The sequence below is a fragment of the Streptomyces lomondensis genome, assembly GCF_014651035.1.
In the GTDB taxonomy this organism is placed as follows: domain Bacteria; phylum Actinomycetota; class Actinomycetes; order Streptomycetales; family Streptomycetaceae; genus Streptomyces; species Streptomyces lomondensis.
In genome coordinates, this window is sequence record NZ_BMWC01000013.1 from 115,343 (window position 1) to 173,013 (window position 57,671).

A 57,671-nucleotide genomic window follows, 5' to 3' on the forward strand; every position below is an offset into this window, starting at 1 on the left:
TGCCCTGGAGCTTCTTCGAGCCGACCAGGTCCTTGATCTTGGCGATGACCTTCTCGGGGCCGACCGTGAAGGGCAGCTCCGTGACCACCAGGCCCTTGCGGCGGGCCGTCACGGGCTCCACGGACACCGTCGCCCGGATCTTGAACGTGCCGCGGCCCGTCTCGTAGGCGTCCCGGATGCCGGACAGGCCGACGATGCGGCCGCCCGTGGGCAGGTCGGGGCCCGGGACGTGCTTCATCAGGGCGTCCAGGTCCGCGTTCGGGTGCCTGATCAGGTGTCGTGCGGCGGCGATGACCTCGCGCAGGTTGTGCGGCGGCATGTTCGTGGCCATGCCGACCGCGATGCCCGAGGCGCCGTTGACCAGGAGGTTCGGGAAGGCGGCGGGCAGGGCCACCGGTTCCCGCTCCTGGCCGTCGTAGTTGGGGTTGAAGTCGACCGTGTCCTCGTCGATCGACTCCGTCATCAGGCTCGTCGCCTCGGCCATCCGGCACTCGGTGTACCGCATGGCGGCCGGCGGGTCGTCATTGCCCAGCGAACCGAAGTTGCCGTGGCCGTCGACCAGGGGGACGCGCATCGAGAAGGGCTGGGCCATGCGCACCAGGGCGTCGTAGATCGACGCGTCGCCGTGCGGGTGCAGCTTGCCCATCACCTCGCCGACGACCCGGGCGCACTTGACGTACCCGCGCTCGGGGCGCAGGCCCATCTCGCTCATCTGGTAGACGATGCGGCGGTGCACCGGCTTGAGGCCGTCACGGGCGTCCGGCAGGGCGCGGGAGTAGATCACCGAGTACGCGTACTCGAGGAAGGAGCCCTGCATCTCGTCGACGACGTCGATGTCGAGGATCCTCTCCTCGTACGAGTCGTCGGGCGGCGGGGTCTTCGTGCTGCGGCGGGCCATCGCTGCCGGCTCCTCCTGTTACTGGTCACTCGCCTACGGGGCGTTCACGTCGATGACGAGACGCAGATCGTGCTTCAGCCCTTCGGGCCTGCGCGCGCTCGCCCTCTCGTCCCGACCGCCCCTGCGGCTCGCTCATGCTGCTGCGATCCGGATCTGACGCCGACCATTGTGGACCGCCGCACTGACAACCGGGACCAGGCCCCGGTCCAAGGCGCCTCCCGCGCTGCCGGGCCCAGGTCGCCGCCGGGAACTTCACCAGCGCTTCGCACGCTTGCATACAGTGGCAGGACCGGCAGGAATCCGCGGTTGTGAAGACCGCTCCGCGATCGAAGGGACGTACATGCCCATGGGTCACACGGCCACAGCCCAGGCAGGCACCGGGGGCCTGACAGCGACCGAGCACCGCCTGGCCAACGGCCTGCGCGTGGTGCTCTCCGAGGACCACCTGACCCCGGTCGCGGCGGTGTGCCTCTGGTACGACGTCGGCTCGCGCCACGAAGTCAAGGGCCGTACCGGCCTGGCTCACCTTTTCGAGCACTTGATGTTCCAGGGATCCGCCCAGGTCAAGGGCAACGGACACTTCGAGCTCGTCCAGGGCGCGGGCGGCTCGCTGAACGGCACCACCAGCTTCGAGCGCACCAACTACTTCGAGACCATGCCCGCCCACCAGCTGGAGCTCGCCCTCTGGCTGGAGGCCGACCGCATGGGCTCCCTGCTGGCCGCGCTCGACGACGAGTCGATGGAGAACCAGCGGGACGTCGTCAAGAACGAGCGCCGCCAGCGTTACGACAACGTCCCCTACGGCACCGCTTTCGAGAAGCTCACCGCCCTCGCCTACCCGGAGGGCCACCCTTACCACCACACCCCGATCGGCTCGATGGCCGACCTGGACGCGGCCACCCTGGAGGACGCGCGGGCGTTCTTCCGCACCTACTACGCGCCGAACAACGCCGTGCTCTCCGTGGTCGGCGACATCGACCCGGAGCAGACCCTGGCCTGGATCGAGAAGTACTTCGGCTCCATCCCCGGCCACGACGGCAAGCCCGCGCCGCGCGACGGCTCGCTGCCGGAGATCATCGGCGAGCAGCTGCGCGAGGTCGTCGAGGAGGAGGTCCCGGCCCGCGCCCTGATGGCCGCCTACCGGCTGCCGCACGACGGCACGCGCGCGTGCGACGCGGCCGACCTGGCGCTCACCGTCCTCGGCGGCGGCGAGTCCTCCCGCCTCTACAACCGCCTGGTGCGGCGGGACCGTACGGCCGTGGCGGCCGGTTTCGGCCTGCTGCGGCTCGCCGGGGCGCCCTCCCTGGGGTGGCTGGACGTGAAGACGTCCGGTGACGTGGAGGTGCCGGTCATCGAGGCCGCCATCGACGAGGAGCTCGCCCGGTTCGCCGAGGAGGGCCCCACGGCCGAGGAGATGGAGCGCGCCCAGGCCCAGTTGGAGCGCGAGTGGCTGGACCGCCTCGGCACGGTCGCGGGCCGCGCCGACGAACTGTGCCGGTACGCGGTGCTGTTCGGCGACCCGCAGCTCGCCCTGACCGCCGTCCAGCGCGTGCTGGAGGTCACGGCTCAGGAGGTCCAGGAGGTCGCCAAGGCCCGGCTGCGCCCCGACAACCGCGCGGTGCTCGTCTACGAGCCCGTCGCCGACGAGACCGACGATGCCGGGGACACCGCAGCCGCGGCCGGCGACGAGAACGAGGAGGCGGCCAAGTGACCGAGCTCGCCACGATGGAATTCCACCCCCAGCCGCAGGCGGGCGAGGCCCGGCCGTGGGCCTTCCCGGCCCCCGAGCGCGGCACGCTCGGCAACGGCCTGACGGTGCTGCGCTGCCACCGCCCCGGCCAGCAGGTCGTCGCCGTGGAGGTGCTGCTGGACGCGCCCCTGGAGGCCGAGCCGGCCGGCCTCGACGGTGTCGCCACGATCATGGCCCGGGCCTTCTCCGAGGGCACCGACAAGCACTCCGCCGAGGAGTTCGCCGCCGAGCTGGAGCGCGCCGGCGCCACCCTCGACGCGCACGCCGACCACCCCGGCGTCCGGCTGAGCCTGGAGGTGCCGGCCTCCCGGCTCGCCAAGGGGCTCGGCCTGATCGCCGACGCCCTCAGGGCGCCCGCGTTCGCCGACAGCGAGGTCGAGCGGCTGGTCCGCAACCGCCTCGACGAGATCCCGCACGAGCTGGCCAACCCCTCCCGCCGCGCCGCCAAGGAGCTCTCCAAGGAGCTCTTCCCCGCGGAGTCGCGCATGTCGCGCCCCCGGCAGGGCACCGAGGAGACGGTCGCCGCGATCGACTCCACGGCCGTGCGCGGCTTCTACGAGAAGCACGTCCGGCCCGCCACGGCCACCGCCGTGGTCGTCGGTGACCTCACCGGCATCGACCTCGACGCCCTGCTCGCCGACACGCTGGGGTCCTGGACCGGCTCCTCGGCCGAGCCGCGCCCGGTGCCGCCGGTGACCGCCGACGACACGGGCCGCGTCGTCATCGTGGACCGCCCGGGCGCCGTCCAGACGCAGCTGCTGATCGGCCGCATCGGCCCGGACCGGCACGACCGCGTGTGGCCCGCGCAGGTGCTCGGCACGTACTGCCTCGGCGGCACCCTCACCTCGCGCCTGGACCGCGTCCTGCGCGAGGAGAAGGGCTACACCTACGGCGTGCGGGCGTTCGCCCAGGTCCTGCGCTCCGCCCCGGACGGAACCGGTGCCGCGATGCTCGCCATCAGCGGTTCCGTGGACACGCCCAACACCGGCCCCGCCCTTCAGGACCTCTGGACGGTGCTGCGGACCCTCGCCGCCGGGGGGCTGACCGACGCCGAGCGGGACGTCGCCGTGCAGAACCTGGTCGGCGTCGCGCCGCTGAAGTACGAGACCGCGGCGGCCGTCGCGTCCACGCTGGCCGACCAGGTCGAGCAGCACCTGCCCGACGACTACCAGGCCACGCTGTACCGGCAGCTCGCCGCGACCGGCACCGTGGAGGCCACCGCGGCGGCCGTCAGCGCCTTCCCGGTGGACCGTCTGGTGACCGTCCTTGTCGGTGACGCGGCGCAGATCAAGGGCCCGGTGGAGGCCCTCGGCATCGGCGAAGTCACGGTCGTCGCCGCCGAGTAGGGCCACGCGCGCGAGGAGCCCTGGTTGTCTTCCTAAGGCACCAGGGCTCCTTTATGCCCGAATTGGTACGGAGGTTGCCTGTCTGACCTGTGGGATGCGCTACAAAAGACCGGATCCGTTTGGGAATTGAAAGTGGCCCCGCTTAGCGTCGTCCGGGCTGTTCGTCAGGCAGTGCGCCGCACCCGCGGCACCGGACAGTCATCGCCGAGTCCCCGTACGGCGCGAGCCAGGGGAGCCGGGGACCCAACCGCAGTCCCTGGGGTGAATCGGACGCCCGCGCGAGCCGCGAGGGGGTCCGTAGGAGACCTTCCTGCTCCGAACCCGTCAGCTAACCCGGTAGGCGAGAAGGAAGGAAAGGACCAGGCACTCCATGGCGTTCACCCGCGCCACCGGGAAGCATCGTCGTCCCAGCAGGATCCAGCGCGGCACGGCCCGCGCGGCGGGCGTCGCGGCCCTCGCCACCACCGGCGTCATCGGCACCGTGGCCGCCCCGGCCGCCTTCGCCGCCGAGCCCGCCCCCGAGCAGACCGGCCTCACCCCCGTCGTCACCATGGGCGGCACCGTCGCCCAGCAGATCGACGCCCAGGCCGTCGCGCAGAAGCACGCGGCCGAGGAGGCCGCCGCCCGGAAGAAGGCCGAGGAGGCCGCCCGCGAGCGGGCCGCCGAGGCGGCCAAGAAGGCCAAGGAGGCGGCCGAGAAGGCCCGCGAGGCCAAGGAGCGCGCCGCCCGCGAGGCCGAGCGCAAGCGCCTCAACAGCTTCGTCTCCCCGATCCCCGGCTCCTACGTCTCCACCGGCTACAAGACCGGCGGCGCCGTCTGGTCCTCCGGCAGCCACACCGGCGTCGACTTCCACGCCGCCAGCGGCACCGCCGTCCACGCGGTCGGCATGGGCACGGTCGTCGAGGCCGGCTGGGGCGGTGCCTACGGCAACCAGGTCGTGATCAAGATGAACGACGGGACGTACACCCAGTACGGCCATCTGTCGTCCATCGGCGTCTCGGTGGGCCAGCAGGTCACCCCCGGCCAGCAGATCGGCCTGTCCGGCGCGACCGGCAACGTCACCGGCCCGCACCTGCACTTCGAGGCCCGGACGAGCCCCGAGTACGGCTCCGACATCGACCCCGTCGCCTACCTCCGCTCGCACGGCGTGAACCTCTGACGGCACCCGCTCCGCATCCCGAGGCCCCGGCTCCCTGAGCCGGGGCTTTCGGCGTTTGCGGCGGGCGGCTGTCCAAAAAATATCCCTGGATTCCGGGCTGCCGTCGGAAATTCCGGCTCATTGCAATAGAGTCACGGAACACGCGTCGTTGTCGGCGTTTCACGGGGATTAAACGGAGGTCGGTCATGCGTATTCCCGCGCACTCGGTGTGCACGGCCATCCGGGACGACATCGTCGCGGGTGTCTACGAACGCGGCAGCCGGCTCACCGAGGAACTCCTCGCGCGCCGCTACGGCGTCTCGCGTGTCCCCGTCCGGGAGGCTCTGCGCACCCTGGAGGCCGAGGGCTTCGTGGTGACCCGGCGGCACGCGGGCGCGTGCGTCGCCGAACCCACCGAGCAGGAGGCCGCCGACCTGCTGGAGATGCGCATGCTGCTGGAGCCGCTCGGCGCCGCCCGCGCCGCCCAGCGTCGCACCGAGGCCCATCTGAAGGTCCTGCGCGGCCTGGTCCGGCTGGGTCAGGAGCGCGCCCGCCGGGGCAACAGCGACGACCTGCGCTCCCTGGGCGGCTGGTTCCACGAGACGCTCGCCCAGGCCTCCGGCAGCCCCGCGCTGACCTCGGTGCTCACCCAGCTCCGCCACAAGATCGCCTGGATGTACACCGTGGAGGCGCCGGCCGGCCCCGTGGAGTCCTGGAGCGAGCACGGCGCGATCGTGGACGCGGTGGCGCGCGGTGACAGCGAGCGCGCGCGGGCGGTCACGGCGCTGCACGCCGAGCGCGCGACGGCCGCGCACCGGCTGCGTTTCGGCTCGGCCGGGGAGCGCGCCGACCGTGTGAGGAACTCGCAACATCCCGTAAACACGGCGAGCCTGCGGCATTAACACGGGAGCCGTATACAAAGAGTGCGTAATTCGCGGGGGTTTATTTCTGCTGCCCTCGAACGGGAATTCTGCTCCCTGTGAGCGGGAATTCCGCCGCCCAGGGCCGGGAAAAAGCGAAGGGCCCGCCCGAAATTCGGACGAGCCCTTCAGGAGCGCCGGATCAGGCGCGGGAGAACGCTCAGACGGTCTCGGGCAGTTCTTCCAGCCCCTCGGAGACCAGCTTCGCCAGCCGGTCCAGGGCGGCGTCCGCGCCCTCGGCGTCGGAGGCGAGGACGATCTCCTCGCCGCCCTGGGCGCCCAGGCCCAGGACGGCCAGCATGGAGGCCGCGTTGACGGGGGTTCCGTCAGCCTTGGCGATCGTCACCGGGACGCCTGCGGCCGTGGCGGCTCGGACGAAGATGGAGGCGGGGCGGGCGTGGAGGCCCTCGGCCCAGCCGACGTTGACGCGGCGCTCAGCCATGTGTTGCTGCCCTTCGGTGTTCAGGGTTGTCTAGACCAGTTTCCCATACGTGAAGCCCGCCCGGAGCGGTCCTGTCGGTCCACTCCGGGGGTGCCGTCGGATCGCGGCCTCGACCCGACTGACGCCCTCCACAGACTGCCTCGCGCCGTTGTCGGACGCTAGCCGTACTCTGGGGCCCATGCAGACCTCGCCGGACCGGCACGAGTATCCCGCCCACTGGGAAGCCGACGTGGTGCTGCGCGACGGGGGTACCGCGCGCATCCGGCCCATCACCGTTGATGACGCCGATCGCCTGGTCAGCTTCTACGAGCAGGTCTCCGACGAGTCGAAGTACTACCGCTTCTTCGCGCCGTACCCTCGCCTGTCCGCCAAGGACGTCCACCGCTTCACGCACCACGACTTTGTGGACCGGGTGGGACTCGCGGCCACGGTCGGCGGCGAGTTCATCGCCACCGTACGCTACGACCGGATCGGCGCGGACGGAACGCCCGCGTCCGCACCGGCCGACGAGGCCGAGGTCGCCTTCCTGGTGCAGGACGCCCACCAGGGCCGCGGGGTCGCCTCCGCCCTCCTCGAACACATCGCCGCCGTCGCCCGCGAGCGCGGCATCCGCCGCTTCGCCGCCGAGGTGCTGCCCGCCAACACCAAGATGATCAAGGTGTTCACGGACGCCGGGTACACGCAGAAGCGCAGCTTCGAGGACGGCGTCGTCCGTCTGGAGTTCGACCTCGAACCCACCGACCGCTCCCTCGCCGTGCAGTACGCGCGCGAGCACCGCGCCGAGGCGCGGTCCGTGCAGCGGCTGCTCGCGCCCGGCTCGGTCGCCGTCATCGGCGCCGGGCGCACCCCGGGCGGCGTGGGCCGCAGCGTCCTCGGCAACATCCGGGACGCCGGGTTCACCGGCCGGCTCTACGCCGTGAACAAGGCCCTGCCCGAGGGGCAGAAGGAGCTCGACGGCGTGCCCGCCCACCGCTCGGTGCGCGACATCGACGGCCCGGTCGACCTGGCGGTCGTCGCCGTGCCGGCCGAGCACGTCCCCGAGGTCGTCACCGAGTGCGGCGAACACGGCGTGCAGGGGCTCGTCGTCATCTCCGCCGGATACGCCGAGAGCGGCCCCGAGGGGCGCGAACGCCAGCGCGCCCTCGTGCGGCACGCGCGCACGTACGGCATGCGGATCATCGGGCCGAACGCCTTCGGCATCATCAACACCTCCCCCCAGGTCCGCCTCAACGCCTCCCTCGCCCCCGAGACCCCGCGCCCGGGCCGGATCGGCCTGTTCGCCCAGTCCGGGGCCATCGGCATCGCCCTGCTGTCCCGGCTGCACCGGCGCGGCGGAGGCGTTACCGGCGTGACCGGAGTGTCCACCTTCGTCTCCTCCGGCAACCGGGCCGACGTCTCCGGCAACGACGTCCTGCAGTACTGGTACGAGGACCCCGACACCGACGTCGTCCTCATGTACCTGGAGTCCATCGGCAACCCCCGCAAGTTCACGCGCCTCGCCCGCCGGACAGCCGCGGCGAAGCCGCTGGTCGTGGTCCAGGGCGCCCGGCACGGCGCCGCTCCCCAGGGGCACGCCGTACGGGCGACCCGGCTGCCGCACGCGACCGTCTCGGCGCTGCTGCGGCAGGCCGGCGTGATCCGGGTCGACACGATCACCGACCTGGTGGACGCCGGCCTCCTGCTCGCGCGCCAGCCCCTGCCCGCCGGGCCCCGGGTGGCGATCCTCGGCAACTCCGAGTCGCTCGGCCTGCTCACGTACGACGCGTGCCTCGCCGAGGGCCTCCGGCCGCACCCGCCGCAGGACCTGACCACGGCGGCCTCCGCGGCGGACTTCCACGCGGCCCTGTCGCGCGCGCTGGCCGACGACCGGTGCGACGCGGTCGTCGTCACCGCCATACCGGCGCTGGGGGAGGGCCCGGTCGGCGACGCGGCCCTCGCCGAGGCCCTGAGGTCGGCGGCGGCCGCCGCCCCGGCCAAGCCGGTCCTCGTCGTCCACGTGGAGCTCGGAGGCCTGGCCGAGGCCCTGTCGGCGGCGGCGAGCACGGCACCCCAGGCCGCGGTCGGCACTCCTCCGCAGACGGCCCCCCGCCCGACCTCCGCGGAGGAACGGCCCCGGACCGCCGAGGCCCCCGAAGGCGCCCACCTCATCCCCGCCTACCCCGCCGCCGAACGGGCCGTCCGCGCCCTCGCCCAGGCCGTCACCTACGCGCAGTGGCGGCGCGACGCCGCGGACCCCGGCAAGGTGCCCGAGTACGAGGACATCGACGAGAAGGGCGCCGCCGCACTGATCGACGGGCTCCTCGCGCGCGGGCAGGGACTCACGCTCGGCACCGAGGAGACCTGCGACCTGCTCGGCCACTACGGCATCCCCGTCCACCGCGCCCTGCCCGCCCCGACCCCCGACGCCGCCGCCGAGGCCGCCCGCACGCTCGGCTACCCCGTCGCCCTCAAGGCCACCGCCCCGCACCTGAGGCACCGCGCCGACCTGGGCGGCGTCCGCCTCGACCTCGCCGACGAGGACCAACTGCGCCGGTCGTACACCGAGTTGACCGAGCTGTTCGGCGCGCCGGAGGAGCTGCGCCCCGTCGTGCAGCGGATGGCACCCCGCGGCGTGGACGTCGTCGTCCGGGCCGTCATCGACCCCGCGGCCGGAGCCGTGCTCTCCTTCGGACTCGCCGGAGCCGCCTCGCAGCTGCTCGGGGACACGGCGCACCGGCTGATCCCGGTCACCGACCGGGAGGCGACCTCGCTGGTGCGGTCGATCCGCACGGCCCCCCTGCTGTTCGGCTGGCGCGGCTCCGCACCGGCCGACACCCGCGCCCTGGAGGAGCTGCTGCTGCGGGTGTCCCGGCTGGTGGACGACCACCCCGAGGTCGTCGCGGTCACGCTCGAACCGGTCGTCGTCGCCTCGCACGGACTGAGCGTGCTGGGCGCCTCGGTCCGTCTCGCGCCACCGCCCGCCCGCGACGACCTCGGCCCGCGGACCCTCCCCGCGTACTGACCGGGGGCGAGCGGTGCCTCGCAGTCAGTGGTCCCCCGTAGGATGGGCGTCATGGCCAAGACCAGTACGACGACCCAGGGGCTGCGGGCGGCGATCGAGCGCAGCGGCTACTACCCGGCCCTCGTGGCCGAGGCGGTGGAGGCCGCCGTGGGCGGCGAGCCCATCCGGTCGTACCTGGTCCATCAGGAGACGACGTTCGACCAGAACGAGGTACGCCGGCACGTGACGGTGCTCGTCCTCACGGACAACCGCTTCATCGTCAGCCACACCGACGAACAGGCCGCCGACACCACCTCCCCGACGCCGTACGCCACGACGTCCACGGAGTCGGTGAAGATCGGCCGCATCTCGTCGATCGTGGTCAGCCGCGTGGTCGCCAACCCGGAGTCCTACAAGCCGGGCACCCTGCCCCGCGAGGTCGTGCTCACGATCGGCTGGGGCGCCGTCTCCCGCATCGACCTGGAGCCGGCCGCCTGCGGCGACCCCAACTGCGAGGCGGACCACGGCTACACCGGCAACTCGACGGCGGACGACCTCAGCCTGCGCGTCAGCGAGGCCGGGGACGGACCGGAGACCGTGCGCCAGGCACTCGCCTTCGCGCAGGCCCTCTCCGAGGCGACCGCGGACACCGCCCGCTGATGGCACAGCCGAAGACGGCCTGGGACCGCCACCCCGAACCGCTCGCCGTCGCCTCCGCACCGACCCCCGAGTACGGCAGCGGTTCGCTCGCGGACCTGCTGCCCACGCTGGCCGCCGGCCTGGCCGTGCCGGGCATGACCGCCACGATCACCGAGCTGACCCCCGCCGACCGGAACTGCGTGTTCCTGATCGACGGCCTCGGCTGGGAGCAGCTGAGGGCGCACCCCGAGGACGCCCCCTTCATGACGTCCCTGCTCGCCACCTCGCGCGGCGGCACAGGGCGTCCGCTCACCGCCGGCTATCCGGCGACCACGGCGACCTCCCTGGCCTCCGTCGGCACCGGCCTGCCGCCCGGCGCCCACGGCCTGCCCGGCTACACGGTGCGCAACCCCGACACCGGCGAGCTGATGAACCAGCTGCGCTGGCAGCCCTGGACCCCGCCCGGCCCTTGGCAGCCCTACCCCACGGTCTTCCGGCTGGCCCACGAGGCGGGCGTGCACGCCGCGCAGGTGTCGTCCCCGACCTTCGAGAACACCCCGCTCACCAAGATCGCGCTCAGCGGCGGAACGTTCCTCGGGCGGCTGACCGGCGAGGACCGCATGGACCTGGCGGCCGAGCAACTGGCCGCGGGCGACCGCTCCCTGGTGTACACGTACTTCGCCGAGGTCGACGGCGCCGGCCACCGCTTCGGCGTCGACTCCGACGCCTGGCGCGGCCAGCTCATGTACGCCGACCGCCTGGTCCAGCGCCTCGCCGAGCAACTGCCGCCGCGCAGCGCGCTCTACATCACCGCCGACCACGGCATGATCGACGTGCCCTTCGACGAGGAGCACCGCATCGACTTCGACGAGGACTGGGAGCTGAGCGCCGGAGTCGCCCTGCTCGGCGGCGAGGGCCGCGCCCGGCACGTCTACGCCGTACCGGGCGCCGCGAACGACGTCCTCACCTGCTGGCGCGAGGTGCTCGGCGAGCAGTTCTGGGTCGCCTCGCGCGACGAGGCCATCGCGGCGGGCTGGTTCGGGCCGAAGATCGACGAACGGGTGTACAGCCGTATCGGCGACGTGGTCGCCGCCGCGCGGGACGACGTCCTGCTCATCGCCTCCGAGCGGGAGCCGAAGGAGTCGGCGATGGTCGGCAACCACGGTTCGATGACCCCTGCCGAGCAGTTGGTCCCCCTGCTCGAAGTACGCTCCTGAAGCACGCCCCACCCCGACCCCTCACGCCGAAAGGTGCTCAACTCCACATGCCCGAGCTGGTGTTCTTCTCCGGAACGATGGACTGCGGGAAGTCGACGCTGGCTCTCCAGATCGAGCACAACCGATCGGCGCGCGGCCTGCAGGGCATGATCTTCTCGCGTGACGACCGCGCCGGCGAGGGCAAGCTGTCCTCGCGCCTCGGCCTGGTCACGGACGCGGTGGAGGTCGAGGACGGGCAGGACCTCTTCGCCTACCTCGTCGACCATCTCTCGCGGGGCGGCCGCGCCGACTACGTGATCGTCGACGAGGCGCAGTTCCTCGCGCCGGAGCAGATCGACCAACTCGCGCGCGTGGTCGACGACCTGGGCCTCGACGTCTACGCCTTCGGCATCACGACCGACTTCCGCTCCAAGCTGTTCCCCGGCTCCCAGCGGCTGGTGGAACTGGCCGACCGGGTCGAGGTGCTCCAGGTCGAGGCCCTGTGCTGGTGCGGTGCCCGCGCCACGCACAACGCCCGGACGATAGGCGGCGTCATGGTCGTCGAGGGAGCCCAGGTGGTCGTCGGCGACGTCACGCACTCCGCCGACGAGGTCGGGTACGAGGTCCTGTGCCGCCGCCACCACCGCCGCCGTATGACCGCGGCGACGGCCCGTGCGGCGGCCTTGTCGCCGGACGTGCTGCCGGTGACGTCGGCCTGAGCAGCATGCGGGCAGGCCGTCGGACGGGCCGTCAGCCCGCCGGTTGCAGCAGCGCGAACCGCGCCCCCTCAGGGTCCGCCACCCTCGCCACCCGCCCGTGCGCCGTGTCGTGCACCGGCTTCAGGACGTGCCCGCCCAGGTGGACGAGATGGTCCAGGGCGTCGTCGACGTCGGCGACCTGGAAGTACGTCACCCAGTGCGCGCCCCGGTCGCGGGGCAGGGCCTGCCCCAGTCCGTGGATGCCGGCGACGGGCCCGCCCCCGAGGTGCAGGGTCACGCAGTCGAAGTCGGCGGAGACCATCGGCTCCTCCTCGTAGCCGAACACCGTCCGGTAGAACTTCGCGACGCTCGCCGTCTCGAAGGTCAGCAGCTCGTTCCAGGCGGGCGTGCCGGGGACGCCCGAGACGGTCGTGCCGAGGTGCGCGGCGGCCTGCCAGATGCCGAAGACCGCGCCCGACGGGTCGGAGCAGATGGCCAGGCGGCCGGCGTCGGCGGCGTCCAGCGGGCCCACCCCGATCGTGCCGCCGCAGCTGCGCACCGTCTCGGCCGTCCGGTCCACGTTCCGGGAGGCGAAGTAGGGGGTCCACGCGATGGGCAGATGCCGGTCCGGGGGCAGCCGGCCGATGCCCGCCACCTCGCGCTCGTCGAGCAGCGCGCGCACATACGGGCCGAGCTGCTGGGGGCCCGGCCGGAACTCCCAGCCGAACAGCGCTCCGTAGAACTCCTCGGTCGCGGCCGGCCCGTGCACCATCAGGCTCACCCAGCAGGGCGCGCCGGGCGCGTGCCGGGCGGGTGTTTCGCCGTTCGGGCCGGTGGACCCCCGGGTGTCGGTCATCGTCACTCTCTTCTCGGCCTCGTGCGGCCGTTTTCTCCGCAGCCCTCGTGGGGCGGGCACGCCCTGTGGGGCGGCTCTTGTCCGGAGAATGCCTGATGTGCGCGGCGCTGTCCCTTGCGGCGCGCTTATCGGCAGGTGTCGTTCAGCTGTACAGCATGTGCTTGTTCCCGTACGCCAGGTGATCGTCTGCGACCGGCCGGGCCGAGGGGCCGAGCAGGACGGCGCGGCCGGTCCGGTGCGCGAGGATGGGGAACATGAACGCCATCATCTCCGCATCCGACCTCGCGAGCGCCCTGACGGGCGCCCGTCCGCCGGTCCTGCTCGATGTCCGCTGGCAGCTCACCGCGGCCAAGGCGGCGGGTGAGCCGCCGTACGACGGCCGGGCCGCGTACGAGGCAGGGCACCTGCCGGGGGCCGTCTACGTCGACCTGGACCGCGAGTTGGCCTCCGCGCCGGGCCAGGGCGGCCGGCATCCGCTGCCCGACCTCGCGCGCTTCGGGGCCGCGATGCGCCGGGCGGGCGTGTCGTCCGGGACGCCCGTGGTCGTCTACGACGGCGGGCAGGGGTGGGCGGCGGCCCGGGCGTGGTGGCTGCTGCGCTGGACGGGGCACCCGGACGTGCGGGTCCTCGACGGCGGGTTGTCGGCCTGGGAGGGGCCGTTGGAGAAGTCGGTGCCGACGCCGGAGGAGGGTGACTTCGTGCCGGAACCGGGAGCGGCGGGGCTGCTCGACGCCGACGCCGCCGCAGCGTTGGCGCGCTCCGGGGTGCTGCTGGACGCGCGGGCGGGGGAGCGGTACCGGGGTGAGGTGGAGCCGATCGATCCGGTGGCCGGGCACATCCCGGGCGCGCTGTCGGCGCCCACCACGGAGAACGTGGGGCCGGACGGCTGCTTCCTCCCCGCCGAGGAACTGCGGGAGCGCTTCAAGGGGCTCGGTGTGTCCGAGGGTTCCCGGGTCGGCGTGTACTGCGGGTCGGGCGTCTCCGCCGCCCACGAGGTCCTGGCGCTGGCGGTCGCGGGCATTCCGGCGGACCTGTACGTCGGGTCGTGGTCGGAGTGGTCCTCGGACCCGGACCGGCCGGTCGCGGTGGGGCCGGATCCCCAGTAGCCCGACGCGGGAAGAGGGCCGCGCCTTGCGGGCGCGGCCCTCTTCCCGTGCAGCCGATCCGGCTACTCCTGCTTCTTGCGCCGCGTCCCGAACACGATCTCGTCCCAGCTGGGGACGGCCGCTCTGCGGCCCGGGCGGACGCCGTCGGCCTCCGCCTGGCGGTCGGTGGCGCCGATGAGCCGGTCGCGGTGGCTCCCGACGGAGCGCGGCATGAGGACGTCCGCGTAGGCGGAACCGGCCGAGGCCGCGGGAGCCGGGGGCTCCTCCTCCTCGGGCTCGGCGACGGGCTCCTCCTCGGGCTCCACCGGTGCCGCCGGGCGCTCCGGAACCACCAGGTCACCGCGGAAGCTGGGCACCGCCTCCAGCAGGCTGGTCAGCGAGTCCCGCTCGCCCGTGCTCTCCTCGACCGGTTCGGACGCCTGCGCGGGCAGGCTGGGCCGCTCGGGGCGGTCCAGCGGTCTGTCGCGCGGGAGCCGGGCGATCCGCGGGACGAACGGGAAGCTGGGCTCGGGCGCGGCCAGGTCGTCGGACTCGCCGATCAGCGAGCGCGCCTCGTCGTCGACGGCCTGGACGAGCCGCCGGGGCGGGTCGTACGTCCAGCTCGCCGAGTGCGGCTCGCCCGCGACGCGGTAGACCAGCAGGACCTCCCAGGTGCCGTCGTCACGACGCCACGAGTCCCACTGGACGGTGTCCTTGTCGGCCCCGCGCAGCAGCAGCCGCTCCTGCACGGCCTCGCCGAGGGGGGGACCGGAGTTCTCGCCGGGGCGGCGGACCGGGGTCTTGCGGGCCCGCTCGGCCATGAACGCACGCTCGGCGAGCACGGGTCCCTCGAAGCGGCGGACCCGGTCGACGGGGATGCCTGCCATCTGCGCGACCTCTTCCGCGGTCGCGCCGGCACGTATACGCGCCTGGATGTCGCGGGGGCGGAGGTGGCTCTCCACCTCGATCTCGATCTGGCCGAGGCGGGGACGGTCGCCGCGCACGGCGGCGCGGAGCCGTTCGTCGATCGGCAGCGTGTACTCCGTGCTGTCCGCAGCCTTCAGCACCAGCCGTGTGCCGTCATTCGAGACGGCCACGACACGCAGTTCGGGCATGGGGACCTCCCGGGTGGTGCCTGCCGACGTCACGTGCGTCGCTGCTTCCGCTAGTCGAGTGTGGCCTGCCCGGGTGCAGCCTGCCACAACCTTGCCGAGTTGCCCGGCGTGTCGGGCGCTGGCCCTGGAACGCCGTTATGGCACGGTTACCTATTCGCAACGCTAAGTGACGAACTCCATCACCCTGTGCAACTAGCCCCCTCCCGGCGGTCCTTAAAGGCCCTGTACACCCTGACGGGAGACCGGACCCAGGGCTCGCAACAGTACTCCATTTGGGCCACGTGCGTGGATTGGCACGCCGCCCAACTTCTGGCAAGAGGGGGGACTTGGCCGCCCTCTGCCCCCTTTTCGTGATCTTGAACGTGGGGAACTTCACGTAATCACCGGAATCGGAACTAAGGGTTTCGGTCGCACGTCCCCCACCGGCGAGCAGATCCGCGGCGCACGCGCCGCCGCCACCCGGCCAGTTCACCGAGGGCACCGTGTACCGCGCCCGGGTAGGGGGCGCTGGAAGCGCCCGGTGTCCGGTGAGACCGGCGGTTCGCACTCCGGTTCCGGGGGTGACGGCGGGGCCACGACCGGAACGTCCACGGGAGCGCCGCGGGACGAGAACGTCTCGCCTTCCCCGGGCGAGGACGGGAGTACGGGCCCCACCCCGGCCCCCAGCCAGAGCGAGGACCCCGCGCACACCACCCCCGGCGCGTCGCCTACGCCCCCAGAACCCTCCGCAAGTAGTCGTTCTGGAACCGCCGGTCAGGGTCGAGACGGTCCCGCAGCGCCGTGAACTCGCCGAAGCGCGGATACACCCGGGAGAAGTACTCGGCGTCCCGAGTGTGGATCTTGCCCCAGTGCGGACGGCCCTCGTGGGCGGTGAAGATGCGTTCGGCCGCGGTGAAGTACCGCTGGTAGGGCGTGCCCTGGAACATGTGGACGGCGATGTACGCGGTGTCGCGGCCGGATGCGGTGGACAGCGTGATGTCGTCGGCCGGGGCGGTGCGCACCTCCACGGGGAAGCTGACCTTCAGCCCGGAGCGGTCGACCATGGTCTTCAGCTCGCGCAGCGCCTCGACGACGGCCGCGCGCGGAACGGCGTACTCCATCTCCACGAAGCGCACCCGGCGCGGAGACGTGAAGACCTTGTAAGGGATGTCGGTGTAGGTCCGCGCGGACAGGGCCTTGCTGGAGATCTGGGCGATCGCGGGGATCGTGGCGGGCACCGCGCGGCCGACCCAGTTGGCCACCTGGAAGACGCCGTTGGAGAGGAACTCGTCCTCGAACCAGCTCTTCAGCTGCGGCACCGGCTTCTCCGGGCCCGCGCTGCGGTTGTTGCGCTTGGTGTTGGTGTTCCCCGTGTGCGGGAACCAGTAGAACTCGAAGTGCTCGTTCTCGGCCCAGAGTTCCTCGAAGTCGGCGAGCACCCTGTCGAACGGCATCGGCTCCTCGCGGGCCGTGAGCAGGAACACCGGCTCGACGGCGAACGTGATCGCCGTGACGATGCCCAGGGCACCGAGGCCGATGCGGGCGGCCGCGAAGACCTCCGGGTTCTCCTTCTCGGAGCAGGTGAGGACCGAACCGTCGGCGGTGACCAGCTCCAGGCCCCGGATCTGGGCGGCGATCGAGCCGGAGTCGCGGCCGGTGCCGTGCGTGCCGGTGCTGGTGGCCCCGGAGACCGTCTGCTCCATGATGTCGCCCATGTTGGTCAGCGACAGTCCCTCACGCGCCAGGGCCATGTTGAGCCTCTTGAGCGGGGTGCCGGCCTCCACCGTGACCGTCATGTTCTCGCGGTCGATGTCACGTATGCCGGTCAACAGTTGAGGGCGGATCAACACACCGTCCGTCGCGGCTATGGCGGTGAAGGAGTGCCCCGTGCCGACGGCCTTCACCTTGAGGCCGTCCTCGGCGGCCCGCCGCACGGCGGCGGCCAGCTCGTCGACGGAGGCCGGGGTGACCTCCCGCGCGGGACGCGCCAGGACGTTGCCGCCCCAGTTACGCCACGTGCCGTTCTTTCCGTTCGCTGTGCTGCTCAACGGAGCCTCCCCGACCCGGTGCCGGTCGCTTGAGCCGGCGGAACCCGAGGAAACCCACCGCGACCGCGACGGCCCCGGCCACGGCCGGAACCCCGTACCCCGCACGCGCCCCGGCCGCGTCGATCACCCAGCCGGCCGCGGAGGAGCCGAGCGCGACTCCCACCGCGAGCCCGGTGCTCACCCAGGTCATGCCTTCGGTGAGCTGCGCGCGTGGTACGTGCTCTTCGATGAGGGACATGGTCGTGATCATCGTAGGAGCGATGGACAGACCCGCAACGAACAGCGCCACGGCCAGAAACGGCAAGTTTCCGACCAGTAGGAGGGGGATCATACTCACGGCCATGGCGCACACGCCCAGCAACCACCGGCGTTCCGGCGCCCCGGCGAAGTGCATGAGGCCGAAAACCATGCCTGCCACGCAGGAACCGGCCGCGTACAGCGCGAGGACCACGCTCGCGGCGGCCTTGTGCCCCTCCTCGTCGGCGAAGGCCACGGTGACCACGTCGACCGCCCCGAAGATCGCCCCGGTGGCGACGAAGGTGGCCACCAGGACCTGAAGCCCCGGCGCGCGCAGCGCGCTGCCGCCGCCCTTGCGCTCGCGCGGGTGCGGCTCCGGCTCGGTGGCGCGCTGCGCGGTCAGCCAGAACACGCCGACCGCCAGGAAGCAGGCGGCGATCAGCGGACCGGCCTCCGGGAACCAGGCCGTGGACAGCCCGATGGAGATGATCGGCCCGAAGATGAAGCACACCTCGTCCACCACGGACTCGAAGGAGTACGCGGTGTGCAGCTGCGGCGTGCCCCGGTACAGGGCCGCCCAGCGGGCCCGGATCATCGCGCCGACGCTCGGGACGCAGCCGATGCCGACACAGGCCACGTACAGCACCCAGTCCGGCCACCCGTAGTGCGCCGCGAACAGCAGCACGGCCGCCGCCGTGAGCGAGATCAGCGTCGCCGGGCGCAGCACCCGCCGCTGCCCGTACTGGTCCACCAGCCGCGAGACCTGCGGTCCGGCCACCGCGGCGGCCAGCGCGATGGTGGCCGACAGGGCACCGGCCAGGCCGTACCGCCCGGTGAGCTGGGAGACCATCGTGACCACGCCGATGCCCATCATGGACAGCGGCATCCGGCCGAGGAAGCCCGCGGCGGAGAAGCGTTTGCTGCCGGGGGCGGCGAACAGGGCGCGGTAGGGGCTGGGCAACGGGGTCTCCGAAAGAGGCTCAGTAAGCTGCGAACGCAGTCGACACAGCTTACGGCTCCGGACGCCCCGACGCACCCGTCCGGCCCAGTCCGGAAGCGGCCCGCGCGCAGGTGTCACCCCGCCGTTTCCCGGCTGTCAGTGCAGGGTGGCAGGATCGGACCCATGCCAGACGCGCGCGATGCCACCCCCTACGACGCCCTGCTCCTGCTCTCCTTCGGCGGCCCGGAAGGCCCGGACGACGTGGTCCCGTTCCTGGAGAACGTGACGCGCGGGCGCGGCATCCCCAAGGAACGCCTCAAGGAGGTCGGGCAGCACTACTTCCTGTTCGGCGGGGTCAGCCCCATCAACGACCAGAACCGCGCCCTGCTGGACGCCCTGCGCAAGGACTTCGCCGACCACGGCGTAGACCTGCCGGTCTACTGGGGCAACCGCAACTGGGCGCCGTACCTCACGGACACCCTGCGCGAGATGGTCCGCGACGGCCGCCGCCGCATCCTGGTCCTCGCCACCAGCGCCTACGCCTCGTACTCGGGCTGCCGCCAGTACCGCGAGAACCTCGCCGACGCGCTCGCCGCCCTGGAGAGCGAGGGCCTGGAGCTGCCGAGGATCGACAAGCTGCGGCACTACTTCAACCACCCCGGCTTCCTGGAGCCCATGATCGACGGTGTGATCCGGTCCCTCGAGGAGCTTCCCGAGGAGGTCCGGGACGGGGCGCACATCGCCTTCTCGACGCACTCGATCCCGACGGCCGCCGCCGACACCTCCGGGCCCGTCGAGGACCACGGCGACGGCGGCGCGTACGTGAAGCAGCATCTGGACGTGGCGAAGCTGATCGCCGAAGCCGTCCGGGAGCGCACCGGCGTCGACCACCCCTGGCAGCTCGTCTACCAGTCCCGCTCCGGCGCCCCGCACATCCCGTGGCTGGAGCCCGACATCTGCGACCACCTTCAGGAGCGGCACGCGGCCGGTGTCCCGGCCGTCGTGATCGCCCCCATCGGCTTCGTCTCCGACCACATGGAGGTCCTCTACGACCTCGACACGGAGGCCGAGGCCAAGGCGGAGGAGCTGGGGCTGCCGATGCGCCGCTCGGCCACCGTCGGCACCGACCCGAGGTTCGCCGCCGCGATCCGCGAGCTCGTCGTGGAGCGCGCCGCCGTCGAGCGCGGGCAGGAGACCACGCCGTGCGCCCTGGGCTCCCTCGGGGCGAGCCACCACCTCTGCCCGGTCGGCTGCTGCCCGGCCCGTGCCCCCCGGCCCGCCGCGGCGGGCGCCGACAGCACCTACGCGTGAGGAGCCCTGTGACCGACCCCCTGCACACGGACCTGCTCGACCTCGCCCAGGAGGCCGCCCGCCGCGCCGGCGCGCTGCTGCGGGACGGCCGCCCGGCCGACCTCGCGGTCGCCGCGACCAAGTCCAGCCCCATCGACGTGGTCACGGAGATGGACATCGCGGCGGAGAAGCTGATCACGGGCCTGATCGCCGAGCACCGCCCGGACGACGGCATCCTCGGCGAGGAGGGCGCCGCCACCGAGGGCACGAGCGGCGTCCGCTGGGTGATCGACCCGCTCGACGGCACGGTCAACTACCTGTACGGGCTGCCCACCTGGGCCGTCTCCATCGCCGCCGAGCAGGACGGCGAGACCGTCGTCGGGGTCGTCACGGCCCCGATGCGCGGCGAGACGTTCCACGCGGTGCGCGGCTGCGGCGCCTGGGCCACCGGCGCCTGGGACGGCGAGCGCCGGCTGGCCTGCCGCCCCGCGCCGCCCCTGGACCAGGCGCTCGTCTCCACCGGCTTCAACTACGTCCACGACGTCCGTGCCCACCAGGCGGAGGTCGCCCAGCGGCTGATCCCGCTGCTGCGCGACATCCGGCGCGGCGGCTCGGCCGCGGTCGACCTGTGCGACCTGGCCGCGGGACGCCTCGACGGCTACTACGAGCGGGGCCTGCACCCCTGGGACCTCGCTGCGGGCGACCTGATCGCCAGGGAGGCGGGCGCGCTGACCGGTGGCCGCCCCGGAGAGCGCCCCTCGGGCGATCTGGCGTTGGCGGGGTCCCCGGGTGTCTTCGAGCCCCTCCAGCGCCTCCTGGAGGACTTCGGCGCCTGGCACGACTGAGGGCGGCCGTCCGCGCGCTGAACACCGCGGGGACGTCCCCGTACGACCGCCCCGTACGACGACGAAGCGGGCCCCGGCGCTGGATTCGCCGGGGCCCGCTTCGTACGGCCTGATCAGACGCTCGCGCTGACCTCCACACCGTGCTCGGCGGCGAGACGGCGCAGGTCCTCGAGCTCACCCTGCTCCACCTCGACGAGGAAGTCGTCGCCCTCGTCGCGAGCCCGGGACAGATCGGACTCGGTCGCCCTTATGCGCTGCAGAAGTCCTGCGGTGAATGCGTCCATGCTGCGCCCCCTCGTCCTGGGTCGTGGGTCGATGGCACGGGGGTGTGCCGTTCGGAAGGGACGATCACGTCTGATGTGGATGCCCAGCGCCGCTCTGCTGGGCGGCGACGGTGCCGGACACCCACGCCCGCCCTGCGGATAAGCGGATTGATGCGCACCGCATGGTGGTGCGGTGCCAGCAGAGCGTGATCGTGGGATGTAAAGCCGTCCTCCCCAAGCTCCCTTCCGTGGAAACCTAACCGGAGGAGAAAATCTCGTATTCCCCCTCCGGCCACCGTTCTCCGCCCCGCTCCGCCACCGTCCGCTCACCTGCCTTACCCCCGACTTATGGCCGAAAAGGGCAGGATGGAGGGCAACACACCAAGACACCGTCGAAGACCCCTGCCCGCATGCGCCCGTGAAGCGCTACGCGGGTGGACATGAGGAAGGACCAAGGACGTGCGCGTACTCGTCGTCGAGGACGAGCAACTGCTCGCCGATGCGGTGGCCACCGGACTGCGCCGGGAGGCCATGGCCGTCGACGTCGTGTACGACGGTGCGGCCGCCCTGGAGCGCATCGGCGTCAACGACTACGACGTGGTCGTCCTCGACCGCGACCTCCCGCTCGTGCACGGCGACGACGTCTGCCGCAAGATCGTCGAGCTCGGCATGCCCACGCGGGTGCTGATGCTCACGGCCTCCGGCGACGTCAGCGACCGTGTGGAGGGCCTGGAGATCGGCGCCGACGACTATCTGCCCAAGCCGTTCGCGTTCAGCGAGCTGATCGCGCGCGTGCGTGCCCTCGGCCGGCGTACCAGCGTGCCCCTGCCGCCGGTGCTGGAGCGCGCCGGGATCAAGCTGGACCCCAACCGCCGGGAGGTCTTCCGCGACGGCAAGGAGGTCCAGCTCGCGCCCAAGGAGTTCGCCGTCCTGGAGGTGCTGATGCGCAGCGAGGGCGCCGTCGTCTCCGCGGAGCAGCTGCTGGAGAAGGCCTGGGACGAGAACACCGACCCGTTCACGAACGTCGTGCGCGTCACGGTCATGACCCTGCGCCGCAAGCTGGGCGAGCCGCCCGTCATCGTCACCGTCCCCGGCTCCGGCTACCGGATCTGATACCCCGTGGCAACGACTCCCGCGCCTCCGCAGGCGCCCCCCAAGCCCACCTGGGACCCCAGAAGGCCCGTGCCGCCCTTCCCGTGGCTGCGTCCGACCATCCGCATAAGGCTCACGCTGCTCTACGGCGGCATGTTCCTGATCGCCGGCATCCTGCTGCTGTCGATCATCTACCTGCTCGCCGCGCAGGCACTCAACACCGGGAACGAGCCACTCTTCAAGATCGTCGGCGGCACGGAGATCAAGGTGGCCAGTGATAACTGCCCTGCGGTCAACTCCGTCAGTACGACGCTTGCGGAGTTCAATGCAGCGATCAGCGAGTGCATCGACGACCAGCGCCAAGCTGCACTCGATAATCTGCTCAGCCGCTCGCTGCTGGCGCTGCTGGGCCTGGCGGTCATCGCCTTCGCCTTCGGCTACGCGATGGCCGGGCGCGTGCTGTCGCCGCTGGGCCGGATCACCCGCACCGCCCGCGCGGTGGCGGGCTCCGACCTCTCCCGCCGGATCGAGCTGGACGGCCCGGACGACGAGCTGAAGGAGCTGGCGGACACCTTCGACGACATGCTGGAGCGGCTCCAGCGCGCCTTCACCGCCCAGCAGCGCTTCGTCGGCAACGCCTCGCACGAGCTGAGAACGCCGCTGGCGATCAACCGTACCCTCCTCGAGGTGCACCTGTCCGACCCGAACGCGCCGGTGGAACTCCAGCAGCTCGGCAAGACCCTGCTGGCCACCAACGAGCGCAGCGAGCAGCTCGTCGAGGGCCTGCTGCTGCTCGCCCGCAGCGACAACCAGGTCGTCGAGCGCGGGCCGGTGGACCTCGCCGAGGTCGCGTCGCAGGCCATCGACCAGGTGCACGCCGAGGCCGAGGCCAAGGGCGTGCGCATCCAGGGCGAGCAGAAGCCCGCGGTCGTCCAGGGCAACGGCGTGCTGCTGGAGCGGATCGCGCTCAACCTGGTGCAGAACGCCGTGCGGTACAACGTGCCCGAGGGGGGCTGGGTCGAGGTCACCACCGACGTCCAGCACGGCCAGGCGGTCATGGTCGTCTCGAACACGGGCCCGGTCGTGCCGGCGTACGAGATCGACAACCTCTTCGAGCCGTTCCGGCGGCTGCGCACGGAGCGCACGGGCAGCGACAAGGGCGTCGGACTCGGCCTGTCCATCGTCCGGTCCGTGGCCCGGGCGCACGGCGGTCACATCTACGCCCAGCCACGCGAGGGGGGTGGGCTCGTGATGCGGGTCACGCTGCCCATCTGAGATCATGTCGCCGATCAACTCGGCGGCACACGGGGATGTTCGCTTTGCGCGGAATTTCCGGGAACTCGCCGCACGTGCACCGTGTGTGATCGATCACAGGGGCGCCTTTCCGGCCATCTACTCTCCGTGATCATGTGTCCTGTCGGAAAGCCGGGAAAATCCCGGTTTTCGGGGGTCTTGATCACGGGAAGTACACGGTGAGACGCCTTTGAAGTGCGGCATTCGGACCGTGTACGGTCCCCTTCGCCATCCAAGCCGATCGCTCGTGAGGAGTCCGGTTGGGTGTCGATTGAGTAACAGACCTTGATGTGAGGCAAAATCTCCGCCTCAGGTCGGGCACAAGTCCGGCCTCTCACGCGTTACGTGCGCTGGAGACACCGCAGACACCCAGAGGGGGAGAGCGACCATGGCAACCGATTACGACACTCCACGCAAGACCGACGACGACGTCGACTCGGACAGCCTCGAAGAGCTGAAGGCTCGGCGGAACGACAAGTCGGCCTCCGCTGTGGACGTCGACGAGTTCGAGGCCGCAGAGGGCCTCGAACTGCCCGGAGCAGACCTCTCGAACGAGGAACTGGCCGTCCGGGTGCTCCCGAAGCAGCAGGACGAGTTCACATGCATGAGCTGCTTCCTGGTGCACCACCGCAGCCAGCTGGCCCGGGAGAAGAACGGTCAGCCGATCTGCCGCGACTGCGACTGAGGACGGGTCGGCCGTGACTGGCTCGACCCCTCCCTGGAAGCGCCGCTTCTCCAAGCGGAAAGCGGACGAAGGGCCGAACGAGGACGGCCCACAGCACGGCGCGCGTGACGACGGGCGAGGCTCCACCGATACGGGGGCGGCCTCGCTCGAACCGGCCGCGGACCGGGGTGACCTCCCGGCGTCCGTGGATGTCCCCGCACCCGTCGCCCGACGGCGGGCGGGGGCGATCCGGGAGCGGGCAAGGGAAGGTGCCCGCAAGGGCGGCGAGCGGGCCCGTGCGGGGCTCGCCCACCTCGCCGACCGGATCATCGACATGGCCCCGCGGGTCCCCGTACGGGATCTGGCGACCCTGCGCAGACAGTTCCCGGGCCTCGGGCCCGAGGAGCTCGCGGACAAGCTCGTCGCGGGCGCGGCGAAGGCGACGGCGACGGTCGGAGCGGGCATCGGCGCGGCGGCGATGCTTCCCGTGCCCCCCGCGATGCCCACGGAACTGGCCGCCGAGGTCACGGGCGTCGCGGCGATCGAGCTGAAGATGATCGCCGAACTCCACGAGGTCTACGGCGTACGGCCGCCCGGCAACCTCAAGCAGCGCAGCACCGCGTACCTCGACTCCTGGTCGGGGGAGCGCGGGATCGACGCGACCAAGCCGTCGACGCTCAGCACGGCGCTGAACAGCCGCCTGAAGCGCGACCTGCGCCAGCGGATCATGAAGCGGATGGTCCGCAACATGCCGAACCTGATGCCGTTCCTGGTGGGTGCCGCCGTGGGCGCGGCCATGAACCGCAGCGAGACGAGAAAGCTCGCCGCCCGGATCCGCGAGGACCTGCGCAGAATGCAGGTGCCCTGGGAGGCCCTGGACGCGCTGCCCGCCCTGGAACGTCCGGCGGACGCCCTGGAGATGGGCGAGATCACGAACGACCCCCTGGGCCGCCCCGCGGACGGCGAACGCGACGAGAAGCGGGACGAAAAGCGGGACGGCGGGCGCTGAGATCCGCCGTCCGTCTGCCGGGTGAGGCCCCGGGCAGATGTGCTACGCCGACTTGGCCGCCCGCAGCGCCTCCGCCAGGCGCTCCGGCTCGCGCGTGGACAGGTACAGGTACGGAGTCGGGTCCTCGGGGTCCGTGACCTCCACGCGCAGAGCCGTGGGGATGTAGGCGCGCAGCAGCATGAAGGCGCGCGGATCGGCCTTGTGGGTGCGCCAGGCGCGGGTCTCCTCCGCGTCCAGGACCTCCGCCTCGCCCAGGGCCGCCACCGGGATCTTCGCCTCGCCGGCGATCAGGGAGTCGCCCACCACACGGATGCGGACCGAGCCGTACGAACTCGCGGCCACGGCCGCGACCGCGGTGCCCCCGGCGAGGCCGCCGAGCATCGGCAGCGTGCCGAACGGGAGCAGGACCAGGGCCATCGAGACCCCGACGAGGAACGAGATCAGCCACCAGGTCCGCGGGGCGGTGAGGCGTTCTTCGTACGGGGCGGCGGAGAGCTGCATGGAGCCAAGCTTGACACGGTGTCCGGGAGCGGCCGACGCGCGGGTAAGGTCTCCGGCTGTGAGTCGTACTTCCGCAGCTCTCCAGCCTCCGGCCGACGCCGTGCGACCGGTGCGGCACCCGGACGCCCCGGCGCCCGGTGAGCTCCTCGGCGCGCACTACGGCCAGTGTTTCGGCTGTGGCGGCGACCAGCCGCACGGGCTGCACCTGGAGGCGCGGGCCGGCGAGGGCGTGTCGCTCACCGCCGAGTTCACCGTGCAGCCGGCCCACCAGGGCGCCCCCGGCCTCGCGCACGGCGGAGTGCTCACCAGCGCCCTGGACGAGACCCTCGGCTCGCTGAACTGGCTGCTGCGCACGATCGCCGTGACCGGGCGGCTGGAGACCGACTTCGTGCGGCCCGTGCCGGTCGGCACCACGCTCCACCTGGAGGCGGAGGTGACGGCGGTGGCCGGGCGGAAGATCTACTCCACGGCCACCGGACGCGTCGGCGGCCCCGACGGACCCGTCGCCGTGCGCGCCGAGGCGCTCTTCATCGAGGTGAAGGTCGACCACTTCGTCGACCACGGCCGCCCGGAGGAGATCCAGGCGGCCATGAACGACCCGGACCAGGTCCGGCGCGCCCGTGCCTTCGAGGTGAACCCGTGAGCCTGCAAAGCCACATGAGCCCCTTGAGCCCCATGAGCCCCGCAAGCCGTCAGCCCGTGGACGTGCTGATCCGGCGCGTCGATCCGGACGTACCGCTTCCGTCGTATGCGCACCCCGGTGACGCGGGAGCCGATCTGCGCACCACCGAGGCGTGTCAACTGGCGCCGGGCGAGCGGGCCGTACTGCCCACGGGAGTGTCTGTGGCACTGCCGGAGGGGTACGCGGCCTTCGTGCACCCGCGATCCGGCCTGGCCGCCCGCTGCGGCGTCGCCCTGGTGAATGCCCCGGGGACGGTTGATGCCGGGTACCGTGGGGAGATCAAGGTGATCGTGGTGAATCTCGACCCGCGCGGGGCCGTGCGGTTCGAGCGCTTCGACCGGATTGCCCAACTGGTCGTCCAGCAGGTCGAGAGGGTCCGCTTCCAGGAGGTGGCGGAGCTTCCCGGCTCCGCGCGGGCCGAGGGGGGCTTCGGGTCCACCGGAGGCCATGCCGCGGTGGACGGGACGAGCGGCACAAGCGGTCAGGCCGCCCTGGGCGGTCAGGCGGGTGGGAATCGATACGCTTCGGTCGTATCCGACCGGGAAGGACAGTGACGTGTTCGGACGTCGCAAGAAGAGGGATGCCGCCGAGGACGCGGCCGGCGAGGCCGAGCAGGTCGTCGACGGTGTCGACACTGAGGCGGATGAAGCGGAGGCCGAGCGCCTGAGGCTCGAGCCTGCGCCGCGCCCCGACGGGCCGTGGGACAGCTCCGAGGTCCGCGACCCGGGCGAGGGCCGGGTCGACCTGGGAGGCCTGTTCGTGCCGGGCGTCGACGGCATGGAGCTGCGGGTCGAGGTCGCGGGCGACGCGATCGTGGCGGCGACGGTCGTGCTGCGGGACAGCGCCATCCAGTTGCAGGGCTTCGCCGCACCCAAGCGTGAGGGCATCTGGGGCGAGGTGCGCGAGGAGATCGCGACCGGCATCACCCAGCAGGGCGGCATCGTCGACGAGGTCGAGGGGCCGCTGGGCTGGGAGCTGCGCGCCCAGGTGCCGGTGCAGCTGCCGGACGGCACCGGTGGCTTCCAGGTCGTGCGGTTCGTCGGTGTGGACGGCCCGCGCTGGTTCCTGCGCGGGGTCATCTCCGGCCAGGGCGCGGTGCAGCCGCAGGCCGCCGGGCTGCTCGAGCAGATCTTCCGGGACACGGTCGTGGTCCGCGGCGAGGGCCCCATGGCGCCGCGCGACCCGATCGTCCTGAAGCTGCCGAACGACGCCCAGATGGTCCCCGAGGGCGTCCAGCAGGAGGAAGAGGGCTCCCGTTTCGCCGGCGGAATGGGGCAGCTCCAGCGCGGACCGGAGATCACCGAGGTCCGCTGAGTCACAGAAACCGCAGGGCCGCATCCCGCCGGGGATGCGGCCCTTTCGTGTGTACCTACGGTCTCCGTTCGACGCGTCTGTTCATAAAGGCGCTTGACGTTCACATGAAAGAACGGAAGGCCCCGCACATGCGCAGAACCGCACTCCTCGCGGCCACGGGCGCCCTCGTCGCCGGTGTCCTCGCCCGGCCCGCCGACGCCGCTCCCAGCGCCCCCGGTACGTTCGTCAGGGGCCACACCAACAGCAACGCGCCCCTTCAGACCGGCTGGGTCGGCTCCTCCTGGCCCAGGGCCGCCGAGATCATCACGTACACGTACCCCGGGAACTGGGCTCGGGCCGGTTCCCGAGGTCGGTCACAACGCCCTGGCCAACCGCCTCGGGCACGCCATGACCCACACCGGGACGCTGACGACGCGGGGCCGCCCCGCCGGCACCAACAACCTCTTCGTCGCCTGGGAGACCCTCACGCACGGCGACAACCCCGGGTGACCCCCTGACCGGCCGGGCGCGTCAGAGTTCCGTCAAAGACGGCCCCGCTGCCGTGCCCGGCGCCCATATGCCGCGCTTGCCGGACGTAAGGTCGACGCTGCGCAAGCGGCAGACCGGAAGACAATGAGGCCATGGGACGCGGCAAGCTTCGGATCTACCTCGGTGCGGCACCGGGCGTCGGCAAGACGTACGCGATGCTGTCCGAGGCACACCGGCGTGTCGAGCGGGGCACGGACTGCGTGGTGGGCTTCGTCGAGCACCACGACCGGCCCCGCACCGCGGTGATGCTGCACGGACTGGAGCAGGTGCCGCGCCGGGAGATCGAGTACCGCGGTGGCGTCTTCACCGAGATGGACCTCGACGCCGTCCTCGCCCGCCGCCCCCAGGTCGCCCTGGTGGACGAACTCGCCCACACCAACGTCCCCGGCTCCCGCAACGCCAAGCGCTGGCAGGACGTGGAGGAACTGCTCGCGGCCGGCGTCGACGTGATCTCCACCGTCAACATCCAGCACCTGGAGTCCCTCGGCGACGTCGTCGAGTCGATCACCGGCGTACGGCAGCAGGAGACCGTGCCGGACGAGGTGGTACGCCGGGCCGCCCAGATCGAGCTGGTCGACATGTCGCCGGAGGCCCTGCGGCGGCGCATGGCGCACGGCAACATCTACCAGCCCGACAAGGTCGACGCCGCCCTGTCGAACTACTTCCGGCCCGGCAACCTGACCGCCCTGCGCGAGCTGGCGCTGCTGTGGGTGGCCGACCGGGTCGACGCCTACCTCACCCAGTACCGCAGCGAGCACCGGGTCTCGGCGATCTGGGGCTCGCGCGAGCGGATCGTGGTCGGGCTGACCGGCGGCCCCGAGGGGCGCACGCTCATCCGCCGGGCCGCGCGGCTGGCCGAGAAGGGCGCCGGCGGCGAGGTGATGGCCGTCTACATAGCCCGCAGCGACGGCCTGACCTCGGCCTCGCCCAAGGAACTGGCGCTGCAGCGGACCCTGGTCGAAGACCTGGGAGGAACGTTCCACCACGTCGTCGGGGACGACATACCGGCCGCGCTGCTCGCCTTCGCACGCGGTGTGAACGCCACCCAGATAGTGCTGGGCTCCTCGCGCCGCAAGACCTGGCAGTACGTCTTCGGACCCGGCGTCGGCGCGACGGTCGCCCGGGAGTCGGGGCCCGACCTCGACGTGCACATCGTCACCCACGACGAGATCGCCAAGGGCCGCGGGCTGCCGGTGGCCCGGGGCGCGCGCCTCGGGCGGTCCCGGCGGGTGTGGGGGTGGATCGCCGGGGTCGCCGGGCCGCCGGTCCTGACGGCGCTGCTGAGCACCGTCCACCTCGGCCTCGCCAACGACATGCTGCTGTTCCTGGCGCTGACCGTGGCGGCGGCCCTGCTCGGCGGACTGCTCCCGGCGCTGGCCTCGGCGGCGGTGGGCTCGCTGCTGCTGAACTACTTCTACGCACCGCCCCTGCACCGGTGGACCATCGCCGACCCGAAGAACATCGTCGCCATCGTGATCTTCGTGGCGGTCGGCGTGGCGGTGGCCTCCGTGGTCGACCTCGCCGCCCGCCGCACCCACCAGGCGGCCCGGCTGCGGGCCGAGTCCGAGATCCTGTCCTTCCTCGCGGGTAACGTGCTGCGCGGCGAGACCGGCCTGGAGGAGCTGCTGGAACGGGTCCGGGAGACCTTCGGCATGGAGTCCGCCGCCCTGCTGGAACGGGCGGGCGACGTCGAGCCCTGGACCTGCGCCGGCCGCGTCGGCCAGGGCCGCCCCGTCGAGCGGCCGGACGAGGCGGACGTGGACGTGCCGGTCGGGGACCACATGGCGCTCGCGCTGACCGGGCGCGTCCTGCCCGCCGAGGACCGCCGGGTGCTGGCCGCCTTCGCCGCCCAGGCCGCCGTCGTCCTCGACCGCCGCCGGCTCCTGGAGGAGGCAGACCGGGCCCGGGCGCTCGCCGAGGGCAACCGCATCCGTACGGCGCTGCTGGCCGCCGTCAGCCACGACCTGCGCACCCCGCTCGCCGGGATCAAGGCGGCGGTGTCCTCCCTGCGCTCCGAGGACGTCGAGTGGTCCGAGGAGGACCGGGCGGAGCTGCTGGAGGGCATCGAGGAGGGCGCCGACCGCCTCGACCACCTCGTCGGCAACCTCCTCGACATGTCCCGGCTCCAGACCGGCACGGTCACCCCGCTGATCCGCGAGATCGACCTCGACGAGGTGGTGCCGATGGCGCTCGGCGGCGTACCGGAGCGCAGCGTCGTCCTGGACGTGCCCGAGACGCTCCCCATGGTCGCCGTGGACCCCGGGCTGCTGGAGCGGGCGATGGCCAACCTCGTCGAGAACGCCGTCAAGTACAGTCCGTCCGGTGCGCCCGTGCTGGTCGCCGCCAGCGCGCTCGCCGACCGGGTCGAGGTGCGGGTGGTCGACCGGGGGCCGGGCGTCCCCGACGAGGCCAAGGACCGCATATTCGCCCCCTTCCAGCGCTACGGCGACGCCCCGCGCGGCACCGGCGTGGGCCTGGGACTCGCGGTGGCGCGCGGCTTCGCCGAGGCCATGGGCGGCACCCTGAACGCCGAGGACACGCCCGGCGGCGGGCTCACCATGGTCCTCACGCTCCGCGCGGCGGGAACCCGCCCGGAGCGCCTCCCCACAGCGGAACCGGAAAGGCAGGCCTCATGACCCGCGTCCTGGTGGTCGACGACGAGCCGCAGATCGTGCGCGCCCTCGTGATCAACCTCAAGGCACGCAAGTACGAGGTCGACGCGGCCCACGACGGCGCCGCCGCCCTCGAACTCGCCGCCGCCCGCCACCCCGACGTGGTCGTCCTCGACCTCGGGCTGCCCGACATGGACGGCGTCGAGGTGATCAGGGGCCTGCGCGGCTGGACCCGGGTGCCGATCCTGGTGCTGTCCGCGCGGCACTCCTCCGACGAGAAGGTCGAGGCGCTGGACGCGGGCGCCGACGACTACGTCACCAAGCCGTTCGGCATGGACGAGCTGCTGGCCCGGCTGCGGGCCGCCGTGCGCCGGGCCGAGCCGGCCGGGGGCGGTGAGGACGACGTGATCGTGGAGACCGACGAGTTCACCGTCGACCTGGCCGCCAAGAAGGTCAACCGGGCCGGGAAGGACGTACGGCTGACCCCCACGGAGTGGCACCTGCTGGAGGTCCTCGTGCGCAACAGCGGCCGGCTGGTCGGGCAGAAGCAGCTGCTCCAGGAGGTGTGGGGGCCGTCGTACGGGACGGAGACGAACTATCTGCGCGTGTACATGGCGCAGCTGCGGCGGAAGCTGGAGGCGGATCCCTCGCACCCGAAGCACTTCGTCACCGAGCCGGGGATGGGGTACCGGTTCGAGAAATAGGGTCCTCGCCAGAGAAATAGGGTCCACGGCACAGGGGTACGGGGATGTCGGCACGCCCCGGTACGCTTCTGATATGAGTGCTGTTCCTCGTTCGCACAAGCCGGCGGGCCGGTTCCGGCGCATGCTCGACCGGCTCTCCTCGTCGCAGGAGGATCTGGAGTCCGAGGAACTGCGCGAGGACTCCGAGACGGCCGGCTGTATCCGGATCGGAGACTGCCAGGACCGCCAGATAGTGACGGTTACTGGTACCTTGCGCACGGTCACCCTGCGGCCGCGCGCCGGAGTCCCGGCCCTGGAGGCCGAGCTGTTCGACGGCTCCGCCGCACTGGACGTGGTGTGGCTCGGCAGGCGCTCCATCGTGGGGATAGAACCGGGGCGCAAGCTGATCGCATCGGGCCGGATCTCGATGAGCCGGGGCCGCCGGGTGCTGTTCAATCCCAAGTACGAACTGAGACCCCTCGGACGGGAGTAGCCGGTGACGTCGCTCGACAAGCCGACCGAAGAGAATTCTGCGGACGACGCCCGGGCGGTGACCGAGGCCGCCCTGTTCGAAGCGTTCGGCGGCGTGCGGGGCATGGTCGAGACGGTGCTGCCCGGCCTGCTGTTCGTCACCATCTACACGATCAACAAGGACCTGCACCTGTCGGCGATCGCGGCGCTGGCCGTGTCGCTGGTGCTGGTCGTGGTCCGGCTGGTGATGAAGGACACCGTCAAGCATGCCTTCAGCGGTGTCTTCGGGGTGGCCTTCGGTGTCGTCTTCGCGATGATGACCGGCAACGCCAAGGACTTCTACCTGCCCGGCATGCTCTACACGCTGGGCCTCGGGCTCGCGTACGTGATCACGGCCCTGTGCGGCGTGCCGCTGATCGGGCTGATCCTCGGCCCCGTCTTCAAGGAGAACCTCTCCTGGCGGACGCGGAACCCGGGCCGTAAGAAGGCGTACACGAAGGCCAGTTACGCCTGGGGCGCGATCCTGCTCGCCAAGTGCGCGATCCTCTTCCCGCTGTACTGGTGGGCCGACACCACGCAGCTGGGCTGGGTGCTGGTCGCCCTGAAGATTCCGCCGTTCCTGCTCGCGGTGTGGCTGACGTGGGTGTTCCTGGCGAAGGCGCCCGCGCCGATCGATGTGTTCGCGGAGATGGAGGCGGAGGAGAAGGCCGCCGAGGAGAGGGAGCGGGAGGCTGCTGCCCGGTCGGTCGAGTAGTCGCTCGGCGTGCGTGCCGGGCTTGCTGGGGGCTCCGCCCCCAGACCCCCGGGACCTGTGCCCACCCGCCGCCCGATGCGGTCGGTCGAGAGGTGAAGCAGAGAAGGGGCGTCCGGAACACTCCGGACGCCCCTTCTGCTCGCTCCCCGCAGGGCCCGGTCTCAGCTCTTCGCGCTGTCCCGCCGTACCGACAGCAGGTCCTCCAGCTGTTCCTCGCGGGCCTGGGCGGCCACGAAGAGGAGTTCGTCGCCCGCCTCCAGGGAGTCCTCCCGGGAGGGGGTCAGGACGCGGGTGCCGCGGATGATCGTGACCAGGGACGTGTCCTCGGGCCATTCCACGTCGCCGACCTGCGTGCCGGCCAGGGCCGACTCCTCGGGCAGGGTCAGCTCGACCAGATTGGCGTCGCCGTGGCTGAAGCGGAGCAGGCGGACCAGGTCGCCCACGCTCACCGCCTCTTCGACCAGCGCCGACATCAGCCGCGGCGTGGAGACGGCGACGTCCACGCCCCAGGACTCGTTGAAGAGCCACTCGTTCTTCGGGTTGTTCACCCGCGCGACGACGCGCGGGACGCCGTATTCCGTCTTGGCCAGCAGGGACACGACCAGGTTCACCTTGTCGTCGCCGGTCGCGGCGATGACGACGTTGCAGCGCTGGAGCGCCGCCTCGTCCAGGGACGTGATCTCGCAGGCGTCGGCGAGCAGCCACTCGGCCTGCGGGACGCGTTCGACCGCGATGGCGGTCGGCGCCTTGTCGATGAGCAGGATCTCGTGGCCGTTCTCCAGCAGCTCGCCCGCGATCGAGCGGCCGACCGCGCCGGCTCCGGCAATGGCGACCCTCATCAGTGACCGCCCTCCTCTTCGGGACCCTTGGCGAACGCCGCCTCGACCTTGTCGACCTCGTCGGTGCGCATCATCACGTGCACCAGGTCGCCCTCCTGCAACACCGTCTGCGAGGTGGGCAGGACCGCCTCGCCGAGCCGGGTCAGGAACGCCACGCGCACACCGGTCTCCTCCTGGATCCGGCTGATCTTGTGGCCGACCCAGGCGGTGGAGGTGTGCACCTCGGCGAGCTGGACGCCGCCGGTGGGGTCGCGCCACAGCGGCTCGGCGCCGGAGGGGAGCAGGCGGCGCAGCATCTGGTCGGCCGTCCAGCGGACGGTCGCGACGGTGGGGATGCCCAGGCGCTGGTAGACCTCGGCGCGACGGGGGTCGTAGATGCGGGCGGCGACGTTCTCGATGCCGAACATCTCGCGGGCCACGCGTGCGGCGATGATGTTGGAGTTGTCACCGCTGGAGACGGCGGCGAAGGCGCCGGCCTCCTCGATGCCCGCCTCCCTCAGCGTGTCCTGGTCGAAGCCGACCCCGGTGACGCGGCGGCCGCCGAAGGAGGACCCCAGGCGGCGGAAGGCGGTGGGGTCCTGGTCGACCACGGCGACCGTGTGGCCCTGCTGCTCCAGGTTCTGGGCCAGGGCGGAACCCACTCTTCCGCAACCCATGATGACGATGTGCATGGCCTCACACCACGCTTCCCGCAGACCTTCCGGCCTGCGTCAATGTTCTGCTCATGTCTCTCTCTCGGCTCGCCGGGCAGCACTTCGCGGCCTTCTGCGCGGGCCGCCGGACACCATCATGCCGGGGAACGCCGGGAGTGATCCCGTTCGGTGTCCTCACGCCCGGCCGATCGCCTGTCTCCAACGTATAGGCAAAGCCGAACGAGCCGAACAGGGCCCCGTGCCCGGCTTGCGGACCCGTTGCCGGTGCGCGGACCCGTTGTCTCGCGTCGAGGGCAAGCGAGCCGCTGTCTACGCCGCCAGTCTCCGTTCCGCCAGTTCCGTGGCCGCGTGGGCGACCGACGCGAGGGTGGCGTGGCGGTGCCAGCCGGCGAAAGAACGGCCGACGAAGTCGCGGATGCCCACGCGCTCGGCGCGCGGCACGCCGCGGCACTCCACGCGTCGGCTGTGTCCCACGAGCTGCAGCAGGGCGGCCGGGTCGGCCGTGGCCACATCGGTCAGCCACAGTTCCTCGGGCCACGAAGAGCCGCCGCGGCCGACGGCGAGCAGCAGGAACTCCGAACGGCCCCGGCCGCGGCGGACGGTATCGAGCACGGACGGGAGGCGGACGCGCACGGTGGCGACGAGCTCCATGGCGTCCGGCGCCCCCGTCGGGAACACTGCGACGCGTCCGCGGCCCGCCTTGGCCAGGTGTGCGATCTGGCTTGCCTGCAGCGGGCTCTCTCCCCAGCCGGGCAGGGCGGGGTCGTCGGGCAGCAGCCACGTGTCACCGGCGATCCTGGAGATGTGGTTCACTCCAGCGGCGCTGAGCCTCGTGCTGATACTGATGGCGTCGAGCCGCTCGGCGTTCAGGGTGACGGGACAGCGTGGCAGGTGCAGACGCGACACCGTCTCCAGATAGGCGCTCACCATCGAGTCCTCCGGTGTCGCCGCACTCGGCCCCTCGGGGGCGGACGGTGACCGGCGTACTCGGGATGCAGCGCCATCGCGTCCGTGATGTGCGTGATCCCGCGCGAGAGAACGGTCACCGGCCGGCGTCCGTACGGCACGCCGAGAATCGACACCACCGCGTCCTGGTCCTCGACCGCCCGCTCGACCGCCGCTCTGTCGGTCACGTCCGCGCCGCATATCCGGAGGTGCAGGTCGGACAGAGGGAATTCCGCAGGCCGCCGCACCACGGCGGTCACCGTGTGGCCCGCGGCGAGCGCCTGTTCAGTGAGGTGCCGTCCGGTCGAACTGTTCGCTCCGAACACAGCGAGCTTCAATGGACATCTCCGTCTCGAAAGTTCCCATCGCGTCTGTTCCGGCTGCTTCGCGGCTACGGCTTCGTGGCCGTGTACAGGGCGAAAGGCGGGTTCGCCACGAAGTCGGCCCAGTAGCCCTTCTCGGACAGACCGGCCTCATGTCCGGGGGCGCGGTTCGGCAGGCGCCGGACATCGACGAGGCCCGCCTTCTCCATCGCCTCCTCCGTGGTGCCGGCGGGCCAGAAGAAGCCGTCGAACCCGACGTGCGGCTCCACGTCCATCTCGATGTGGATCACCTGGCGGTCGCCGTGCTTCTCCTTCGGGGTGATGGAGAGGCCGTAGCGCGGATAGACGGACATCTTGTCCAGGTCGATGTCCGGGTTCGAGCACAGGGCGACCATGGTGCCGCCGGACACGAGGTTGGCGGCACAGCGCGACACCATCTCGTGATACTCGCCGGAGTCCTTGGCGTGTACGAACGCCCAGATGGGCGCGACGACGTCGAACGCCCCGAGCACCGGCAGCTCGGCCGCGTCCCCCACCTCGTAGGTGATGCCGAGCGGCTGCTCGGTCTCTATCTGCCGGGCCACGTCGACCATGCTCGACTCGATGTCGATACCGACGACCGTCTCGGCGCCGAGGCGTTTGAAGATGCGCGAGTAGAAGCCCGCCCCGCAGGCCACGTCCAGGACCCGCTTGCCTGTGAGATCGGGCATCCCTGAGAGCAGGGTCTCGCGTTCGACGAACGCGTAGGGGAGGTTCTTGACGTTGTCGTACTGCGTGCTCGAGGCCTGGTACTGCTCACTGATCCTGTCGTGATGGACGCTTTCTCCGGAGCACGCGGCTCAGCTGAAGATCTTCTGTACCTTGCGTGACACCCACTCGCTGACCGTGACGGTGTCGAATCGCTCCACGGCGGGGGAGTCCGTGAACGGCCGCATGGGTTCGATGGAGGCGTCGTGGTTGGGGAGGTAGAAGTAGGGGATGGTGAGGCGGGAGGAGGTGTCGTCGGGTTGGGGGGTGACGACGCGATGCATGGTGGAGACCCAGCGTCCGCCGGTCCACAGGGCCATGAGGTCGCCGATGTTGACGACGAAGCTGCCGGGGATGGCGCAGACGTCGCGCCAGTCGTCCTCGCCTTGGAGGACTTGGAGTCCGCCGCGGTTGTCCTCCTGGTAGAGGATGGTGAGGCTGCCGAAGTCGGTGTGGGGGCCTCGTCGCCACTGGCCGGGCAGGGGCGGGGTGAGTTGCGGGGGGTAGTAGTTGACGGCGATGGATGAGCCGTGGTGGTCGAACTTGTCGTCGAAGAACGTCTCGTCGAGGTCCAGGGCGATGGCGAACAGGCGCATGAGGTCGGCGGCGAGTTCGCCCATGGCCGTCATGTACTCCTGCCAGACCTTGCGGAACTCCGGCGGATTCTCCGGCCAGATGTTGGCCAGCGTCCATGTCGCCCATTCGTTGCCCAGCTTGCGGCGCTCCTCTTCGCTCAGTTCGCCGGTGGCGTGGACGGAGAAGGCCTCGCACAGGTCCGGAGGTGTCTGCTGGTCGAGACTGTGGGCGGTCGACCCGCCCGTCCGCCGGAAACCCGAGACGCCGGGGCGATGTGCGACCCGTTCCTTCTCCTCGTCCGGCAGCCTGAAGAACTCGTAGGTCACCGTGAACATGCGGTCGATGAAATCCTGGGGAATCCCGTGACCGACGATGACGAAGAACCCCGAGCCCGTGCAGGCGGCGTCGATGGCCCGGGCGAGGGCCGCGCGTCCCTCCACGGTGTTTCTCGACGACAGGTCGATGACGGGTACGAATCCATCGGCGACGGTCACGGTCGCCCTGTCGACGTGCATGACTGATCCCTCCTCTTTCGGAGCGATCCGGCCTCAGCCGGACGCCTCGACTACCGCTTCCGGGCGGGGAGTGCGGTGACCGCCTCGTGAGAACAGGCCGACGAGCAGCGCGCCGCACACGAGGATGCCGAAGGCCACCCAGAGCGCCACGGTGTAGCCCTGCACGGTCCCGGCGTTGACGGCTTCCGGGGCGTTCCCGTGGTCCTCGAGGTACGACGTGGTGACACTCGTGGCGATGGAGTTGAGCAGCGCGGTGCCGAACGCGGCTCCCACCTGCTGGACCGTGTTGTAGGCCGCAGACGCGACACCCGCCTCGGCCGGGTCGAGCTGGACCGTCGCCATGTTGGTCGCCGTCGCGAGCAGGCAGCCCAGACCGATGCCGGTCAGGATCATGGACGGGGTGAGGTACACCGGGAACACGTGGGAGCTGTCCACCTCCAACTGCGTGAGGATCAGCATCCCGGCGGCGGACGACAGCAGACTGCCCGCGATCAGGACGTTCGGGGCGAGGCGGCGGTGCAGCTTGCCGGCGATGAGCATCGCGCCGACGGTGGTGCTCACGGCGTTCACCAGCAGCGTCATGCCCGCCTTGACCGGCGAGTAGCCGAGGATGGTCTGCGTGTAGTAGCTCACGAAGAGGTAGAAGCCGAACATCGCCGCGAACATCAGGCACACGGAGGCGAACGCCGAGCCGCGGACCCGGTGGAGCAGGATCCGCAGCGGCAGCAGCGGATGCCGCGTCCTGGCCTCCACCAGCACGAACAGGGCCAGCAGGACCACGCCCCCGAAGAGCAGGGCGAGCACCATCGGGTCGCCCCATCCGTGGGGCTCCGCCTGGGTGAAGCCGTAGACCAGGGAGACGAGGCCCGCCGCGCTGAGCAGGACCCCCGGGACGTCCAGGTGGCGCAGGTTGCCGCCCGGACGGTCGCGCAGGATGAGCGGGACGCCGATCAGGGTGATCGCGGTCATGGGGATGTTGATGTAGAGGCACCAGCGCCAGTTGGCGTACTCGGTGAGCAGCCCGCCCGCCACGACGCCGAGGGCCGCTCCGCCCGCGCCGACACCGGCGAAGACACCGAAGGCCTTTCCGCGCTCGCGCCCGTCGGTGAACGTGAGGATGAGCAACGACAGCGCCGCCGGGGCCAGCAGGGCGGCGAAGACTCCCTGCCCGGCGCGTGCCGCGAAGAGCGTGCCGGCGTTGCCCGCCGCACCGCCGAGCGCCGAGGCCAGCGCGAAGCCGACCAGACCGATGGTGAAGGCCCGCCGGTGGCCGATCGCGCTGCACACGCGCCCGCCCACCAGGAGGAGACCGCCGAAGGCGAGGGCGTAAGCCGTGATCACCCAGTGGCGGTCGGTGTCGGTCATGCCCAGGGTCTCCTGGGCCGAGGGTAGTGCGATGTTCACGATGGTCGCGTCCAGGACGACCATCAGCTGGGCAAGGCTCACGACCGGGAGGGTCCACCAGCGCTTTCCGGACCGAGCGGGTGGGGGATGCGGGGCTTCTTGCTGGATGTCTGTCACGGCTACTCGCACTATGGTCGGGTGACTCGAACGTTGGTCTAGTGGAGGCGACTCTACTACAACTCTGCGCAGCCGTGCCCTTACGGAAGCGCCGGATGGAGGTCCTTGCGATGCCCCAAGTGCCTTTAATGGCAAGGGAGTTGAGGAAAAATGAGAAAGGGTGAGGCGAGCCCTGCCGGGCTCGCGTCGGGGGAGCGGGCCCGGGCGTGCGAGACTCGCCCCGAACACTCAGTGACGCGATGTGCACCCTCGGGGGTGAGCCGCATGAATCCGGAGGTGAACGTCATAGCGGGCAAGGAACGCTCGAGGGGACAGGCCGGGGCCGGAGTGGGCAACGTCTGGCTGCGCACCCCGCGGGGCAACAAGGGAGAACCCCCGCTGACGCGGGAACGCATCGTCCAGGCCGCCGTCGCCCTGCTGGACGAGGAGGGCATGGACCGGCTCACCATGCGCCACCTGGCCGAACGGCTCCAGGCGGGGGCGACAACCCTGTACTGGCACGTGGCGACCAAGGATGACGTCATCGACCTGGCGGTCGACGCGATCTTCGGCGAGACCTCGCTGCCGGACCAGCGCGCCGAGAACCCCCGGGACGACATCGTCATCTTGGCCAACACCTGGCGGCAGGCGATGCTGCGACACCCCTGGGCGGCCACCCTGCCCGCCCGGCAGCGGCCGCTGATGGGGCCGAACTTCCTGGCCTGGATGGAGTTCCTGCAATCCGCGCTGATGCGTGCCGGGCTGACCGGCAAGCGGCTCAATGCCGCGACGTGGGCGCTGTACAACCACGTGATGGGTGCCACCGCCACACAGTCCAGTCTCCAGCTCTCCGCCGAGGAGGCCAGGCTGGGGCAGGAGTACCTGGCGAGCCGGCGCGAGCAGTACCCCACCGTCGCGGCGAACAACTACATCTCCGACGTCGACTGGGACACCAGTTTCACCGTCGGGCTGGAACTGCTGCTCGACGGAATCGAGGCGCAGACCAGGAGCTGAGAAGCGCAGACCAGGAACTGAGGCGCGAGCTTTCCCGTCCCTGGACGGCCTTCCGCACAGGGACGGGAAAGGCGCCCTCCGGCGGGGCGTCGGCGGCCGCGTGTCCGCGAGCGCGGGCCGAGAGGCGGCCGCTCGTCGGGTGGCCCGTCTTCCGTCCGCTCGCACAGGTCAGCGGCGGCTGATGCTCCGCACGCTCGCCACGGTGAGGATTCCGAGGACGAGGAGTGTGGCTGCGGCGCCGATCAGTTCTGCGGCGGGGTGCATGGGACCTCCAGGGGCGGCGACAGCCGGGAGACGGACGGGGCTCAGTCATATAGGCATGGGAACGGGGTGACCTGCGGAATCCCCAGCCTCACGGGGCCCTGAATTCACTCGGAGAGCAGAGGGAACGCCGATGGGGGGTGGCGGGTGGGCGACCCCGCAATCGAACGCTTACGATCCTCTGTTGTGTCCAAACTGACCGACGTGCCCAAACGGATCCTGATCGGGCGCGCACTGCGCAGTGACCGGCTCGGGGAAACGCTCCTGCCGAAGCGCATCGCACTCCCCGTCTTCGCCTCCGACCCACTGTCCTCCGTGGCGTACGCGCCCGGCGAGGTCCTGCTCGTGCTGTCGATCGCGGGCGTGACGGCGTACCACTTCAGTCCGTGGATCGCGGTCGCGGTCGTCGTACTGATGTTCACCGTGGTGGCCTCCTACCGGCAGAACGTGCACGCCTACCCCAGCGGTGGCGGCGACTACGAGGTGGCGAACACCAACCTCGGCCCCAAGGCGGGCCTGACGGTCGCCAGCGCGCTGCTCGTCGACTACGTCCTCACCGTGGCCGTGTCGATCTCCTCCGGCATCGAGAACCTCGGCTCCGCGATCCCCTTCGTCGTCGAGCACAAGGTGGCCTGCGCGATCGGCGTGATCGTGCTGCTGACGCTGATGAACCTGCGCGGCGTGCGCGAGTCCGGCACGGTCTTCGCGATCCCGACGTACGTCTTCGTCGCCGGTGTCTTCACCATGATCGCGTGGGGCGCCTTCCGCGGGCTCGTGCTCGGCGACGAGATGCGGGCACCCACGGCGGACTACGTCATCAAGCCCGAGCACCAGGGCCTGGCCGGATTCGCCCTGGTCTTCCTGCTGCTGCGCGCCTTCTCCTCCGGCTGCGCCGCGCTCACCGGCGTCGAGGCCATCTCCAACGGCGTCCCGGCCTTCCGCAAGCCCAAGTCCAAGAACGCGGCGACGACGCTGGCCATGATGGGCCTGCTGGCTGTCACCATGTTCTGCGGCATCATCACGCTCGCCGCCGCGACCGACGTCCGCATGGCCGAGAACCCGGCCCGCGACCTCTTCCACAACGGCGTCCCGCTCGGTGCGGACTACGTGCAGAACCCGGTGATCTCCCAGGTCGCCCAGGCCGTCTTCGGCAAGGGCAGCATCCTGTTCATCATCCTGGCCGCGGCCACCGCGCTGGTGCTGTTCCTCGCCGCGAACACCGCCTACAACGGCTTCCCGCTGCTCGGCTCGATCCTCGCCCAGGACCGCTACCTGCCGCGCCAGCTGCACACCCGCGGCGACCGGCTGGCCTTCTCCAACGGCATCGTGCTGCTCGCGGGCGCCGCCGGACTGCTGGTGTGGGTCTACGGCGCGGACTCCACGCGCCTGATCCAGCTGTACATCGTCGGCGTGTTCGTGTCGTTCACGCTCAGCCAGACCGGCATGGTCCGGCACTGGAACCGCCACCTGCGCACCGAGCAGGACCAGGCCAAGCGCCGCCACATGATCCGCTCGCGCGCCATCAACGCCTTCGGCGCGTTCTTCACCGGCCTGGTGCTGGTCGTCGTCCTCGTCACCAAGTTCACGCACGGCGCCTGGGTCGCCCTGCTCGGCATGGTGATCTTCTACGCGACGATGACGGCCATCCGTAAGCACTACGACCGGGTCGCCGAGGAGATCGCCGCCCCCGACGGCCCGAGCGACGACAGCGTACGGCCCTCCCGCGTCCACTCGGTCGTCCTGATCTCCAAGATCCACCGCCCGACGCTGCGCGCCCTGGCCTACGCCAAGCTGATGCGCTCGGACACGCTGGAGGCCCTGAGCGTCAACGTCGACCCGGCGGAGACCAAGGCACTGCGCGAGGAGTGGGAGCGGCGCGGCATCGACGTACCGCTGAAGGTCCTGGACTCGCCCTACCGCGAGATCACGCGGCCGATCATCGAGTACGTCAAGAGCCTGCGCAAGGAGTCGCCGCGGGACGCGGTGTCCGTGATCATCCCCGAGTACGTCGTCGGCCACTGGTACGAGCACCTGCTGCACAACCAGAGCGCACTGCGCCTGAAGGGCCGGCTGCTGTTCACGCCGGGGATCATGGTGACCTCGGTGCCGTACCAGCTCCAGTCCTCCGAGGCGGCCAAGCGGCGAGCCCGCAGGCAGCAGGAGTGGAACGCGCCGGGGTCGGTGCGGCGCGGGCCGGCGCAGGAGCGGCCGACGAGGGAGTCCTCGGAGCCGAAGGCGTGAGGCGACGGCCTGTGTGAAACGGCCGTGAAACGGCCGGGCGGCAGCCACGTAGACTGGTGGGCTGTTGTCCGGCCGTTTCCCTTCGGCCGTTTCCCTTCACGCGTTTTGGAGTCACCCCGCCATGCAGGCAGAACCGAGGAAGTCGCTGGTGGGGGAGGAGTACGAGGTCGAGGTCGGCCCCGTCGCCCACGGCGGTCACTGCATCGCCCGTACGTCCGAGGGCCAGGTGCTGTTCGTGCGGCACGCGCTGCCCGGTGAGCGGGTCGTGGCCCGGGTGACGGAGGGCGAGGAGGGCGCGCGGTTCCTGCGCGCGGACGCCGTGGAGGTGCTCGACGCCTCCAAGGACCGGATCGACGTGCCCTGCCCGTACGCCGGCCCCGGCCGCTGCGGCGGCTGCGACTGGCAGCACGCCAAGCCGGGCGCGCAGCGGCGCCTGAAGGCCGACGTGATCGCCGAGCAGCTCCAGCGGCTCGCCGGGCTCACCCCGGAGGAGGCCGGCTGGGACGGCACGGTCGTGCCCGCCGAGGGCGACAAGGTGCCCGCCGGGCAGGTTCCGGCCTGGCGCACCCGCGTCCAGTACGCGGTCACCGCCGACGGCCGGGCCGGTCTGCGCCGGCACCGCTCGCACGAGGTGGAGCCGATCGACCACTGCATGATCGCCGCGGAGGGCGTCAGCGAGCTGGGCATCGAGAAGCGCGACTGGACGGGCATGGACTCCGTCGAGGCGATCGCGGCGGCCGGCTCGCAGGACCGCCAGGTGATCCTCACGCCGAAGCCGGGCGCGCGCCTGCCGCTGGTCGAACTGGACCGGCCGGTGTCGGTCCTGCGCGTGGACGAGCGCTCGGGCGGCATCCACCGCGTCCACGGCCGCCCCTTTGTCCGTGAGCGCGCGGACGGCCGCACCCACCGGGTCGGAGGGGGCGGCTTCTGGCAGGTCCACCCGAAGGCGGCCGACACCCTGGTGACGGCTGTCATGCAGGGCCTGCTGCCACGCAAGGGCGACATGGCCCTCGATCTCTACTGCGGCGTCGGCCTCTTCGCCGGCGCCCTCGCCGACCGGGTCGGCGACCAGGGCGCGGTCCTCGGCATCGAGTCCGGCAAGCGCGCGGTGGAGGACGCCCGCCACAACCTGGCCGACTTCGACCGCGTCCGCATCGAACAGGGCAAGGTCGAGTCGGTCCTGCCGCGCACGGGCATCACGGAGGTCGACCTCATCGTCCTCGACCCGCCGAGGTCCGGGGCGGGCCGCAAGACGGTGGAACACCTGTCGTCGCTGGGCGCACGCCGGATCGCGTACGTGGCGTGCGATCCCGCGGCGTTGGCGCGGGACTTGGGGTACTTCCGGGACGGGGGGTATCGGGTGCGGATGCTGCGGGCGTTCGATCTGTTTCCTATGACGCACCACGTCGAATGCGTGGCGATCCTGGAGCCCGCCGAAAAGGGCCGCTGACCTGCGCCTTTGTCGAGTGTGCATTATGGGCGCTACGTGCGTTACGGGCGATATCTTGACGCATATCTGACGCACGTGACGCACGTTTGACGCACGAACGGCGCATTGTCTGATGTGTCGTCATGCATGGTTTGAGGCTGCTGGACGGGCGCTCACCTATGTGGACGTGGCCGCCGCGATGGTGTGGTGAGGCTGGCTGCCGCGCGGTTGGCCGGCCCGCCCCTTCGCTTCTCGGCCGTGACGTTCCGTGACACTCGGTCGAGTGTTAAGGCGGGTGTCGTGTCAGGGCCGTAGGGGCTCCAGTGCCTGAGGAAGGGCTTCAGGTCGTCGGCTCGTGGTTCGGGGATGTCGGGCGGTCGGGGCGGCGTGCTCAGCGGGTCGAGGCGCTCCTCGTTGGCTGCCGCCCAGTCGATCCATGCCTCGGATCCGGTTCGGGTCTGCCCCGGCGGCATGGACTCGACTCGCGTGCGTACGGTGCTCACGTCCTCCGTCATTTCGAGTGGTGTGGGGCCAAGCCGCTTCCTGGGCTTCGAAGTGCCTGACGCGGTATACCTCGGCGTATCGGACGTGCGCTTCTTCCATGGCGGCCTCCTAGAGGATGCGCTTCTGGCGGTGTCGCGTTGATTTCGTCGAGACGTCTGTGTTCGGCGGCTTCACCGCGAAGGGTGACCTCCTGTGCGATCCCGGCAAGCTGGTCCTCGAGGAGGTGGCCGGGGGTGTCGGCCCATTCGCTCGCCCGGTGCGGCTGGCCGCCGCTGAGATAATGCGGAGGCGTTCGGACGGGGCCTGGTGGAGCGCCTGGAGACTGGCGCGCGAAGGCGGCTACGGACTCTATGAAGGGCCGCAGCAACCCGAGGAGACTTGTGTCTCTTGGATGTCCTGGCTTGTTTCCGTGAGTAATGGGGCCGGACTTGCCACACGACCCGGCACCTTCGGCAAGGTGAAGGTCCTCCCCGATGCCGGCGAGGTTGGGCTCCATGGCTCACCCCGAACCAGTTCCTTCCGGCGGCCCTCGGTCGAAACCTGGCATCGGCGGCCGCCGGACGAGGAACTGCCCACGTTGTCCGCCCCGTCCACAGAGCCGAGGGATCCGGAGGAGGACGCGAATCCCCCGCTCGGGTAGTGCGCTGTCATGCCACCCCCTGGGCGCGGGGAGGAAAGTCGGCCGGTCGGGCCGGTCGTAGCTTTCGGGTGTGCCGAGCCGGAGACACGGGCGGCACGGTATCGATCGCTTCGAAAGGACCCCTCATGTTCGACATCAACAAGGTGCAGGCCGCTCCGAGTTCGGACCTCCTCACGCCCGACAACGCGGTCATGCTCTTCGTGGACCACCAGCCGCAGATGTTCTTCGGCACCGGCAGCGGCGACCGCACCGCGATCATCAACAGCACGGTGGGCCTCGCCAAGGCGGCCCGGGCCTTCGACGTTCCGGCCGTCCTGACCACGGTCGCCGCCGAGTCGTTCTCCGGACCTCTGCTGCCGCAGCTCGCCGAGGTGTTCCCCAAGAACGAGATCGTCGACCGTACGACCATGAACGCCTGGGAGGACGAGGCGCTGGTGGCGGCGGTCAAGGCGACCGGCCGCAAGAAGATCATCCTCTCCGGCCTGTGGACCGAGGTCTGCCTCGTCCTGCCCGCGCTCTCCGCCCTGGAGCAGGGTTACGAGGTGTACGTGGTCACCGACGCCTCCGGCGGCGTCAGCCCGGCCGCCCACGAGCACGCGCTCCAGCGGATGCTCGCCGCAGGCGCGGTGCCGGTGACCTGGGTGCAGGTGCTCCTGGAGCTCCAGCGCGACTGGGCGCGCCAGGAGACGTACGGCGCGGTCATGGAGATCGTCAAGGCCCACGCGGGCGCCTACGGCCTCGGTGTCGTGTACGCGCAGAGCGTCATCGGCGCCCACGCGGCCGGCTGACCTCCGTGGACACCGGCATTCTGATCCTGCGACTGCTGGTGGGCCTGCTCGTCGCCGGCCACGGGGTGCAGAAGGTCAGTACGCACCTGGGCGGCAGGGGACTGGAGGGCGGCGCGGAGGAGTTCCGCGCCGACGGATTCCGCGGCGGGGTCCTCACCGCGCTGGCGGCGGGCGGAGGCCAGATCGGATCCGGTCTGCTGCTCGCCGCCGGGCTCCTGACCCCGCTCGCCGCGACCGGGGCCATCGGGGTCATGACCGTCGCCCTCACCGTGAAGTGGCACCACGGTCTCTGGGTGCAGAACGACGGGTACGAGTACCCGCTCGTCCTCATCGGCGCCTCCACCGCCCTGGCCGCCACCGGCCCCGGTGCCTGGTCCCTCGACGCGGCCCTCGGCCTCACGCCGTACGCGTTGTGGTGGGCAGCCCTCGCGCTGGTCGCCGGTGTCGGCAGTGGGCTCCTCACCCGGCTCGTCCTGCACCGGCGGGCGCCGGCGGCATCGCAGACCGCCACCCGCGGCCTCCGCTGAGCGCACGCCGCTCGGACCGGGTCCGGCTGTACCGCCCCCAGGGCAGCCGGACCCTCCCTTCCACCCGATCAGGAGCATCTGATGGACACCGCGACCACCGCGTCACCCACCCCGATGCCGACCGGCGGCGGTCAGCCGCTGCTGCACCAGAAGGGCGGCGAGACCCAGGAGTTCGGCACGCTCAAGCAGCTGCCGATCGGCCTCGGCCACGACACCCGCATGTACGCGTGCCAGCGACTGAACCGCGTACTCGCCGACACGCAGATCCTCTACTCCCTCTACAAGAAGCACCACTGGCTCATGCGTGGCGCGACCTTCTACTCGCTCCACTTCATGCTGGACAAGCACGCGGAGACTCAACTGGCCATCGTGGACGCGCTGGCCGAGCGGATCCAGAGCCTCGGCGGTGTCGCGGTCGGAGACCCGCGCCACGTCGCTGAGCTGACCGCGATTCCCCGGCCGCCGGACGGTGTGGAGAAGGTCCCCGTCATGCTGTCGAGACTCCTCGACGCGCACGAGCGGATCCTGATCGACGCCCGGGACGCCGCCACCCGGATCTCGGCGGAGGGTGACGAGGGCAGCACCGACCTGCTGGTCTCCGAGGTCATCCGTACCGGCGAGGCCCAGGTGTGGTTCCTGGCCGAGCACCTCGTGGACACCCCGCTGGTTCGCGGCTGATGGACGACACGTACGACGTCGTCGTGGTCGGTGGTGGGCCGGGCGGCGAGGTCGTCGCCGACCGGGTCGTGCGGTCCGGACTGACCGCCGTCGTCGTCGAGGCCGAGATGGTCGGCGGCGAGTGTTCCTACCGGGCGTGCGTGCCGAGCAAGGCCCTGCTGCGCCCCGGTGCGGCCCGGGAGGCCGCGCGGTCGGTCGACGGGGCCCGGCAGGCGGTGACCGCGGCGCTCGACCCGAAGCAAGTCCTGGCCCGCCGCGACCGGTTCACCGGCCGCGGTGACGACACCGGTCAGGCCGACTGGCTGAACGGCGCCGGCATACCTCTCGTACGAGGGCACGGGCGGCTCGCCGGTGAGCGCCGGGTGGAGGTGACCGGGGCCGACGGTACGGTCGGCACCCTCTGGGCCCGGCTCGCGGTCGTCCTCAGCCCCGGCACGGAACCTGCGCTGCCGCCGATCGAAGGGCTCGACCGGATCGGTGTGTGGACCAACCGGCAGGCCACCACGGCCGATGCGGTGCCCGGGCGGCTCGTCGTCATCGGCGGGGGAGTGGTGGCCTGCGAGATGGCCACGGCCTGGCGCTCGCTCGGCTCCTCCGTCACCCTGCTCGTCCGCGACCAGGCCCTGCTGACCGGCTGGGAGCCGTGCGCCGGCGAAGAGGTCACCCGAGGCCTCACCGGACTGGGCGTCACGATCCGCTTCGGGGTCTCAGCCACCCGGGTCACCCGTGACGAGACCACCCGTACCGTGACCGTGGAGACCGATGACGGCGCCGCCCTCGTCTGCGACGAACTACTGGCCGCGGTCGGCCGTCGCCCGCGCACCGCGGATCTCGGTCTGGACACCGTCGGACTGTCGGCCGGTGACTGGCTCCCGGTGGACGACACCTGCCGCGTCACCGCCCTCGACGGGGACTGGCTCTACGCCGTCGGCGACGTGAACCACCGTGCGCCGCTGACCCACATGGCCAAGTACCAGGCCCGCGCCTGCGCGGCGGCGATCGCCGAGCGCGCCGGGGGCCGCCCCGCCGACACCGGCCGCCGGCAGGCCTGGAGCGCTGAGGCCGACCGCATCGCCGTCCCGCAGGCGGTTTTCACCCACCCCGAGATCGCGAGCGTCGGCCTCACCGAACGCGCGGCACGCGAAGCGGGAGTCGCCGTACGGGTGGTGGAGTACCGCGTCGACGACGTCGCCGGAGCCGCGCTGTACGCGGACGACTACCGAGGCCACGCCAAGCTCGTGGTCGACGAGACCCGGGGAGTCGTCGTCGGCTGCACGCTCACCGGCCCCATGGCGACCGAACTGATCCACACGGCCACCGTCGCCATCGTCGGAGAAGTCCCGCTCGAACGCCTGTGGCACGCCGTCCCCGCCTTCCCGACGGTCAGCGAGGTCTGGCTGCGCCTTCTCGAGGCGTACGGCCTCTGAGGCGTCCTCGGACCGTCACGCCGCCACCCACTGATCCCCGTACGTCTTACGAAGGAGAACTCCCATGCCGAACAAACCGCTCCTCGAACCCGCCGCCCAGGCGTTCGCCGACGCCACCGCCCAGCCGCCGTTCCTCTACCAGATCCCGTCGCGGACGGCCGCAAAGCCGTGGACGGCGTCCAGAGCGGTGACGGGGTGCCGCTGCCCGCCGTCGACGAGGAGTGGGTCACCGTCCATGGCGGCCCCACCGGGGACGTCCGTGCCCGGATCGTCCGCCCCCGCGGCGCCACCGGCCCGCTCCCCGTCGTCCTCTACATCCACGGCGCGGGCTGGGTCTTCGGCAACGCCCACACCCACGACCGGCTCGTCCGCGAACTCGCCGTCGGCGCCCGGGCGGCCGTCGTCTTCCCCGAGTACGACCTGTCGCCCGAGGCCCGTTATCCCGTCGCCATCGAGCAGAACTACTCCGTTGCCCAGTGGATCGCCCGGGAAGGGCACCACAAGGACCTCGACGGCACCCGGATCGCCGTGGCGGGCGACTCCGTCGGCGGCAACATGACCGCCGCCCTCACCCTCATGGCCAAGCAGCGTGGCGACGTCCGCCTCGCCCACCAGGTCCTCTTCTACCCGGTCACCGACGCGAGCTTCGACACCGAGTCGTACCACGAGTTCGCCGAGGGCTACTTCCTGCGGCGCGACGCCATGAAGTGGTTCTGGGACCAGTACACGACCGAAGAGGCCGAGCGCGCGCAGATCACCGCCTCGCCGCTGCGCGCCACGACCGAACAGCTCACCGGCCTGCCGCCCGCACTCGTCATCACCGCCGAGGCCGACGTCCTGCGCGACGAGGGCGAGGCGTACGCCGCCAAGCTCCGCGCCGCCGGAGTTCCGGTCACCGCTCTGCGCGTGCAGGGTGCCATCCACGACTTCGTCATGCTGAACGCGCTGCGGGAGACGCGCGCCGCCGAACTCGCCATCGGCCTCGCGGCCGGCACCCTGCGGGAGGCCCTGGCATGACGGCGCCCTCGACCAGCATGCCCGTGGCGGGTCTCGTGCCCGCGCCGCGGCAGGAGGACGCACCGGCCGACCTCCTCGTCCGCAACGCGAAGGTGTTCACCGGTGACCCCGGCCGTCCGCAGGCCCACGCCGTCGCGATCCGCGACGGCAGGGTCGCCGCCCTCGGCGACGACCACGACCTCGCCCCCCTCGTCGGGCCGGGGACCAAGGTCGTCAACGCGCTGGGCCGACGGGTGATCCCCGGTCTGAACGACTCGCACCTGCACGTCATCCGGGGCGGCCTGAACTACGTCCTGGAGCTCCGCTGGGACGGCGTACGCAGCCTCCGCCACGCCCTCGCGATGCTCCGCGAGCAGGCCGGCCGCACACCCAAGGGGCAGTGGATCCGGGTCGTGGGCGGCTGGACCGCCGAGCAGTTCGCCGAACGCAGGATGCCGACCGTCGCCGAGCTGAACGCGGCCGCCCCCGACACCCCCGTCTTCGTCCTGCACCTCTACCAGTCGGCCCTGATGAACCGGGCCGCCGTACAGGCCGCCGGGTTCACCCGGGAGACCCCCGACCCGCGCGGCGGCCAGATCGTACGGGGCCGGGACGGCGAACCGAACGGGGTACTCCTCGCCGCTCCGGGCGCCCTCATCCTCTACTCCACCCTGGCCAAGGCCCCGGCCCTCGACGAGGCCGACAAACGGACCTCGACGCGGAACTTCCTGCGCGAACTCAACCGCTTCGGACTGACCTCAGCGGTCGACGCCGCCGGCGGATTCCAGAACTTCCCCGACAACTACGCCACCGTCGTCGACCTCGCCAGGTGGGGGGAGCTGTCGCTGCGGATCGCCTACCACCTCTTCCCGCAGACCGCCGGCCAGGAGCTCGCCGACCTCAAGCGCTGGACCGAGATGGTGAAGCCCGGGGACGGGGACGAGTGGCTCCGGCTCAACGGCGCGGGCGAGAACCTGACCTGGGCCGCCGCCGACTTCGAGAACTTCTCCGAACCGCGGCCCGAACTAGGGGCGTTCGAGCCCGAGTTCGAGAAGGCCGTCCGTCTCCTGCTGGAGAACGGCTGGGGCTTCCGGCTCCACGCGACCTACGACGAGACGATCCGCCGCGATCTGGCCGTCTTCGAGAAACTGGCCGCGGAAGGGCTCTTCCCCGGCGACAGCCGCTGGCTGTTCGACCACGCCGAGACCGTCTCCGCCGACAGCCTCGACCGCATCGCCGCACTCGGCGGCGCTCTGTCCGTCCAAAACCGGATGTCCTTCCAGGGCACCGCCTTCCGTGACCGCTACGGCGCCGAGGCCGCCGCCCACACCCCGCCGGTGCGGGCCATGCTCGACCGCGGCCTGGCCGTCGCCGCCGGAACCGACGCCACCCGGGTCTCCTCGTACAACCCCTGGGTCGCCCTCCACTGGCTGGTCACCGGGCGCACGGTCGGCGGCACGGCGCTCGCACCGGCCGGCACCCTGATCGACCGGGAGACCGCCCTCGACCTCTACACGCGCGGCGGAGCCCGGCTCACCGGCGAGCAGGACGTCAAGGGCAGCCTCCGGGAAGGCTGGTACGGCGACCTCGCGATCCTGTCCGACGACTTCCTGACCGTGCCCGAGCACGCCATCCCCGACATCGAGTCCGTGCTCACCGTCGTTGGCGGCCGGATCGTCTACGCGAGCGCGGAGTACGCGGGACTCGACGAGGCCGTCCCGCCGGTCAGTCCGGAGTGGAGCCCGGTGGCCCACTTCGGCGGCTACCAGAGCGGTGCCCGCCAGGCGTCGCTGGTGGCCGAGGCCGTCGCCGAGTCCGAGCAGCACCGCCGGTGGCGCGTCGCGCGTGGCTCCACTCCCGAGACGCCCCCGTCGTTCATCGACCCCTGCTTCGAGCACTGAACGAGAGATCCCCACGATGAGTACTGACCACGCCACCGCGGACGGCCCCGGCAGCGGGCCGCAGAGCGCGGTCCCGGGGCGACGCTTCGAGCCGGACCTCCGGTCGATGACCCGGATCACCCTGCGCCCCATCGCCTCACCCATGCCGCTCGGCTTCTTCACCGTGGCCATCGCCTCCGTGATGACGGGATGCCTGCAGCTCGGATTCTTCGAGACCGATGCGCGCGCCGCCGTCGCCCTGTGCGTCCTGCCCGCCTTCGCCCTCCAACTCCTGGTGAGCGTACTGGCCTTCGGGGCCCGCGACGTGATCGCGGCGACGCTCATGGCCGTCTTCGCCGGCAGCTGGCTGGCCTACGCGCTCGTGATGTTCAGCGGCGCTGCCGACGGCCTGCGCGTCCTCGGCGTCTTCAACCTCGCGCTCCTCTGCTTCGGGGCGCTGATGACGGCCGTGACCCGGCCCAAGCGCGCGCTGTGGCTCGTGCTGGCGGTCTCCCTGCCCCGCTGGGCTGTTACCGGTCTGTCGGGTCTCACCGGCGCCGAATGGCTCACGCGGACGTCCGGCGCGCTCGGCCTCGTCGTGGCACTCGTCGCGATGTACGCCGCGTTCGCCCTGATGCTGGAGGACATGCGCAGCGAGGAGGTCCTGCCCATCGGTCGCAGTGGCCCTGCCCACGCCGCCGTGGAGGGCGACCTCACGGTCCAGCTTCGCAATCTCGAACGCCAGGCGGGCGTGCGACGCACGCTCTGACACGCGTCGCCCACTCCCACGCAGCCACCGCCCCATGCACGCCGCGATCAGCACAGGAGCACCCATGGAACCGCAGGTAGGAGACCGGCCGGAGAAGTCCCGGTACGAGGTCCTCGCCGGCGACGGCACCGAGACCGCAGGCTTCGCCGAGTACTTCCTCTCAGAGGACGAGATCGCCTTCATCCACACCGAGATCGACCCCCGGTTCGCCGGGCAGGGGCTGGGCGGACTGCTCGCTCAGGGCGCCCTCGACGACACCCGTGCACGCGGCCTGCACGTCCTGCCGTACTGCCCCTTCATCCGGGGGTGGATCCACAAGCACCCCGAGTACACCGACCTGGTGCCCGAGGCACGCCGCGCCCGCTTCGGCCTCTGAAACACCACGATTCCGCCTTCCTCACCCCCGCCACGCCCCGTCCACCAAGGAGTTTTTTCATGTCCCGACACGCCAGCCCCACCGTCGTGCTGGTCCACGGCGCTTTCGCCGATGCCTCCAGCTACGCCCGCGTCATCCCCGAACTGACCGCCGCCGGCCTGAAGGTGCTCGCTCCGGCGGTGCCCAACCGCAGCCTCGTCGACGACGCCGCCTACATCGCCTCGGTGATCCGGGCCGTTGAAGGTCCCGTGATCCTGGTGGGCCACTCCTACGGCGGCGCCGTCATCACCCTCGCCGGCGCGGAGGACAACGTCCGCGCACTGGTGTACCTAGCGGGATACGCGCTGGAGGTGGGCGAGAGCCTGGGCGAGCTGCAGGGCCGCTTCCCCGACTCCGCTCTCGCCGACGCGCTCGTCTACACGCCGTTCCCCGTGGCGGGGTCCGATGAGACCGGCACCGACGTCTCGGTGGAGGCCGGGGAGTTCCCCGCGCTGTTCGCCGCGGACGTCGACCCCGAGCTCGCCGCGGTGCTCGCCGTCTCCCAGCGCCCCCTCGCCGCCCGGGCCTTCACGGAGGCGGCGCCGGTCGCGGCGTGGAAGAGCAAGCCCTCGTGGGGCCTGGTCGCCGGCTCCGACCGGACCATCAACCCTGATGTGGAGCGCTACGGTTACGAGCGTGCCGGCATGACGGTCGTCGAGGTCGACTCCTCGCACCTGGTCATGCTGGCCCAGCCGAAGGCCGTGGCCGAGCTGATCCAGGACGCGGTCCGGTCCACCGCCCACTGACCTGCGGACGTGGCTCACGAGCCGTGCCGGGCTTGCCTTTCGAGGCAGGCCCGGCACCGCCGTTGGCGCCGCTGGCCTGCGGATCTGTCACATCTGACACACCGTACACTTCCTCGGGGCGGGAGGAATGAGGAGTTGTGTTCGGGGACAGGTCGTTCGGGTCCGTTCTGCGTGATCTGCGGCAGCGGGAACGACTGACGATGGAGGAGTTGGCCGAGGCGTCGGGCGTGAGTGTCCGGGGCATCGGAGATATGGAGCGGGGGCGCAGCAGGGTTCCGCAGCGGCGCACGGTGGTCGCGCTGGCGGAGGGTCTTGGGCTCGCGGACGACGAGCGGGAGGCGCTGCTGGCCGCGGCGCGGGCGGCCCGTCCTACGCGCGCGGCGGCGGTGACGGGGACGGTTGTGCCGCCGCGATCGGTGGGGGACTTCACCGGGCGCGAACCGGAGCTGGCGCTGATGCGCGAGGCGGCGGAGCGGGCCCGTGCCGGCGGGGAGGTGTCGGTGTGGGTCGTCTCGGGTCCTCCGGGATGCGGGAAGACGACGCTGGCACTGAAGGCGGCGGCGGATCTGGCGGAGGAGTTCCCCGACGGGTGTTTCGTGGTGGACCTGCACGGCGTGGCCGGCCCCGTGGACACGGGCGAGGCGCTGCTGAAACTGCTGAAGGCCCTGGGGGTGTCGGACCGCCGGCTGGCACAGGAGGATACCCAGGGCCGCGCGGGGCTCCTGCGGGCGCTGCTGCGCGAGCGCCGGTGCCTGGTGGTGCTGGACAACGCCCGCGACGAGGGGCAGGTCCGCGCGCTGCTGCCCGCGGGCGGCCGGAGCCTGGTACTGGTCACCAGTCGCCGGCCCTTGAGCGGCCTTGAGGATGTCCACCGCCTGGCGCTGTCGGAGATGGCGCAGGACGAGGCGGTCGATCTGCTGCGCCGGATCCTGGGCGAGCAGCGGGCGGACGCGGAGGCCGAAGCCGTGGCGCGGGTGGCGGAGCTGTGCGGGCGGCTGCCGCTGGCGCTGCGGGTGGCGGGAAACTGGCTGACGGTCCGTTCCGGATGGACCGTCGACCACTTGGTCCGGCGCCTGACCGACGAGGAACGCCGACTGGGCGCGCTCGCCGCCGGCGACGTGCGGGTGGAGGCGGCGTTCGAGCTGTCCTACCGTCAGCTGACCGGCCAAGCCGCGCGGCTGCTGCGAATGCTGAGCCTGGTCCCGGGGCCGGACATGACCACTGCCTACGGCGCCGCCCTGATGGCGACCGACGTCTTCGAGGCCGAGGACGTGATGGAGGAGCTGGTCGAGGCCGGCCTGCTGCAGGCCGCCTTCACCGGCCGCTACCAGCTGCACGACCTGCTGCGGCTGTTCGCCCGCGCCCGGCTCTGCCGCGAGGAGGAACCCGGCGAACGGGAAGCGGCCGACGACCGGCTGCGCACCTGGCTGCTGGAGACGGCTGTGGTCGCCGGTCGCTGGTACAAGCCCAAGTACGGGGCCCCACCGCCCTCCTGGCAGGGCTTGGTACCGCTGGAGAGCGCCGAAGAGGCTCGTGCCTGGCTTCAGAGCGAAGCCCCCTCCTGGCTCGCCGCCCTGCGCACGGCCGCCCACCGGGGTGAGCACCAGCAGGTTGTGGAGACCGCCTATGCCATGGAATGGTTCTGCGACCTGTGGGTCCACTGGGGACACTGGTCCGAGATATTCCGCCTGGCCGGTCAGGCCGCCACCGCACTCGACGACCCGTACATGCGGGCCTTCCACCTCAACATGTACTCCTGGTCCCTCTCCTGCGAATCCCGGTACCGGGAGGCCGTCGAACGGGCCCGCGAAGGGCTGGACCACGCCCGCCGCGCCCGGAACATTCCCCAGCAGGCCTCGGCACTGACGTTGGCGGCATGGGCCCAGTCGGAGCTCGGCGAAGTCCAGGAGGCGGCCGACACGTCGCTCGCCGCCCTCGAACTTTACGAGGAGACCGAGGACCGAGAGGGGTGGCTGGGTGCCATGTTCACCCACGGAACCTCCCTGGGCCTGCTCGGCCGCGGGGAGGAGGCCCTGATCCAGCACCAGCGCATCATCACGTTCCTGGACGCGCCCGACTGCCCAGTGAGCGGGCACCTCGCCGACATCTACCGTGCCAACACGACCCGCGCACTCGGTCGCGGCTACGCCGTTCTGGGGCGATGGCGCGAGGCCGCCGACCGGTACCGCGACGCCATGGCCCAGTCCGCCCGGATCGGCATTCCCCACATCGAGGGCAGCACGCTGGTGCACCTCGGAGAGGCCTTGATCGAACTGGGCGAAGCCGAAGAGGCCCGCACCTGCCTCCGTCAGGCCCTGGCCCTAGGCGACGCGATCGACAGGAAGGACCTGAAGACCGCACGGAAGCTCCTGGACTCCCTCCCCGCCGAGTGAGGGGCGCGGGCGCGCGGGTGCCGCGACCGAGGGCTCAGCCCCTGTGCCGGTGCAGAGCGACGTGCACGGTGTCGAGGGCCTGGACGAGGGCGGCGCGGGCGGCGTCCGTGTCGCGCAGCGGATCGAGCACCATGAAGCCGTGGATCGTCCCGTGGTAGCGGATGGAGACCACCGGGACGCCGGCTGCCCGGAGCTTGCTCGCGTACGCCTCGCCCTCGTCGCGCACCACGTCGGCCTCGCTGGTGACGACCAGGGCCGGGGGGAGCCCGGTGAGCTGTTCCAGGGAGGCCCGCAGCGGTGACGCGGTGGTCTGGCTCCGTTGCCGTACGTCGGGGAGGTACTGGTCCCAGAACCAGCGCATGGTCTCGCGGCCGAGGAAGTAGCCGTGGGCGAACTCCTGGTACGAGGGGGTGTCGAAGCCGGCGTCGGTGATCGGGCAGAGCAGCACCTGCTGCTGCAGCCGTACTCCTCCGCGCTCCTTGGCGAGCAGGGTCAGTGCCGCCACCAGGTTGCCGCCCGCCGAGTCGCCCACGGCGGCCATCCGGCCGCCGTCCAGGCCGATGTCGCCGCCCCGCTCGCAGATCCACTTCGCGACGGCGTAGCACTGCTCGACGGCGATCGGGTACCGCGCTTCGGGGGCGCGCTCGTACTCCACGAAGACCACGGCCGCGTCCGCGCCGAGGGCGAATGCGCGCACCAGACGTTCATGGGTGTGCGCGTCGCCCAGGGCCCAGCCGAGGCCGTGCAGGAACAGCACGACGGGAAGCTCGCCCACGCTGTCGGCCGGCCTGACCACCTGCACCCGTACATGACCGGTCGGTCCGCCCGGGAGCGCGAGCCACTCCGTGGAGGTGGGCTCCTCGTCGAGAGGGTCGGGGGCGCCCTTCCCCTGGATACGCGCAAGGTCCGAACGAGCCTGTTCCAGGTCGGGGTCGGGCACGGACGGCGGGCAGGTGTGCCGGGCCACAAATGCCCGGGTGGGGCGGTCCAGGACCGGGTGCCGAGCGGACGAAGGGACGAAGTCGGTCACGCACGGTCTCCTGCCGAGAGGGCCTGAAGCGAAAGAGTGGTTCGGCGCACCGGGTCGCTGGTCGAGCGGCGGAACGCGGTGCGGCGGCCGTCGGGCCGGGGCACTGCCGACGCAGTGCAGGGCGGCCGGCGCGGCTCCGAGCCGGGACCTTACCCGCTGAACGGTGGGAGGTCAGCCCCCTGCCGCTCACTACCGTGGGCGGTGCGCAGGTCGCGCCATTCACGGGGGGAGACGCCGTAGGCGGCGCGGAAGGATCGGCTGAAGTGGGCGGGGTTGACGAAGCCCCACCTCTGGGCCACGGCGGACACGGTGGGGGCCGTCCTGCCGCGGCGGGCCAGTTCGCGGCCGCATTCCTCCAGACGTCGTTGCCGGACGAGCTGGCCGACCGTGGTCCCCTCGCCTTCGAACAGCCGGTGCAGGTACCGGACGGAGATGTGGTGGGCCTGGGCGATGCGCTCCGGTGACAGGTCGGGATCGCCCAGGTTGCGGTTGATGAAGTCGCGGACGCGCCGTATCAGATGGCTCTGTGCGCCCGCGCCGGTACCGCCCGGGTGGGCCCGTTCCGCGACCAGTGTGGCGAACAGGTCGACGACATTGCCGGCCAACCGGTTTGCCACGGCCGGCGGGTAGCCGTCGGCCGAGGAGGAGGCCAGGGTGGCCAGGAACGGGAGCAGCATCGCGCCGAAGCCGTCCTCGATGCCGATGGTGCTGCCCGTGACCTGCCGGATGTCGCTGTCCGGCATGCCCAGCGTGCGGCGCGGGAGTTGGAAGACGTGCGTGGCGAACCGCTGCGGATAGTCGAAGGAGTACGGTCGGTTCGTGTCGTACAGCACCAGGTCACCCTCACCCAGCTCGGCCCGCCGGCCGTCCTGGACGAAGGTGGCCGTGCCGGATATCTGGACACCGACCGCCACCAGCGCCTCGGACGACCTGGCGATCAGCGCCGGCGTGCGGCTGACCCGCTTGGCGTCGGCCTCCATGGTGGAGACCTGGAGATATCCGAGGCTGTCGGTGGTGATCCGGCCGTCGAACGGCCCGTCGCCCCGGGGGGCCACCGTCATCGGAACCAGCGTCCTGCTCACCGCATCGTTCCAGTACGCGACCTTGTCCCGGTCCGGCACGGAGGCGGTCGTCAACACCAAGCTCACAATGCTCTCCGCTCAGGGAAGTGACTCCAGGGCCGCGACGGGCCCGGGTTCCCGCTCGCACTGAACAGCCAAGCAGCGGGCCCTTTCCGTCTCCAGGCAGAACCACAGGCAGGAATCGCGGGAGCCGACGGGCACGTCCGGTGCTGGGAACCACCGGCCCGCGTCGAGCCGGGCAGCTCGCTGCGCTCCGGGGCAAGACGTCGTGCATGGCTCGGCAAGATGCGGTGCCTCCCCGGCCGTAGCGTGACGGCGTTCCGTGCCGCACCGAGGCGCGGACCGGCCACTTCGCACCGAGGAGAGACCCATGCCGTACATCACCGTGGGCCAGGAGAACACCACCGCCATCGACCTCTACTACGAGGACCACGGCGCCGGTCAGCCGGTCGTCCTCATCCACGGCTTCCCGCTCGACGGCCACT

The 57,671-nt window shown here is 71.5% G+C and carries 52 protein-coding genes, 2 pseudogenes and 1 riboswitch (2 of these 55 running past the window's edge); of the genes and pseudogenes, 37 read left to right on the top strand and 17 right to left on the bottom strand.

From position 1 onward, the window contains the following. Positions 1-898, bottom strand: the 5' portion of a protein-coding gene (locus IE255_RS33125) for a DNA gyrase/topoisomerase IV subunit A (protein ID WP_190054096.1). The gene continues 1,559 nt to the left of window position 1, outside the view; the window shows 898 of its 2,457 coding nt (coding positions 1-898); its start codon is at positions 896-898; its stop codon lies beyond the left edge, outside the window. Positions 899-1,238: 340 nt separating this feature from the next. Between IE255_RS33125 and IE255_RS33130 the strand changes: the two genes are divergently transcribed. The 4 genes from IE255_RS33130 (at position 1,239) to IE255_RS33145 (ending at position 6,034) form a co-directional block, all read left to right on the top strand. Further along, the gene (locus tag IE255_RS33130; protein ID WP_190054097.1) at positions 1,239-2,609 is read left to right on the top strand and encodes a M16 family metallopeptidase; all 1,371 of its coding nucleotides are present in this window, start codon (positions 1,239-1,241) and stop codon (positions 2,607-2,609) included. After that, complete coding sequence (locus IE255_RS33135; RefSeq protein WP_190054098.1) at positions 2,606-3,994, top strand: M16 family metallopeptidase; 1,389 nt, start codon at positions 2,606-2,608, stop codon at positions 3,992-3,994. Before IE255_RS33130 ends, IE255_RS33135 begins: the two co-directional genes overlap by 4 nt. Positions 3,995-4,186: 192 nt before the next feature. Further along, a riboswitch (cyclic di-AMP (ydaO/yuaA leader) is annotated at positions 4,187-4,351 on the top strand. Positions 4,352-4,364: 13 nt separating this feature from the next. Next, positions 4,365-5,153, top strand: coding sequence for a M23 family metallopeptidase (locus IE255_RS33140; RefSeq protein ID WP_190054099.1), 789 nt, complete (start codon positions 4,365-4,367; stop codon positions 5,151-5,153). Between the two features lie 185 nt (positions 5,154-5,338). Beyond that, positions 5,339-6,034 (top strand): GntR family transcriptional regulator, encoded by a 696-nt coding sequence (locus tag IE255_RS33145; protein ID WP_190054100.1) that lies wholly within the window; start codon positions 5,339-5,341, stop codon positions 6,032-6,034. Between the two features lie 178 nt (positions 6,035-6,212). On the opposite strand, the gene IE255_RS33150 is transcribed toward IE255_RS33145, so the two are convergent. After that, positions 6,213-6,494 carry an HPr family phosphocarrier protein gene (locus IE255_RS33150; protein WP_114255742.1) on the bottom strand — a complete coding sequence of 94 codons (282 nt, stop codon included), beginning with the start codon at positions 6,492-6,494 and terminating at the stop codon, positions 6,213-6,215. 178 nt (positions 6,495-6,672) lie between these two features. Between IE255_RS33150 and IE255_RS33155 the strand changes: the two genes are divergently transcribed. From IE255_RS33155 to IE255_RS33170, 4 genes are read left to right on the top strand one after another with little or no spacing between them, the layout of a single operon-like run. Continuing rightward, a complete protein-coding gene (locus IE255_RS33155; RefSeq protein ID WP_190054101.1) occupies positions 6,673-9,495 on the top strand; it encodes a bifunctional acetate--CoA ligase family protein/GNAT family N-acetyltransferase in 2,823 nt (940 codons plus the stop codon). A 42-nt stretch (positions 9,496-9,537) separates the two neighbouring features. Then, on the top strand, positions 9,538-10,134 hold the full coding sequence (locus IE255_RS33160; RefSeq protein WP_190054102.1) for a DUF5998 family protein: 597 nt from the start codon (positions 9,538-9,540) through the stop codon (positions 10,132-10,134). After that, a complete protein-coding gene (locus IE255_RS33165) occupies positions 10,134-11,330 on the top strand; it encodes an alkaline phosphatase family protein (RefSeq protein ID WP_190054103.1) in 1,197 nt (398 codons plus the stop codon). Before IE255_RS33160 ends, IE255_RS33165 begins: the two co-directional genes overlap by 1 nt. Positions 11,331-11,377: 47 nt before the next feature. Next, positions 11,378-12,028 carry a thymidine kinase gene (locus IE255_RS33170; protein ID WP_190054104.1) on the top strand — a complete coding sequence of 217 codons (651 nt, stop codon included), beginning with the start codon at positions 11,378-11,380 and terminating at the stop codon, positions 12,026-12,028. Positions 12,029-12,059: 31 nt separating this feature from the next. Here the strand turns inward: IE255_RS33170 and IE255_RS33175 are convergent, their stop codons facing one another. Further along, positions 12,060-12,863, bottom strand: a complete 804-nt coding sequence (locus IE255_RS33175; protein WP_190054105.1) for a VOC family protein — start codon at positions 12,861-12,863, stop codon at positions 12,060-12,062. 254 nt (positions 12,864-13,117) lie between these two features. Between IE255_RS33175 and IE255_RS33180 the strand changes: the two genes are divergently transcribed. Further along, a complete protein-coding gene (locus tag IE255_RS33180) occupies positions 13,118-13,969 on the top strand; it encodes a sulfurtransferase (RefSeq protein WP_190054106.1) in 852 nt (283 codons plus the stop codon). A 62-nt stretch (positions 13,970-14,031) separates the two neighbouring features. Here the strand turns inward: IE255_RS33180 and sepH are convergent, their stop codons facing one another. From sepH to IE255_RS33195, 3 genes are all read right to left on the bottom strand, one after another. Further along, the gene (sepH, locus tag IE255_RS33185) at positions 14,032-15,063 is read right to left on the bottom strand and encodes a septation protein SepH (RefSeq protein WP_190054107.1); all 1,032 of its coding nucleotides are present in this window, start codon (positions 15,061-15,063) and stop codon (positions 14,032-14,034) included. A 707-nt stretch (positions 15,064-15,770) separates the two neighbouring features. Next, entirely contained in the window at positions 15,771-17,090 is a 1,320-nt protein-coding gene (locus IE255_RS33190) for a D-arabinono-1,4-lactone oxidase (RefSeq protein ID WP_190054108.1), read from the bottom strand. Then, the gene (locus IE255_RS33195; protein WP_190054109.1) at positions 17,050-18,288 is read right to left on the bottom strand and encodes an MFS transporter; all 1,239 of its coding nucleotides are present in this window, start codon (positions 18,286-18,288) and stop codon (positions 17,050-17,052) included. The genes IE255_RS33190 and IE255_RS33195 overlap by 41 nt, the downstream gene beginning before the upstream one ends. Before the next feature lie 162 nt (positions 18,289-18,450). Here IE255_RS33195 and IE255_RS33200 point away from each other — a divergent pair, with 162 nt between their 5' ends. Next, positions 18,451-19,578, top strand: coding sequence for a ferrochelatase (locus IE255_RS33200; RefSeq protein ID WP_190054110.1), 1,128 nt, complete (start codon positions 18,451-18,453; stop codon positions 19,576-19,578). Between the two features lie 8 nt (positions 19,579-19,586). After that, positions 19,587-20,402 carry an inositol monophosphatase family protein gene (locus IE255_RS33205; protein ID WP_190054111.1) on the top strand — a complete coding sequence of 272 codons (816 nt, stop codon included), beginning with the start codon at positions 19,587-19,589 and terminating at the stop codon, positions 20,400-20,402. 113 nt (positions 20,403-20,515) lie between these two features. Here the strand turns inward: IE255_RS33205 and IE255_RS33210 are convergent, their stop codons facing one another. After that, a complete protein-coding gene (locus IE255_RS33210; protein WP_190054112.1) occupies positions 20,516-20,686 on the bottom strand; it encodes a hypothetical protein in 171 nt (56 codons plus the stop codon). Between the two features lie 438 nt (positions 20,687-21,124). Between IE255_RS33210 and IE255_RS33215 the strand changes: the two genes are divergently transcribed. The 4 genes from IE255_RS33215 (at position 21,125) to IE255_RS33230 (ending at position 24,723) form a co-directional block, all read left to right on the top strand. Then, positions 21,125-21,778, top strand: coding sequence for a response regulator transcription factor (locus IE255_RS33215; protein WP_003993508.1), 654 nt, complete (start codon positions 21,125-21,127; stop codon positions 21,776-21,778). 6 nt (positions 21,779-21,784) lie between these two features. Continuing rightward, on the top strand, positions 21,785-23,032 hold the full coding sequence (locus tag IE255_RS33220; RefSeq protein WP_190054113.1) for a sensor histidine kinase: 1,248 nt from the start codon (positions 21,785-21,787) through the stop codon (positions 23,030-23,032). A gap of 406 nt (positions 23,033-23,438) precedes the next feature. Continuing rightward, positions 23,439-23,735: a DUF4193 domain-containing protein gene (locus IE255_RS33225; protein ID WP_003993510.1), complete on the top strand. Its 297-nt coding sequence runs from the start codon at positions 23,439-23,441 to the stop codon at positions 23,733-23,735. Positions 23,736-23,748: 13 nt separating this feature from the next. Then, positions 23,749-24,723 (top strand): hypothetical protein, encoded by a 975-nt coding sequence (locus IE255_RS33230; RefSeq protein WP_190054114.1) that lies wholly within the window; start codon positions 23,749-23,751, stop codon positions 24,721-24,723. 42 nt (positions 24,724-24,765) lie between these two features. Here the strand turns inward: IE255_RS33230 and IE255_RS33235 are convergent, their stop codons facing one another. Further along, entirely contained in the window at positions 24,766-25,224 is a 459-nt protein-coding gene (locus tag IE255_RS33235) for a DUF3093 domain-containing protein (RefSeq protein WP_190054115.1), read from the bottom strand. A 58-nt stretch (positions 25,225-25,282) separates the two neighbouring features. Between IE255_RS33235 and IE255_RS33240 the strand changes: the two genes are divergently transcribed. The 8 genes and pseudogenes from IE255_RS33240 to IE255_RS33270 all read left to right on the top strand — a co-directional run bounded on the left by IE255_RS33240 (position 25,283) and on the right by IE255_RS33270 (position 32,268). Continuing rightward, the gene (locus IE255_RS33240; RefSeq protein WP_190054116.1) at positions 25,283-25,867 is read left to right on the top strand and encodes a PaaI family thioesterase; all 585 of its coding nucleotides are present in this window, start codon (positions 25,283-25,285) and stop codon (positions 25,865-25,867) included. A 32-nt stretch (positions 25,868-25,899) separates the two neighbouring features. Next, entirely contained in the window at positions 25,900-26,460 is a 561-nt protein-coding gene (gene dut / locus IE255_RS33245; RefSeq protein WP_190054167.1) for a dUTP diphosphatase, read from the top strand. Between the two features lies 1 nt (position 26,461). Further along, complete coding sequence (locus IE255_RS33250; protein WP_190054117.1) at positions 26,462-27,220, top strand: DUF3710 domain-containing protein; 759 nt, start codon at positions 26,462-26,464, stop codon at positions 27,218-27,220. 327 nt (positions 27,221-27,547) lie between these two features. After that, positions 27,548-27,709, top strand: a pseudogene (locus tag IE255_RS40605) (alginate lyase family protein); the annotation flags it as partial. A 131-nt stretch (positions 27,710-27,840) separates the two neighbouring features. Next, positions 27,841-30,384: a sensor histidine kinase gene (locus IE255_RS33255; RefSeq protein ID WP_190054118.1), complete on the top strand. Its 2,544-nt coding sequence runs from the start codon at positions 27,841-27,843 to the stop codon at positions 30,382-30,384. After that, on the top strand, positions 30,381-31,064 hold the full coding sequence (locus IE255_RS33260; RefSeq protein WP_190054119.1) for a response regulator: 684 nt from the start codon (positions 30,381-30,383) through the stop codon (positions 31,062-31,064). Before IE255_RS33255 ends, IE255_RS33260 begins: the two co-directional genes overlap by 4 nt. A gap of 73 nt (positions 31,065-31,137) precedes the next feature. Next, positions 31,138-31,536: an OB-fold nucleic acid binding domain-containing protein gene (locus IE255_RS33265; RefSeq protein ID WP_190054120.1), complete on the top strand. Its 399-nt coding sequence runs from the start codon at positions 31,138-31,140 to the stop codon at positions 31,534-31,536. A gap of 3 nt (positions 31,537-31,539) precedes the next feature. After that, a complete protein-coding gene (locus IE255_RS33270; protein ID WP_190054121.1) occupies positions 31,540-32,268 on the top strand; it encodes a DUF3159 domain-containing protein in 729 nt (242 codons plus the stop codon). A gap of 161 nt (positions 32,269-32,429) precedes the next feature. Here the strand turns inward: IE255_RS33270 and IE255_RS33275 are convergent, their stop codons facing one another. The 7 genes from IE255_RS33275 to IE255_RS33305 all read right to left on the bottom strand — a co-directional run bounded on the left by IE255_RS33275 (position 32,430) and on the right by IE255_RS33305 (position 38,294). Then, entirely contained in the window at positions 32,430-33,107 is a 678-nt protein-coding gene (locus tag IE255_RS33275) for a potassium channel family protein (RefSeq protein WP_190054122.1), read from the bottom strand. After that, a complete protein-coding gene (locus IE255_RS33280; RefSeq protein ID WP_094053911.1) occupies positions 33,107-33,778 on the bottom strand; it encodes a potassium channel family protein in 672 nt (223 codons plus the stop codon). The genes IE255_RS33275 and IE255_RS33280 overlap by 1 nt, the downstream gene beginning before the upstream one ends. Before the next feature lie 291 nt (positions 33,779-34,069). Continuing rightward, positions 34,070-34,687 carry a hypothetical protein gene (locus IE255_RS33285; RefSeq protein ID WP_190054123.1) on the bottom strand — a complete coding sequence of 206 codons (618 nt, stop codon included), beginning with the start codon at positions 34,685-34,687 and terminating at the stop codon, positions 34,070-34,072. Beyond that, positions 34,684-35,031: an NAD(P)-dependent oxidoreductase gene (locus tag IE255_RS33290; RefSeq protein WP_229906698.1), complete on the bottom strand. Its 348-nt coding sequence runs from the start codon at positions 35,029-35,031 to the stop codon at positions 34,684-34,686. The genes IE255_RS33285 and IE255_RS33290 overlap by 4 nt, the downstream gene beginning before the upstream one ends. A 65-nt stretch (positions 35,032-35,096) precedes the next feature. Continuing rightward, positions 35,097-35,831, bottom strand: a complete 735-nt coding sequence (locus IE255_RS33295) for a class I SAM-dependent methyltransferase (protein WP_268255764.1) — start codon at positions 35,829-35,831, stop codon at positions 35,097-35,099. A gap of 36 nt (positions 35,832-35,867) precedes the next feature. Continuing rightward, positions 35,868-36,866 (bottom strand): isopenicillin N synthase family dioxygenase, encoded by a 999-nt coding sequence (locus IE255_RS33300; protein ID WP_190054126.1) that lies wholly within the window; start codon positions 36,864-36,866, stop codon positions 35,868-35,870. A gap of 33 nt (positions 36,867-36,899) precedes the next feature. Beyond that, positions 36,900-38,294 (bottom strand): MFS transporter, encoded by a 1,395-nt coding sequence (locus IE255_RS33305; protein WP_190054168.1) that lies wholly within the window; start codon positions 38,292-38,294, stop codon positions 36,900-36,902. Between the two features lie 357 nt (positions 38,295-38,651). Between IE255_RS33305 and IE255_RS33310 the strand changes: the two genes are divergently transcribed. From IE255_RS33310 to IE255_RS33370, 13 genes and pseudogenes are all read left to right on the top strand, one after another. Further along, a complete protein-coding gene (locus IE255_RS33310) occupies positions 38,652-39,380 on the top strand; it encodes a TetR/AcrR family transcriptional regulator (RefSeq protein WP_190054127.1) in 729 nt (242 codons plus the stop codon). Positions 39,381-39,827: 447 nt separating this feature from the next. Beyond that, the gene (locus IE255_RS33315; protein WP_190054128.1) at positions 39,828-41,882 is read left to right on the top strand and encodes an APC family permease; all 2,055 of its coding nucleotides are present in this window, start codon (positions 39,828-39,830) and stop codon (positions 41,880-41,882) included. A gap of 121 nt (positions 41,883-42,003) precedes the next feature. Continuing rightward, positions 42,004-43,332 (top strand): class I SAM-dependent RNA methyltransferase, encoded by a 1,329-nt coding sequence (locus tag IE255_RS33320; RefSeq protein ID WP_190054129.1) that lies wholly within the window; start codon positions 42,004-42,006, stop codon positions 43,330-43,332. Between the two features lie 1,248 nt (positions 43,333-44,580). Next, entirely contained in the window at positions 44,581-45,243 is a 663-nt protein-coding gene (locus IE255_RS33325) for a hydrolase (RefSeq protein WP_190054130.1), read from the top strand. Between the two features lie 5 nt (positions 45,244-45,248). Continuing rightward, positions 45,249-45,770: a DoxX family protein gene (locus tag IE255_RS33330; RefSeq protein ID WP_190054131.1), complete on the top strand. Its 522-nt coding sequence runs from the start codon at positions 45,249-45,251 to the stop codon at positions 45,768-45,770. Positions 45,771-45,851: 81 nt separating this feature from the next. Continuing rightward, a complete protein-coding gene (locus tag IE255_RS33335) occupies positions 45,852-46,448 on the top strand; it encodes a Dps family protein (protein WP_190054132.1) in 597 nt (198 codons plus the stop codon). After that, positions 46,448-47,875, top strand: coding sequence for a dihydrolipoyl dehydrogenase family protein (locus tag IE255_RS33340; protein ID WP_190054133.1), 1,428 nt, complete (start codon positions 46,448-46,450; stop codon positions 47,873-47,875). Before IE255_RS33335 ends, IE255_RS33340 begins: the two co-directional genes overlap by 1 nt. Before the next feature lie 64 nt (positions 47,876-47,939). Then, positions 47,940-48,892: pseudogene (locus IE255_RS33345) on the top strand (alpha/beta hydrolase). Continuing rightward, the gene (locus IE255_RS33350; RefSeq protein WP_190054134.1) at positions 48,889-50,772 is read left to right on the top strand and encodes an amidohydrolase; all 1,884 of its coding nucleotides are present in this window, start codon (positions 48,889-48,891) and stop codon (positions 50,770-50,772) included. The pseudogene IE255_RS33345 and the gene IE255_RS33350 overlap by 4 nt, the downstream one beginning before the upstream one ends. Positions 50,773-50,788: 16 nt before the next feature. Then, positions 50,789-51,520 carry an acetate uptake transporter family protein gene (locus IE255_RS33355; protein ID WP_190054135.1) on the top strand — a complete coding sequence of 244 codons (732 nt, stop codon included), beginning with the start codon at positions 50,789-50,791 and terminating at the stop codon, positions 51,518-51,520. A gap of 64 nt (positions 51,521-51,584) precedes the next feature. Further along, positions 51,585-51,896 carry a GNAT family N-acetyltransferase gene (locus tag IE255_RS33360; RefSeq protein ID WP_190054136.1) on the top strand — a complete coding sequence of 104 codons (312 nt, stop codon included), beginning with the start codon at positions 51,585-51,587 and terminating at the stop codon, positions 51,894-51,896. Positions 51,897-51,955: 59 nt separating this feature from the next. Further along, complete coding sequence (locus IE255_RS33365) at positions 51,956-52,681, top strand: alpha/beta fold hydrolase (RefSeq protein ID WP_190054137.1); 726 nt, start codon at positions 51,956-51,958, stop codon at positions 52,679-52,681. Between the two features lie 137 nt (positions 52,682-52,818). Beyond that, positions 52,819-55,074, top strand: a complete 2,256-nt coding sequence (locus IE255_RS33370) for a helix-turn-helix domain-containing protein (RefSeq protein WP_190054138.1) — start codon at positions 52,819-52,821, stop codon at positions 55,072-55,074. 34 nt (positions 55,075-55,108) lie between these two features. Here the strand turns inward: IE255_RS33370 and IE255_RS33375 are convergent, their stop codons facing one another. Next, positions 55,109-56,104 carry an alpha/beta hydrolase gene (locus IE255_RS33375; RefSeq protein ID WP_229906695.1) on the bottom strand — a complete coding sequence of 332 codons (996 nt, stop codon included), beginning with the start codon at positions 56,102-56,104 and terminating at the stop codon, positions 55,109-55,111. Between the two features lie 149 nt (positions 56,105-56,253). After that, entirely contained in the window at positions 56,254-57,252 is a 999-nt protein-coding gene (locus IE255_RS33380) for an AraC-like ligand-binding domain-containing protein (RefSeq protein ID WP_190054139.1), read from the bottom strand. 304 nt (positions 57,253-57,556) lie between these two features. On the opposite strand from IE255_RS33380, the gene IE255_RS33385 reads away from it, so the two are divergent. Next, positions 57,557-57,671, top strand: the beginning of a protein-coding gene (locus tag IE255_RS33385) for an alpha/beta fold hydrolase (protein WP_190054140.1). 722 nt of this gene lie beyond the right edge of the window; the window shows 115 of its 837 coding nt (coding positions 1-115); it begins with the start codon at positions 57,557-57,559; the stop codon falls past the right edge of the window.

Coding starts and splice junctions, on each gene's coding strand:
- IE255_RS33130 (WP_190054097.1), top strand. CDS start 1,239: ATGCCCATGGGTCACACGGCCACAGCCCAGGCAGGCACCGGGGGCCTG.
- IE255_RS33140 (WP_190054099.1), top strand. CDS start 4,365: ATGGCGTTCACCCGCGCCACCGGGAAGCATCGTCGTCCCAGCAGGATC.
- IE255_RS33145 (WP_190054100.1), top strand. CDS start 5,339: ATGCGTATTCCCGCGCACTCGGTGTGCACGGCCATCCGGGACGACATC.
- IE255_RS33150 (WP_114255742.1), bottom strand. CDS start 6,494: ATGGCTGAGCGCCGCGTCAACGTCGGCTGGGCCGAGGGCCTCCACGCC.
- IE255_RS33155 (WP_190054101.1), top strand. CDS start 6,673: ATGCAGACCTCGCCGGACCGGCACGAGTATCCCGCCCACTGGGAAGCC.
- IE255_RS33160 (WP_190054102.1), top strand. CDS start 9,538: ATGGGCGTCATGGCCAAGACCAGTACGACGACCCAGGGGCTGCGGGCG.
- IE255_RS33165 (WP_190054103.1), top strand. CDS start 10,134: ATGGCACAGCCGAAGACGGCCTGGGACCGCCACCCCGAACCGCTCGCC.
- IE255_RS33170 (WP_190054104.1), top strand. CDS start 11,378: ATGCCCGAGCTGGTGTTCTTCTCCGGAACGATGGACTGCGGGAAGTCG.
- IE255_RS33175 (WP_190054105.1), bottom strand. CDS start 12,863: ATGACCGACACCCGGGGGTCCACCGGCCCGAACGGCGAAACACCCGCC.
- IE255_RS33180 (WP_190054106.1), top strand. CDS start 13,118: ATGAACGCCATCATCTCCGCATCCGACCTCGCGAGCGCCCTGACGGGC.
- sepH (WP_190054107.1), bottom strand. CDS start 15,063: ATGCCCGAACTGCGTGTCGTGGCCGTCTCGAATGACGGCACACGGCTG.
- IE255_RS33200 (WP_190054110.1), top strand. CDS start 18,451: ATGCCAGACGCGCGCGATGCCACCCCCTACGACGCCCTGCTCCTGCTC.
- IE255_RS33210 (WP_190054112.1), bottom strand. CDS start 20,686: ATGGACGCATTCACCGCAGGACTTCTGCAGCGCATAAGGGCGACCGAG.
- IE255_RS33225 (WP_003993510.1), top strand. CDS start 23,439: ATGGCAACCGATTACGACACTCCACGCAAGACCGACGACGACGTCGAC.
- IE255_RS33235 (WP_190054115.1), bottom strand. CDS start 25,224: ATGCAGCTCTCCGCCGCCCCGTACGAAGAACGCCTCACCGCCCCGCGG.
- dut (WP_190054167.1), top strand. CDS start 25,900: ATGAGCCCCGCAAGCCGTCAGCCCGTGGACGTGCTGATCCGGCGCGTC.
- IE255_RS33255 (WP_190054118.1), top strand. CDS start 27,841: ATGGGACGCGGCAAGCTTCGGATCTACCTCGGTGCGGCACCGGGCGTC.
- IE255_RS33260 (WP_190054119.1), top strand. CDS start 30,381: ATGACCCGCGTCCTGGTGGTCGACGACGAGCCGCAGATCGTGCGCGCC.
- IE255_RS33265 (WP_190054120.1), top strand. CDS start 31,138: ATGAGTGCTGTTCCTCGTTCGCACAAGCCGGCGGGCCGGTTCCGGCGC.
- IE255_RS33275 (WP_190054122.1), bottom strand. CDS start 33,107: ATGAGGGTCGCCATTGCCGGAGCCGGCGCGGTCGGCCGCTCGATCGCG.
- IE255_RS33280 (WP_094053911.1), bottom strand. CDS start 33,778: ATGCACATCGTCATCATGGGTTGCGGAAGAGTGGGTTCCGCCCTGGCC.
- IE255_RS33300 (WP_190054126.1), bottom strand. CDS start 36,866: ATGCACGTCGACAGGGCGACCGTGACCGTCGCCGATGGATTCGTACCC.
- IE255_RS33305 (WP_190054168.1), bottom strand. CDS start 38,294: ATGGTCGTCCTGGACGCGACCATCGTGAACATCGCACTACCCTCGGCC.
- IE255_RS33310 (WP_190054127.1), top strand. CDS start 38,652: ATGAATCCGGAGGTGAACGTCATAGCGGGCAAGGAACGCTCGAGGGGA.
- IE255_RS33320 (WP_190054129.1), top strand. CDS start 42,004: ATGCAGGCAGAACCGAGGAAGTCGCTGGTGGGGGAGGAGTACGAGGTC.
- IE255_RS33325 (WP_190054130.1), top strand. CDS start 44,581: ATGTTCGACATCAACAAGGTGCAGGCCGCTCCGAGTTCGGACCTCCTC.
- IE255_RS33335 (WP_190054132.1), top strand. CDS start 45,852: ATGGACACCGCGACCACCGCGTCACCCACCCCGATGCCGACCGGCGGC.
- IE255_RS33340 (WP_190054133.1), top strand. CDS start 46,448: ATGGACGACACGTACGACGTCGTCGTGGTCGGTGGTGGGCCGGGCGGC.
- IE255_RS33350 (WP_190054134.1), top strand. CDS start 48,889: ATGACGGCGCCCTCGACCAGCATGCCCGTGGCGGGTCTCGTGCCCGCG.
- IE255_RS33355 (WP_190054135.1), top strand. CDS start 50,789: ATGAGTACTGACCACGCCACCGCGGACGGCCCCGGCAGCGGGCCGCAG.
- IE255_RS33360 (WP_190054136.1), top strand. CDS start 51,585: ATGGAACCGCAGGTAGGAGACCGGCCGGAGAAGTCCCGGTACGAGGTC.
- IE255_RS33365 (WP_190054137.1), top strand. CDS start 51,956: ATGTCCCGACACGCCAGCCCCACCGTCGTGCTGGTCCACGGCGCTTTC.